This is a genomic window from Leuconostoc aquikimchii (genome assembly GCF_040838325.1).
Classification (GTDB): domain Bacteria; phylum Bacillota; class Bacilli; order Lactobacillales; family Lactobacillaceae; genus Leuconostoc; species Leuconostoc aquikimchii.
The window spans coordinates 173,015-230,685 of sequence record NZ_JBFPER010000001.1; the positions used below are offsets into that span (position 1 = coordinate 173,015).

General features: G+C 37.8%; 54 protein-coding genes and 2 riboswitches (2 of these 56 running past the window's edge). Of the genes, 46 read left to right on the forward strand and 8 right to left on the reverse strand.

What is annotated here, in order from left to right; all coding sequences use genetic code 11:
* The 7 genes from AB3K24_RS00935 to AB3K24_RS00965 all read left to right on the forward strand — a co-directional run.
* Positions 1 to 257 carry the end of an ABC transporter substrate-binding protein gene (locus AB3K24_RS00935; RefSeq protein ID WP_367973320.1) on the forward strand. Its footprint begins 1,027 nt before the window's first position, so only the last 257 of its 1,284 coding nucleotides appear in the window; its start codon lies off the left edge, out of view; it ends in the stop codon at positions 255 to 257.
* Positions 244 to 1,134: a carbohydrate ABC transporter permease gene (locus AB3K24_RS00940; RefSeq protein ID WP_367973322.1), complete on the forward strand. Its 891-nt coding sequence runs from the start codon at positions 244 to 246 to the stop codon at positions 1,132 to 1,134. The genes AB3K24_RS00935 and AB3K24_RS00940 overlap by 14 nt, the downstream gene beginning before the upstream one ends.
* Positions 1,127 to 1,945 carry a carbohydrate ABC transporter permease gene (locus tag AB3K24_RS00945; RefSeq protein ID WP_367973324.1) on the forward strand — a complete coding sequence of 273 codons (819 nt, stop codon included), beginning with the start codon at positions 1,127 to 1,129 and terminating at the stop codon, positions 1,943 to 1,945. Before AB3K24_RS00940 ends, AB3K24_RS00945 begins: the two co-directional genes overlap by 8 nt.
* A 10-nt stretch (positions 1,946 to 1,955) precedes the next feature.
* Positions 1,956 to 3,065, forward strand: coding sequence for an ABC transporter ATP-binding protein (locus AB3K24_RS00950; protein ID WP_367973326.1), 1,110 nt, complete (start codon positions 1,956 to 1,958; stop codon positions 3,063 to 3,065).
* On the forward strand, positions 3,062 to 3,910 hold the full coding sequence (locus tag AB3K24_RS00955; RefSeq protein WP_367973328.1) for a metallophosphoesterase family protein: 849 nt from the start codon (positions 3,062 to 3,064) through the stop codon (positions 3,908 to 3,910). Before AB3K24_RS00950 ends, AB3K24_RS00955 begins: the two co-directional genes overlap by 4 nt.
* 339 nt (positions 3,911 to 4,249) lie before the next feature.
* Complete coding sequence (locus AB3K24_RS00960) at positions 4,250 to 4,663, forward strand: iron chaperone (RefSeq protein ID WP_367973330.1); 414 nt, start codon at positions 4,250 to 4,252, stop codon at positions 4,661 to 4,663.
* A 147-nt stretch (positions 4,664 to 4,810) separates the two neighbouring features.
* Entirely contained in the window at positions 4,811 to 5,776 is a 966-nt protein-coding gene (locus AB3K24_RS00965) for a cation:proton antiporter (protein WP_367973332.1), read from the forward strand.
* 138 nt (positions 5,777 to 5,914) lie between these two features.
* On the opposite strand, the gene AB3K24_RS00970 is transcribed toward AB3K24_RS00965, so the two are convergent.
* Entirely contained in the window at positions 5,915 to 6,745 is an 831-nt protein-coding gene (locus AB3K24_RS00970; RefSeq protein ID WP_367973334.1) for a VOC family protein, read from the reverse strand.
* Between the two features lie 121 nt (positions 6,746 to 6,866).
* Positions 6,867 to 6,964: riboswitch (TPP riboswitch) on the forward strand.
* 90 nt (positions 6,965 to 7,054) lie between these two features.
* Here AB3K24_RS00970 and thiE point away from each other — a divergent pair.
* From thiE to fabI, 8 genes are all read left to right on the forward strand, one after another.
* On the forward strand, positions 7,055 to 7,690 hold the full coding sequence (gene thiE / locus AB3K24_RS00975; RefSeq protein ID WP_367973336.1) for a thiamine phosphate synthase: 636 nt from the start codon (positions 7,055 to 7,057) through the stop codon (positions 7,688 to 7,690).
* 39 nt (positions 7,691 to 7,729) lie between these two features.
* Positions 7,730 to 7,930, forward strand: a complete 201-nt coding sequence (gene thiS / locus AB3K24_RS00980; RefSeq protein ID WP_367973338.1) for a sulfur carrier protein ThiS — start codon at positions 7,730 to 7,732, stop codon at positions 7,928 to 7,930.
* Between the two features lie 23 nt (positions 7,931 to 7,953).
* A complete protein-coding gene (gene thiF / locus AB3K24_RS00985) occupies positions 7,954 to 8,601 on the forward strand; it encodes a sulfur carrier protein ThiS adenylyltransferase ThiF (protein ID WP_367973340.1) in 648 nt (215 codons plus the stop codon).
* Positions 8,602 to 8,619: 18 nt separating this feature from the next.
* Positions 8,620 to 9,396 (forward strand): thiazole synthase, encoded by a 777-nt coding sequence (locus tag AB3K24_RS00990; protein WP_367973342.1) that lies wholly within the window; start codon positions 8,620 to 8,622, stop codon positions 9,394 to 9,396.
* Positions 9,393 to 10,622, forward strand: a complete 1,230-nt coding sequence (locus AB3K24_RS00995) for an MFS transporter (protein WP_367973344.1) — start codon at positions 9,393 to 9,395, stop codon at positions 10,620 to 10,622. Before AB3K24_RS00990 ends, AB3K24_RS00995 begins: the two co-directional genes overlap by 4 nt.
* Positions 10,623 to 10,625: 3 nt before the next feature.
* Positions 10,626 to 11,837 (forward strand): Zn-dependent hydrolase, encoded by a 1,212-nt coding sequence (locus tag AB3K24_RS01000; RefSeq protein ID WP_367973346.1) that lies wholly within the window; start codon positions 10,626 to 10,628, stop codon positions 11,835 to 11,837.
* A 214-nt stretch (positions 11,838 to 12,051) separates the two neighbouring features.
* Positions 12,052 to 13,680: a leucine-rich repeat protein gene (locus AB3K24_RS01005; protein WP_367973348.1), complete on the forward strand. Its 1,629-nt coding sequence runs from the start codon at positions 12,052 to 12,054 to the stop codon at positions 13,678 to 13,680.
* A 113-nt stretch (positions 13,681 to 13,793) separates the two neighbouring features.
* The gene (fabI, locus tag AB3K24_RS01010; RefSeq protein ID WP_367973350.1) at positions 13,794 to 14,549 is read left to right on the forward strand and encodes an enoyl-ACP reductase FabI; all 756 of its coding nucleotides are present in this window, start codon (positions 13,794 to 13,796) and stop codon (positions 14,547 to 14,549) included.
* Positions 14,550 to 14,698: 149 nt separating this feature from the next.
* Here the strand turns inward: fabI and AB3K24_RS01015 are convergent, their stop codons facing one another.
* Positions 14,699 to 15,703, reverse strand: a complete 1,005-nt coding sequence (locus tag AB3K24_RS01015) for a YeiH family protein (protein ID WP_367973352.1) — start codon at positions 15,701 to 15,703, stop codon at positions 14,699 to 14,701.
* A gap of 119 nt (positions 15,704 to 15,822) precedes the next feature.
* On the opposite strand from AB3K24_RS01015, the gene AB3K24_RS01020 reads away from it, so the two are divergent.
* Positions 15,823 to 16,650, forward strand: coding sequence for a LysR family transcriptional regulator (locus AB3K24_RS01020; RefSeq protein ID WP_367973354.1), 828 nt, complete (start codon positions 15,823 to 15,825; stop codon positions 16,648 to 16,650).
* A gap of 64 nt (positions 16,651 to 16,714) precedes the next feature.
* On the opposite strand, the gene AB3K24_RS01025 is transcribed toward AB3K24_RS01020, so the two are convergent.
* Together AB3K24_RS01025 and AB3K24_RS01030 are read right to left on the reverse strand one after the other, a co-directional pair.
* The gene (locus tag AB3K24_RS01025) at positions 16,715 to 17,881 is read right to left on the reverse strand and encodes an MFS transporter (RefSeq protein WP_367973356.1); all 1,167 of its coding nucleotides are present in this window, start codon (positions 17,879 to 17,881) and stop codon (positions 16,715 to 16,717) included.
* Between the two features lie 69 nt (positions 17,882 to 17,950).
* Positions 17,951 to 18,691 carry an NUDIX domain-containing protein gene (locus AB3K24_RS01030; RefSeq protein ID WP_367973358.1) on the reverse strand — a complete coding sequence of 247 codons (741 nt, stop codon included), beginning with the start codon at positions 18,689 to 18,691 and terminating at the stop codon, positions 17,951 to 17,953.
* A 122-nt stretch (positions 18,692 to 18,813) separates the two neighbouring features.
* Positions 18,814 to 18,940: riboswitch (THF riboswitch) on the forward strand.
* Between the two features lie 41 nt (positions 18,941 to 18,981).
* On the opposite strand from AB3K24_RS01030, the gene AB3K24_RS01035 reads away from it, so the two are divergent.
* Together AB3K24_RS01035 and AB3K24_RS01040 are read left to right on the forward strand one after the other, a co-directional pair.
* Positions 18,982 to 19,560 carry a folate family ECF transporter S component gene (locus tag AB3K24_RS01035; protein ID WP_367973360.1) on the forward strand — a complete coding sequence of 193 codons (579 nt, stop codon included), beginning with the start codon at positions 18,982 to 18,984 and terminating at the stop codon, positions 19,558 to 19,560.
* 84 nt (positions 19,561 to 19,644) lie between these two features.
* Positions 19,645 to 20,121, forward strand: a complete 477-nt coding sequence (locus AB3K24_RS01040) for a DUF805 domain-containing protein (protein ID WP_367973362.1) — start codon at positions 19,645 to 19,647, stop codon at positions 20,119 to 20,121.
* 53 nt (positions 20,122 to 20,174) lie between these two features.
* Here AB3K24_RS01040 and AB3K24_RS01045 read toward each other — a convergent pair whose 3' ends face one another.
* Positions 20,175 to 20,855: a hypothetical protein gene (locus tag AB3K24_RS01045; RefSeq protein WP_367973364.1), complete on the reverse strand. Its 681-nt coding sequence runs from the start codon at positions 20,853 to 20,855 to the stop codon at positions 20,175 to 20,177.
* 157 nt (positions 20,856 to 21,012) lie between these two features.
* Between AB3K24_RS01045 and AB3K24_RS01050 the strand changes: the two genes are divergently transcribed.
* From AB3K24_RS01050 to adhE, 3 genes are all read left to right on the forward strand, one after another.
* The gene (locus AB3K24_RS01050) at positions 21,013 to 21,783 is read left to right on the forward strand and encodes a (S)-acetoin forming diacetyl reductase (RefSeq protein ID WP_367973366.1); all 771 of its coding nucleotides are present in this window, start codon (positions 21,013 to 21,015) and stop codon (positions 21,781 to 21,783) included.
* A 123-nt stretch (positions 21,784 to 21,906) separates the two neighbouring features.
* Entirely contained in the window at positions 21,907 to 22,398 is a 492-nt protein-coding gene (locus AB3K24_RS01055) for a GtrA family protein (protein ID WP_367973368.1), read from the forward strand.
* A gap of 423 nt (positions 22,399 to 22,821) precedes the next feature.
* Positions 22,822 to 25,524 carry a bifunctional acetaldehyde-CoA/alcohol dehydrogenase gene (gene adhE / locus AB3K24_RS01060; RefSeq protein ID WP_367973370.1) on the forward strand — a complete coding sequence of 901 codons (2,703 nt, stop codon included), beginning with the start codon at positions 22,822 to 22,824 and terminating at the stop codon, positions 25,522 to 25,524.
* 174 nt (positions 25,525 to 25,698) lie between these two features.
* Here the strand turns inward: adhE and AB3K24_RS01065 are convergent, their stop codons facing one another.
* On the reverse strand, positions 25,699 to 26,445 hold the full coding sequence (locus AB3K24_RS01065; RefSeq protein WP_367973372.1) for a helix-turn-helix domain-containing protein: 747 nt from the start codon (positions 26,443 to 26,445) through the stop codon (positions 25,699 to 25,701).
* A 154-nt stretch (positions 26,446 to 26,599) separates the two neighbouring features.
* Between AB3K24_RS01065 and AB3K24_RS01070 the strand changes: the two genes are divergently transcribed.
* The 17 genes from AB3K24_RS01070 to AB3K24_RS01150 all read left to right on the forward strand — a co-directional run bounded on the left by AB3K24_RS01070 (position 26,600) and on the right by AB3K24_RS01150 (position 45,999).
* The gene (locus tag AB3K24_RS01070; protein ID WP_367973374.1) at positions 26,600 to 26,923 is read left to right on the forward strand and encodes a hypothetical protein; all 324 of its coding nucleotides are present in this window, start codon (positions 26,600 to 26,602) and stop codon (positions 26,921 to 26,923) included.
* Between the two features lie 65 nt (positions 26,924 to 26,988).
* Complete coding sequence (locus AB3K24_RS01075) at positions 26,989 to 28,968, forward strand: hypothetical protein (protein ID WP_367973376.1); 1,980 nt, start codon at positions 26,989 to 26,991, stop codon at positions 28,966 to 28,968.
* Complete coding sequence (locus AB3K24_RS01080) at positions 28,965 to 29,603, forward strand: ATP-binding cassette domain-containing protein (RefSeq protein WP_367973378.1); 639 nt, start codon at positions 28,965 to 28,967, stop codon at positions 29,601 to 29,603. The genes AB3K24_RS01075 and AB3K24_RS01080 overlap by 4 nt, the downstream gene beginning before the upstream one ends.
* Positions 29,584 to 30,138: a hypothetical protein gene (locus tag AB3K24_RS01085; RefSeq protein WP_367973380.1), complete on the forward strand. Its 555-nt coding sequence runs from the start codon at positions 29,584 to 29,586 to the stop codon at positions 30,136 to 30,138. The genes AB3K24_RS01080 and AB3K24_RS01085 overlap by 20 nt, the downstream gene beginning before the upstream one ends.
* A gap of 224 nt (positions 30,139 to 30,362) precedes the next feature.
* A complete protein-coding gene (locus tag AB3K24_RS01090; RefSeq protein ID WP_367973382.1) occupies positions 30,363 to 32,714 on the forward strand; it encodes a YhgE/Pip family protein in 2,352 nt (783 codons plus the stop codon).
* Positions 32,715 to 32,768: 54 nt separating this feature from the next.
* The gene (locus tag AB3K24_RS01095; protein ID WP_367973384.1) at positions 32,769 to 33,275 is read left to right on the forward strand and encodes an RrF2 family transcriptional regulator; all 507 of its coding nucleotides are present in this window, start codon (positions 32,769 to 32,771) and stop codon (positions 33,273 to 33,275) included.
* Between the two features lie 138 nt (positions 33,276 to 33,413).
* On the forward strand, positions 33,414 to 33,869 hold the full coding sequence (locus AB3K24_RS01100) for a MarR family transcriptional regulator (RefSeq protein WP_367973386.1): 456 nt from the start codon (positions 33,414 to 33,416) through the stop codon (positions 33,867 to 33,869).
* Positions 33,870 to 35,210 carry a dihydrolipoyl dehydrogenase family protein gene (locus AB3K24_RS01105; protein WP_367973388.1) on the forward strand — a complete coding sequence of 447 codons (1,341 nt, stop codon included), beginning with the start codon at positions 33,870 to 33,872 and terminating at the stop codon, positions 35,208 to 35,210.
* Positions 35,211 to 35,228: 18 nt separating this feature from the next.
* Complete coding sequence (locus tag AB3K24_RS01110) at positions 35,229 to 36,185, forward strand: NADP-dependent oxidoreductase (RefSeq protein ID WP_367973389.1); 957 nt, start codon at positions 35,229 to 35,231, stop codon at positions 36,183 to 36,185.
* Positions 36,186 to 36,545, forward strand: coding sequence for a DUF1304 domain-containing protein (locus AB3K24_RS01115; protein ID WP_367973391.1), 360 nt, complete (start codon positions 36,186 to 36,188; stop codon positions 36,543 to 36,545).
* Positions 36,546 to 36,814: 269 nt separating this feature from the next.
* Positions 36,815 to 38,710, forward strand: coding sequence for a beta-glucoside-specific PTS transporter subunit IIABC (locus AB3K24_RS01120; RefSeq protein WP_367973393.1), 1,896 nt, complete (start codon positions 36,815 to 36,817; stop codon positions 38,708 to 38,710).
* 19 nt (positions 38,711 to 38,729) lie between these two features.
* Entirely contained in the window at positions 38,730 to 40,196 is a 1,467-nt protein-coding gene (locus AB3K24_RS01125; RefSeq protein WP_367973395.1) for a glycoside hydrolase family 1 protein, read from the forward strand.
* A gap of 91 nt (positions 40,197 to 40,287) precedes the next feature.
* Positions 40,288 to 41,160 carry an AraC family transcriptional regulator gene (locus AB3K24_RS01130; RefSeq protein ID WP_367973397.1) on the forward strand — a complete coding sequence of 291 codons (873 nt, stop codon included), beginning with the start codon at positions 40,288 to 40,290 and terminating at the stop codon, positions 41,158 to 41,160.
* 98 nt (positions 41,161 to 41,258) lie between these two features.
* On the forward strand, positions 41,259 to 42,440 hold the full coding sequence (locus tag AB3K24_RS01135; protein ID WP_367973399.1) for an MFS transporter: 1,182 nt from the start codon (positions 41,259 to 41,261) through the stop codon (positions 42,438 to 42,440).
* Between the two features lie 20 nt (positions 42,441 to 42,460).
* Positions 42,461 to 43,504: an alpha/beta hydrolase fold domain-containing protein gene (locus AB3K24_RS01140; RefSeq protein WP_367973401.1), complete on the forward strand. Its 1,044-nt coding sequence runs from the start codon at positions 42,461 to 42,463 to the stop codon at positions 43,502 to 43,504.
* Positions 43,505 to 43,514: 10 nt separating this feature from the next.
* A complete protein-coding gene (locus AB3K24_RS01145) occupies positions 43,515 to 44,420 on the forward strand; it encodes an ROK family protein (protein ID WP_367973403.1) in 906 nt (301 codons plus the stop codon).
* Between the two features lie 97 nt (positions 44,421 to 44,517).
* Positions 44,518 to 45,999, forward strand: a complete 1,482-nt coding sequence (locus AB3K24_RS01150) for a 6-phospho-beta-glucosidase (RefSeq protein ID WP_367973405.1) — start codon at positions 44,518 to 44,520, stop codon at positions 45,997 to 45,999.
* A 118-nt stretch (positions 46,000 to 46,117) separates the two neighbouring features.
* Here AB3K24_RS01150 and AB3K24_RS01155 read toward each other — a convergent pair whose 3' ends face one another.
* Positions 46,118 to 47,056 carry an AraC family transcriptional regulator gene (locus tag AB3K24_RS01155; RefSeq protein ID WP_367973407.1) on the reverse strand — a complete coding sequence of 313 codons (939 nt, stop codon included), beginning with the start codon at positions 47,054 to 47,056 and terminating at the stop codon, positions 46,118 to 46,120.
* Positions 47,057 to 47,186: 130 nt separating this feature from the next.
* Between AB3K24_RS01155 and AB3K24_RS01160 the strand changes: the two genes are divergently transcribed.
* The 6 genes from AB3K24_RS01160 to AB3K24_RS01185 all read left to right on the forward strand — a co-directional run bounded on the left by AB3K24_RS01160 (position 47,187) and on the right by AB3K24_RS01185 (position 54,804).
* Positions 47,187 to 48,365 (forward strand): MFS transporter, encoded by a 1,179-nt coding sequence (locus tag AB3K24_RS01160; RefSeq protein ID WP_367973409.1) that lies wholly within the window; start codon positions 47,187 to 47,189, stop codon positions 48,363 to 48,365.
* On the forward strand, positions 48,365 to 49,960 hold the full coding sequence (locus AB3K24_RS01165; RefSeq protein WP_367975518.1) for an alpha-L-rhamnosidase-related protein: 1,596 nt from the start codon (positions 48,365 to 48,367) through the stop codon (positions 49,958 to 49,960). Before AB3K24_RS01160 ends, AB3K24_RS01165 begins: the two co-directional genes overlap by 1 nt.
* A gap of 1 nt (position 49,961) precedes the next feature.
* Positions 49,962 to 50,870, forward strand: coding sequence for an ROK family protein (locus AB3K24_RS01170; RefSeq protein ID WP_367973410.1), 909 nt, complete (start codon positions 49,962 to 49,964; stop codon positions 50,868 to 50,870).
* 550 nt (positions 50,871 to 51,420) lie between these two features.
* Positions 51,421 to 52,767, forward strand: a complete 1,347-nt coding sequence (gene brnQ, locus AB3K24_RS01175) for a branched-chain amino acid transport system II carrier protein (protein ID WP_367973411.1) — start codon at positions 51,421 to 51,423, stop codon at positions 52,765 to 52,767.
* 172 nt (positions 52,768 to 52,939) lie between these two features.
* A complete protein-coding gene (locus AB3K24_RS01180; RefSeq protein WP_367973412.1) occupies positions 52,940 to 54,187 on the forward strand; it encodes a chloride channel protein in 1,248 nt (415 codons plus the stop codon).
* 218 nt (positions 54,188 to 54,405) lie between these two features.
* Complete coding sequence (locus tag AB3K24_RS01185; protein WP_367973413.1) at positions 54,406 to 54,804, forward strand: helix-turn-helix transcriptional regulator; 399 nt, start codon at positions 54,406 to 54,408, stop codon at positions 54,802 to 54,804.
* A 30-nt stretch (positions 54,805 to 54,834) separates the two neighbouring features.
* On the opposite strand, the gene AB3K24_RS01190 is transcribed toward AB3K24_RS01185, so the two are convergent.
* Positions 54,835 to 55,167 carry a VOC family protein gene (locus AB3K24_RS01190; protein ID WP_367973414.1) on the reverse strand — a complete coding sequence of 111 codons (333 nt, stop codon included), beginning with the start codon at positions 55,165 to 55,167 and terminating at the stop codon, positions 54,835 to 54,837.
* Between the two features lie 101 nt (positions 55,168 to 55,268).
* Between AB3K24_RS01190 and AB3K24_RS01195 the strand changes: the two genes are divergently transcribed.
* Positions 55,269 to 56,825, forward strand: coding sequence for an ABC-F family ATP-binding cassette domain-containing protein (locus AB3K24_RS01195; RefSeq protein ID WP_367973415.1), 1,557 nt, complete (start codon positions 55,269 to 55,271; stop codon positions 56,823 to 56,825).
* A 114-nt stretch (positions 56,826 to 56,939) separates the two neighbouring features.
* Positions 56,940 to 57,671, forward strand: the 5' portion of a protein-coding gene (locus AB3K24_RS01200) for a biotin--[acetyl-CoA-carboxylase] ligase (protein ID WP_367973416.1). 249 nt of this gene lie beyond the right edge of the window; the window shows 732 of its 981 coding nt (coding positions 1-732); its start codon is at positions 56,940 to 56,942; its stop codon lies beyond the right edge, outside the window.

Consider the following 57,671-nt stretch of genomic DNA (forward strand, 5'->3'; position numbering starts at 1 on the left):
GGAGCAAAGGGACTGGGTATTTACCACCTACTACGAGCGCCATGAAATCAAAAACATTCGAATCATATCTAAACGAAAATCCAATGCTTAAGCCAGCAAGTGCACAACTTAAAACGGCTGTAGCATGGACATCTTTCCCTAAAAATGGACTTGATGCTGAGCAAACAATGATTGATGCCAGAGATAAAATATTATCCGGTAGTAATGTAAAAACAACTTTGAAATCAGCACAGGAAAAGATAAATGAACAGCAATAATAAAAGGAGACATTTTTTAACAACTGTTTATCTTTTACCAACAGTAGTTGTACTGTTGGTTTTTATGATAATTCCAATAATATATACATTTTATTTGAGCTTTTTTGACTGGAATCTCATTGCGCCAACTAAAAATTTCGTGGGATTACAGAACTACATTACAATATTTTCTGATCCAGTTAATCGAAAAGTATTATTGAATACTTTGTTTTATATATTACTGTTATTACTGCTTAACTTTTTTTTCCCATATTTTATCGCGATCATCGTGCAATTCTTTATTGGAAAAATGAAAGGACCATATAAAATTATATTTTTCATACCGAGTATCTTTTCACTCGTTGTTGGTGCAATGCTTTTTTCTTGGATTATGAATCCTGTTTCAGGTCCATTAGCATCAATTATGAAAATGTTTGGTATGACATTACCAAACTGGACAAACTCAACTGGACTAGTAATAGTTATTATATGTATGATTACAAATTGGAAGGTGTTTGGTTATAATTTTGTATTACTGCTAACAGGATTAGGATCTATTCCTAGCAACTTAATTGATGCTGCTAAAATTGATAATATTCCGAAGTGGCGCGTGATTTGGAATATTGTATTGCCATTAAACAAAAGCATTTCTATATATGTGTTGATTTTGACTATAGTACAAGGACTGCAATATGTCTTCACACCAATCAGTGTTATTACACAAGGAGGGCCTTATTATGGTTCCTCAAACATTTTGTATCATACCTATTTGAATGCCTTTGTCTTATATAAAACGGGAAATGCTTCTGCACTTGCGATATTAACATTTTTATTATTTTTAGTACTATGTTATATAGAAATGAGATTTGTGGAAGGAAAATCAAATAGTTATGTTTAATTTTAAAGTAAATGGCTGGCATTTTGTACTTATCATTTTATCATTGATTTTAATTTTACCTGTTGTTTTTATGATATCTAACTCATTTAAGACACTCCAAGATTCGTATCATTCAATGCTACAAATATTTCCACAGCATGGGACATTTATTAATTATCAAACTTTAAGTAAACAGGTACATTTGATACAGCTAATTTGGAATACTTTTTTCATGGCTAGTATTGTAACAATTGGAAAGATCGTAACAGGATTACTTTCAGCTTACGCTTTCAAGTATTTTTCATTTACTGGAAAAAAATGGTTATATTTATTTTTTGTTTCTACGATATTTGTACCATTTACTGTTGTTATGATTCCAAACTATCTCGTTATTTCAAAGATGAATTTATTAAATACTGCATTTGGTGTTGCGTTACCTCAATTGGCTGACGCTACAGGAATTATGCTTTTCTTAAATGCAATGAACAAAATTCCATCAAGTTTAACGGAGGCTCTTCGAATTGATCGTGTGCCTTCTCACAAAATATTGACAAATATTATTATTCCAGTTATACGTCCTAGTATTATCAGTATTGGTGCAATTTTCTTTATTAATTCATGGAACGAATACGTATGGCCAACATTAATTTTGAAAGATAAAAGTAGTTTCACATTGCCTTTGGCCTTACAAAACTATATTTCAAGCGAAGGAGGGACTAATTTCCCCTTAGCTATGGCGTTATCAACTATTATTATTATTGTTCCGTTACTCATCTATTTAGTGTTCCAACGATATATTTTAAATAGCATTAGTAATTCTGGATTAAAGTGAGGAAATCAGCATGGATACAAACAAGATTATACAACTAAAAGGTGTCACAAAAATATTTAAAAAAACTACTATTATTAATTCAATGAATTTAGAAGTTAATGAGGGGGAATTTTTAGTCTTGTTAGGACCATCTGGTTGTGGAAAATCAACAACTTTACGTATGATGGCTGGTTTAGAAAAAGCAAGTGGTGGTGAAATACTGATTAATGGCAAAAGCGCGGACAAAAATAATGATTTTGAGAATAGTTTTGCGATGGTTTTTCAAGATTATGCATTGTATCCAAATATGACTGTTTATCAAAATTTAGAGTATGCACTAAAAGTTCACAAAGTGCCAAAAAATGAACGAGAAAATCGTTTAAATAAAATATTAGATACACTGAACTTGTTAGATTATAAAGACCGCTTACCCGGAGAATTATCAGGTGGTCAAAAGCAACGTGTTGCATTAGGAAGAGGTATGGCCAAAAAAAGTAATATATTTCTGTTGGATGAGCCATTGTCAAATATTGACGTGCAGCTTAGAGAAAAAGCACGAGATGAAATTCAAAGTATGCACGATGAAAGGCATCAAACAATTGTATATGTCACGCATGATCAATTAGAAGCTATGTCATTGGGAGATCGAATAGCCATAATGAATGATGGCATAATTCAAATGATTGATGCGCCTGACAATATTTATAATAATCCTGTCAATCTTTTTGTAGCTGAATTTGTTGGTGTTCCTCAAATTAATATCTTAACAGGTAGTATTCATCATAATGGTAGTGTATATTTTGATAACTACTCTTTAATTTCAAATGAAATGCGGTTGAAAAAGATTCAACAAACTGAAACAAAACTTTATTTAGGGATTCGTCCAGAAAATGTTAATGTGACTAAATCAGCAACGGGTAACAATTCATTGCCAGCAACGATCGATAAGATAGTAGACTACGGGCGTTATCAAGAATTAGTTCTTAAAGTTGGTGAAAATCAACTAATTAAGGCTATTACCACCAACAACGACTTTAAAGAAAGGGCAAGCGTATATGCAACATTTGTAGAAAGTCGAATTATTTTATTTAATTATGTTACTAAGCAAAATATTGAATATTCAAAGGATAATGGGCAATGAAAACTCAAACAATTATTCATATTTCAGATACACATCTTACACCTGACGGCAATGTACCCTCTTTTAATCAAGAATTAGATCCATATAAAAAATTACAACTTGTTTTTGACGATATAAAAAAAATGGAAAACATGCCAAATTATGTAGTAATCACAGGTGATTTAATTCATGAAGGGATAGCTACGGACTATGCGCACTTGAAAAAAATAATAGCAAAGGAACAAAAAAATTTACAAATTCCAATTTTCGTTATTTTAGGAAATCATGATCGAACCAAAGAATTTTATTTGGGTTATATGGAGGAGACACCACAAGAAAAGTTTTATTATAAAAAAAGCATTTCAGGAATTGATAACTACTTTTTAGATACGACATTTGATAACTTAGAACAAGGCTATTTGGATAAAAAGCAGTTGGAGTGGTTGCGCAATAGCCTCCAAAAAAGCCCAGAGACGCCAGCTTTAATATTTATGCACCACCCGCTAGTTGGGCCTCCATTAGAACACATGAAATTCAGCATATTGCAAAATAGCCTTGATCTGCTACAGACATGTAAAAATGGTAATGTGAAAGGTATTTTTTCAGGGCACATTCATTTTGCAACAACCTATTTAACTGATAATATATTAAATAGTGTATCTGATTCAACAGCGTATCATATTGATTGTAGGAAACATCATCAACATTATGTGAGCGACGTAGTTGGGTATAACATAGTTACTTTCTCTGAAAATATGGAACTAGGCGTTGAAAATCGATACTTGTATTGTGGACAGAAAACTGTGAAAACCATTCCAATTACAGATACTGATTTTATCAAATCGGATATTTTTCAGAGATCTTAATATAAACAATTTTTTTACCAACTTAATTTGATGATACACTCTCTTTATAAGGAGACAGTTTAAATAATAAAAACTGTTTTAAAAAGGGAGTTTTTTGTAATCTCACTTGAAACTATTCTGTCATATAATAATGTCAAAGTGCCCCTATACACTACTATCTCGGATTGTGCCCTAGAAAGAAAGTAGTCCGGAATTTCAGTATAGGAGCAATCAGCTTTTTTATTACTTTGGCAACGACATTGGCTGTATAATATGTTATGTTAGCCATACATCAAAAAAATCAATGATCGTGCCAACCTGATTTATTAGTGTCTAGAAATTCAGTATAGGAGAAAAATGATGACGGATAAAAATACCTTTTCTGATTTTGAACGTGAGGCAATGAAAGAACGAGCTGGGGAACTGAGAAAAACCAAAAATACAGAAGCGGATGTGTTAGATAAAATTTCTGAGATGCCAGCTGATGAAGCAAAAATTGCGATTGAAATTCATCAGCTTGTTAAAAAAATCGCGCCAGAATTAAAACCAAAGACTTGGTACTCTATGCCTGCTTATGCAAATGATAACGGAAAAGTTGTACTATTTTTTCAACCGGCGACTAAATTTAAAGCAAGATATTCAACTTTAGGGTTCAATGATACTGCGTCATTAGATGAAGGCGCTTTTTGGCCAACAGCCTTTGCAATCAAAGAAATAACGCCGGCTGTTCGTCAACAGCTTAGTGTTTTAATTGGGAAAAGTATTCAGAAATGATGATATGTATGCTGTTTGATATTGAAGAACAAGTCATGGTATGATTAAGTCAATTAAATAAATCACGGTTGGGCGAGAGCTTCAAGAAATGAATTGGTCGGGGAACCAGTTGTTTTTTGAAGTTTTTTCTATTTAAGGAGATAAAATATGTCATATGTAGTTATTGCGTTACTAATTGTTGTTACTATTATTTTTGGAAAGATAGCAATAAAACTCGGATTTTCAGAGGTTGTGGGACAACTTTTATCAGGGATCATACTCGGATCGAGTGTATTGAACGTCGTACAACCGACGAGTTTGATTCATTTATTGTCAGAAATCGGTATTTTCATACTGATGTTAAATTCTGGTATGGCATCTGATGTTAAAGAGATGAGAAAATATATTAAGGCATCAACTTTAATTGCGATTATGGGTGTTGTGGTGCCTGCCATATTATTTCCTATCGTCTTTATATTAATGGGTTATACACTAAAAGTAGCCATATTTTCGGGCATTGTCTTTTCAGCCACATCTATAGCGATTACTTTAGCTGTATTAGCAGAACAAAAGAAGCTTGCAACGCCTATGGGCGCCATAATTTTATCTGCGGCGGTGCTTGATGACGTGATTGCATTAATTGCAGTGACACTATTTTCTGTATTTATTGGTGGTGGTACACTTGGATTGGGCAGTTTGTTGCCCTTAATTGCTTTTGCGGCAGGCATTATGTTAAGAAAGTTATCATTTTCTGATCAGCTGGCACGCGGGCTCAATGGTTTGGGAAACTGGCTATTTTATCCAATATTTTTTGGTGCGATTGGTTTAGGGTTGGCTATTCAAAATTTGAATGATAAATTAATACCAATTATTTTATTCAGTGTTTTAGCTGTCATGACAAAATTTATTGGCTCGTTATTTGGGGCTAGATTAGCTGGTTTAAATAAAACGGTTGCTCAAGCTATTGGCGCGGGCATGATTTCCAGAGGCGAAATGGCCTTGGTGATTACACAAATAGGGATAACTTCTCATCTTATTGGGGATGCAGTGTCTGCGGAATTCGTTGTCGTTATCATGGTTTCAACTATCATTGCGCCAATATTGATGAAGCCGTTGTTTAGTCGCGTGAATTAAAATAAATAGTTGGTCATACTAAAACTCGGTTTCTTAGACAGTTTATTGATGGCGCTCAGTAATTGAGACAGAATGTCCTCTGATTCCAGCAAATTATTCGGTTCACATCATGAATTTCGTCTAAGACGCCGGATTAATTTAATTTTTTTCAATCATGATTAATTGGCTACCAAAAGGATCAGTTAACCAGATTTGCCCTGCTATTGTAGATACATTTCTGTCACTCAAGTTTGATTGTAATAAGTTAAAGTAGGAACTATCTACCGATACAGTCCAATCTAGTAAGCCATTATCTTGATCACCACGTTGCGTAATATTGCGGCCTAACCAGGTGTTATAAGCGTGATGGTGATGATAGCGATTGTGTGAATAAAAGTGGGCACTATCGCTAATTTTTGCTGTTAATGCCATTTTTAAGCTGTTGATGAAAAAATCATCACCCTTTGTGAGATCATTGCCAACAAAGTGGAGATGACCAATTTTCATATCAGCAGGAAAGCCAGACCAATCACTTTTCTTTGTTTGTAGTAATGTCTGAACATCGACATCCTTGGTGCCCATTTTAATAAAATTATTATCCCATTCCCAAAGTGCTTCAGGACGGTCATGGTAAAGTTCAATACCGTTGCCATTGGGATCATTTAAGTAAAACGCTTCACTAACATCATGATCTCCTGCCCCTAAAGGGTAGTCAATGAGAATCAGACGTTCGATAAGACTTGCTAGGGAAGCAGTATCCGGGAAAAGCAATGCGAAATGATAAAGACCTGCCTGTGGTTTGCTAGTTTTGTGCCCATCAAAAATCAGCGTTAAAAATGGTGTATCTGAGTTTGTAAAAGCATACGAATAGCTATGATTGCTGGCTTGCATTTCAATTAGACCCAAAATATCACGATAAAAACGGCGCATCATTGTCTCATTGTCTGCCATCAGTGTCAAGTGTTCGATGTTGTAATTAATATTTAACATGTTGTTCCTCTCTACTTACTATTTATAAGTAATATTAATGGTTTTTGACTGGTTTGTCTAGTAATATTTGTTTAATATTGACACAGACAATGACGTGGTGTACCATGAACGTATAATTAAATAAAGATATCTGGGGTGCCTAACTGTTTTACTGGCTGAGAAATACCCATATAACCTGATCAGATTAGAATCTGCGTAGGAAGATATGATTGATAATATTATTTGTCGAACTGTTTTTTGCGTATTTTAACGTGAGAAGCAGTTTTTTTATGTTTGGGAATTGAAATGGCGAAAAGAGGCTAGATAGGTTTGGTTAATAAAAATATTGATTACTCACTGTACTTAGTTACAAATCGGTATGATTATTCAGATGAGCAATTTTTGAACGTTGTGTTTGAAGCTTGTGACAGTGGCGTAACACTAGTTCAATTGAGAGAAAAGAACGTCACGACAAAACGATATTTTGATTTAGCAGTTGCAGTAAAGAAAATTACGGATAAATTCAACGTACCGTTAATTATCGACGACCGTGTTGATATCTGTTTGGCTGTGAATGCAGCTGGCGTACATATTGGAGATAATGAATTGCCGATTAAGATCGTACGTCAGTTGATTGGTAAAGATAAAATTTTGGGTGTATCAGTCAAAGATGTTCAACATGCTAAAGCAGCTGAGGCGCAGGGGGCCGATTATTTCGGTGTTGGTGCCATTTACCCAACAAAAACAAAGGTGATCACAAAACATACCACAATAGCAACATTAAAAGACATTGTTGATCATGTGGATATACCAGTCAATGCCATTGGTGGGATTAAAGAAAATAATATTCTCAGTTTGAAAAATACAGGCATTTCAGGTGTTTGCATGGTTAGTGAACTTATGCAGGCAGAAAACGTACGTACGAAGGTGTTAAATTGTTTAAAAAGTGTTGAACAGCTGGTGTAACAATAGTTGTTCAATAAATAAAGATAAGGCGGGGTTAGTATGATTACAGTGAACGGCAAGACCAACACGGTAGCACATGCTGGGCAAAGTATCTTGGAATTGTTAAGTCTCCTCGAGGTGCAAACAGCGCGCGTTGTCGTTGAGCGCAATGGTGCGATTGTGACGCGAGAAACGTATGATAGTTTGTTGCTTGAAGATCAAGATGATATTGAAGTGATTTCATTTGTTGGTGGTGGTTAAGAAAAATGATGAGGGTAGAGGACATGGAAAAGATAAGTATTGATGGCACAGAGGTTTCTGAAATATATATGCAAATGAAAACCCGGAATGTGGCAGGCACACAGGAAAAGTTGGCGCAAGCTCATGTTACGATTGCCGGCGCTGGTGGTTTGGGTTCTAATATTGCGATTGCATTAGCCCGTTCAGGCGTCGGACATTTAACATTGATTGACTTTGATGTTGTTGATTATAGTAATTTGAACCGACAACAATTTAAACTGAGCCAAATTGGCGTGCCCAAAGTGATTGCTTTAAAGCAAAACATTTTAGAGTTTAACCCATTTGTAGATATTACGACGGTGCAGACGCGAGTCACTTATGAGAATGTTGAAGCGTTATTTAAAACAAGTGATGTTATCTGTGAAGCCTTTGACGATCCAACAAGTAAAGCGGTGATTCTGCAATCGGCACGTGAGATTTTCTCTGAAAAGCCGATTGTGATGGGGAATGGCTTGGCAGGTATACACAGTGCTAATAACATTGTGACACGCAAGATGCGGAAAAATGTCTATATTTGTGGCGATCAGACAACGGCTGGGGTCGAAGGTTTGATGGCACCACGTGTGATTATTTGTGCGGGACATCAAGCGAATATGATTTTACAACTGCTCGTTAATCAAATAGAAATCTAATGATAAAAGGAAAAAATAATGCGACAAAATGATGATTTAATTATAGCAGGGCACAAATTCACTTCTCGATTTATACTTGGATCGGGAAAGTACTCATATGACTTGATTGATTCTGCTATCAAGTATGCTGGTGCTCAGATTATTACGATGGCGTTGCGCCGCTCGAATGCTTCATCAGAAAATATTTTGGATTACATTCCAGATGACGTGACGATTTTACCAAATACGTCGGGATGTCGTAATGCTGAAGAGACGATTCGAATGGCGCGTATTGCGCGCGAACTTAGCGGTAGTGATTTTATTAAGCTCGAAGTTATTCCGGATACAAAGTATTTGCTACCTGATAATTATCAAACTTTAAAAGCGACTGAAGTGTTGGCAAATGAGGGATTTATTGTGATGCCCTACATGTTACCAGACTTAAATATTGCAAAGCAGTTAGTAGATGCTGGCGCAGCGACAGTGATGCCATTGGGCGCACCAATTGGCACTAATAAAGGTTTAGCCAATAAAGATTTAATACAAATATTGATTGATGAGATTGATGTACCAGTGATTATTGATGCAGGCATTGGTAAGCCAAGTCAAGCAGCAGAAGCAATGGAAATGGGCGCTGATGCAATTATGGCAAACACAGCTATGGCCACGGCGGGCAATATACCGTTGATGTCTGAAGCATTCAAATTAGCGATTGAAGCAGGACGTAAAGCCTATTTGGCAAAGCCAGGACGTGTGATTAACGACAAAGCTGAGGCGTCATCTCCAACATCAGGTATTAGTCGTACAAAAGAATGACAACGACCAAAAAAGGCGCTGTTGATACTTATTGGCTTAAAATTGTTGCATTAAACTTTTTTGGATGGCTATTTATTTATGCTGATCGTACAGTATTGAATCCGATTATGCCAGAAATCCAAAAGATATTTGGCTTGAATAATGTCGCATTAGGCATGATTTCTTCTGTATTTTTTTTAACGTATACAGTCTCGCAAATACCTTTTGCTAAATTAGCCGACCGCGGTAATCAAAAGTGGCTTATTGGTCTAGGCTGTGTGTTTTTTGGAGTAATGACTGTTGTTTCAGGATTAGTCACAAGTTTTGGCTTATTTTTAGTCTTACGTGCGTTAGTTGGCCTTGGTGAAGGCACTTTTTATGGTGCTTCTTTTGGTTTATCATCACAAAATATACCTAACAAATATTTGACAATCGGTTTGGCAATTATTAATTCAGGTCAAGCAATTGGACAAATTACTGGGACAATCATATCAAGTTATATTGTGTTACAGTATCATATGCACTGGTCTGTACCATTTATTATTGTTGGCATACCAACGATAATTGTGGGTATCTTGTATTTAACTGTGGTTAAACATACTCATCATTCGTCAGAAAATCGCATGGGAATATCACAATCAAAGACTAGTCATCAAAAAATACATACTACTCGTGCCTTATTTACCCAGCAGTTAGTAGGTACTTATGTCATGTTATTTGCCTCAATTTATGGTCAAATTACAATGCTGACTTGGTTACCTTTATTTTTAACGACTTATCGACATGTTAGTGGATCTAACGTTGGTTGGATCGCCTCAATTGTGCCAGTTATTGCTGTGCCAAGTGCGTTGATTTTTGCAAGATTAAACGATAAAATCACCAATGCCAGACGTTTACTTTTAATTCTTGTGCCTATTTCGAGTTTATCACTTGTGACAGGGATGGCAAGTAATAGTCATGTTGTGCTAGTCGTATCGCTTATTGTTTATGGTATGACTGGGAAAATGACAATTGATCCTATTTTATTGTATACGGTGAAAAAAAACGCACCTGATAAGCAATTAGCGACAACATTTGGTGTCTATAATTTTTTTGGTATGATTGCCTCAATTTTAGCACCGACGATCATGGGATTTTTGATGGATTTGACGGGTAGTATGGTCACAGGATTTTATCTTTCAGCAATATTGCTTCTTGTTGGCGTAGTCATGTTTAGTTTAATAATGCCTGAAAAAAGAAGTGTATAGCGTATGAATGACGAAAAATTAATGACATTATTACATGAATTTAAACAGTTAGGGGCTACGTCGATGGGAGGCGTCACCCGATGTGTTTATGATGATAATTGGTCATTGGCGCAAAAAAAATATGTTGCAATTGCTAACGATTACGGTCTGTATTGTTTTTGTGACAAAATGGGAACTATTTATGCCGCAACAAGTGATCATATTAGCCATAAACCAGTTATTTTGACAGGCTCACACATGGATACGGTGGTAAATGGGGGTTGGTTAGATGGTATTTATGGTGTTGTGTCTAGTGTTTTAGCTGTTGGACAATTGTTTCAGAAATTTGGGACACCCAAAATACCGTTGTGTGCGGTTTCGTTTTCCGAAGAAGAGGGTTCGCGGTTTGATGCCACCTTTACAGGATCGCGCTACCTCACACATCAATTAGATGATGCTGTTTTTAACTTAAAAGATCGCACAGGTGCAACGTTTAACCAAGAACGGCAAAATCGCGTGACTGAATTAAGACAAGTGACGCCGATAGGGATACCTGATTTTAAAATTCGGTCATATATTGAATTGCATATTGAGCAAGGTAATACACTAGATCAATCGCCGGCTAACATTGCTGTCGTAACAGATATTGTTGGGCAGAAACGGCTACTGATAACAACAAAAGGCATCAGTAATCACGCAGGAACAACTCAAATGTCCGGACGCGTTGATGCCATGCGGAAAGCCGTTGACCTTATGACTAAAATTTATTCATCTTTGGAACTGATGAAAGGGTTACGATTTACAATCGGGAAAATCATTGCTTTCCCCAATGTAGCGAATGTTATACCGGAAAAAGTCGATATAGCATTAGACATCAGGCACATAGATCAGAATGTGTTGGACCAAGCTTTTGAGCAGGTAACTCAAATCATTAATGCTGTTGGGGCGACCTATCGTTTAACAACTAATGTTGTGGCAACGCCTATGGATTATCAGCTGCAACAACAAGTAATCCGTAGTACGAAACAAGAAAAATTAGTGGGGGAAAGGCTGTTTTCTGGGGCGGGCCATGATGCACAGGTCATAGCAAACAGTAAAGCACCTAGTGTGATGATTTTTGTACCAAGTCAAAATGGCGTCAGCCATGTGCCACAAGAGAATACGGCTGAGTTTGATCTTTTAGCAGGTCAACGTGTGCTGAAGAGAGTATTATATGATTTAGCCTATTGCAGTTGATGTACAGGTTAGACAGTTCACTTCACAAGTGGACTTTTTTTTATTGTAGGTATAATAACAATTGGGTGAGATAACAAAAATATGATAAACTAAAAGAGATTATTGCTACCTTGTTCACATGTTAGATCAGGTATTGCTTATCTAACATGTAAACAAGAGGACATCATGAGGAGACGTGGTTACAGCACGTCAGAATAACTGGGGGAAATTGAATATGAAATTTAGTAATAAGACGATAACTATGGGGGACTTTTTTGGAGGAATGCAAGCAAACAAGGATGTCTTCAAAACACTATTGGTCCTATTTTTAGCGACGATGATGATTAATTTTAATCACACAATAGTTCATGCTGATACCGCTTCACAACCATCTTTAAAAGTTAAAGATGGCGTACTATATGGTTTTTCAGATGGGAAACCACAACACATAGGGGCGACAGTCGTTATTCCAAACACTGTGACAAGCATTGCCAATACAGCTTTTTATAATCAGGGTATTGGTCGCGTTGACTTTAATTCTGCTACCAAACTAAAGTCTATTGGTGATTTTGCCTTTGCTAAAAACCATTTAAGCACCGTTAATTATCCTAATCTTAACGATAATAATTTAGGGTGGTATGTATTTTACGATAATGCCATTAATTTGGTGACATTTGCTAACGGTGTGACGCATATTAATGATGGTGCTTTTGCCAAAAATCCTAACCTAACAGCAGTTCATCTACCATCAACTATCACAGCAATAGGAGATTGGTCCTTTGCTGGCGATCGGTTAAGTAACGTTGATTTAACAACGATCAAGGATACGAATGATTTAAATGTTGGATCAGGGGCATTCTATGGTAATCAAGCATCACGTATTGCCGTGCTACCGAATAATCGCCTAAATAGTAGCGGCAAGCAACCAATTCGTTGGTATGGCTATGAAACATTTGGTCAAAATATTGGTCAAGCTGTTCAGGTAGCTAATCAGTATGCTTTAAAGCATCAAGCTTACAGCACTGGAACGCCAGGAAACATCAATGCGGCTAACAGCTTTACCTATGATGCTCAGAATTCATCTGTGATTACAGGCGTCAAGTCAGGGGTGACAACGCTTGGTAAAACGATTGTTATACCAGCTAACGTGACGAAAATCGCTGACAATGCGTTTAAATCATTAGGAATCGTGGCAGTTGATTTTTCTAAAGCAGCAAAACTGAAACAAATCGGCAATTTTGCGTTCTATGATAATCAAATTTCAAATACATTAACACTGCCTAATCGTTTGAATCCTGACATATCAGGTATTGGCTGGTATGCTTTTGCCTCGAATAATATTTCAAAAATTAATTTTCCAAATAACAATATGACGGCGTTAAATGATTTTATTTTTGCTAGTAATAAGCTAGCAGGCATTAATTTACCCAATACCTTGCAATCAATGGGGGATGGCACCTTTTTAGACAATCAGATTAAAGACGTCACGTTACCATCAAGTTTACAACGCGTAGGTTCTGGTAGCTTTGCCGGTAACTTATTTAATCAACAACGATCAATTGCATTGACTATTGCTGTTAATCAAATGCCCTCGGAAAAGAATTTTTCTGCCGTTTTGTACCCTTTTGGTGTTGCAGCAATAACGCAGTCAAATAATCAAATCAAAAATCGATTTGTGAAGATGCCCAACGGTGAATGGCAATACTTAGACAATAAAGGTCTGCCTTTAACAGGGCAACATATTATTGCTGGACATACGTATTACTTTAATCCAGATGGCACACAAGTTAAAGGGTATTCGGTTACCTTTAAGGACGGCAGTGTGCATCAGTTTGACGCCAACAGCGGTGATAAATTAGATTAAGGCAGTAGCCATTATACTGCTCACTCAATCATTTTAGTGTACGCCGTTGACAATTTTATTAAAATAGGTCATAATTTATATAATAAAATTTAAAATTAAGAGGTGTTCTGAATATGGGATTTTTAGATAATAAAAAAATTATCATTATGGGGGTAGCAAATAAAAGTAGTCTAGCTTTTGGTTGTATGCAAGCAATTATCAATCAAGGCGGTCAAGTTATTTTAACTTATCAAAATGATCGCATGAAGCGCAGCCTAGACCGATTTGTTGATGATTCAGTTTTAAAAGTTGAATGTGATGTCTCTAAGCCGGAAAATATAGAAGCTGCTTTTACAACTATTGTTCAAAAAGTTGGAAAAGTTGATGGGATTGTCCATGCGATTGCCTATGCTGAAAAGAGTGATTTAGATAATAAAGTTACTGATGGCACACTTGCCAGCTTTGCATTGGCTCAAAACATTAGTGTCTATTCATTAATCGCAGCTGCTAAGTATGGTCGTGAAATTATGAATGACCATAGTGCAATCGTAACCCTCACTTATATGGGCTCTGAAAGAGCTATACCTAACTACAACGTTATGGGAATTGCTAAAGCAGGTCTTGAATCAGCAGTTCGCTACTTGGCACGTGATCTAGCTGATAAAAATATTCGCGTTAACGCGATTTCAGCTGGTGCTGTTAAAACATTAGCCGTTACTGGTGTTAAAAGTCATAATGATTTAATTAGAATCTCAGATGAACGTACCGTTGATGGTGTTGGCGTGACGATTGAAGAAGTTGGCAATACAGCAGCATTCTTGTTAAGCTCGATTGCTAGCGGCATCGTTGGTGACACAATTTACGTTGATAAAGGGACTCACCTTATTTAGTTTATTTGCCCGTAAGTCAGTAGTAAAGCGGACCAATTTGTCTCTAAGGTTTGGGGTTAGCTTTTCATTTTACAATCTAAACTAAAAAAGCATAGCATGGGCAAAAATTACTTTTTTACCCGTGATGTGCTTTTTTGATGTCAAAATATTTAATTAAATAAAAGATGAATTAAGATTATTGCTAGAATGACCTGTACGGCACCAGTCACTAATCCGTACGTTAAGAACTTACCACCAGACTTTTTAATTGTGGCAAGTTTAAGATTTAAACCAATTCCCGCTAAGTTAACGACACCAGTAAAACCAGAAATTGTTTTTGCGCCACTATTAATGAGGTGTGGTAACGAAACGAAGCTGTTCACGCAGAGTAAAATCACAAAGGCAATAATGAACCAAGGGACTTTAACGCCCTTACCCTTATTAGGTGTCGCAATCTGAGTGTTAGCATCGTCTTTTTGCGCCATCTTTGCGAATATTAAGACAACGACAGTGAGTAAAATGATACGCAACATTTTAAATAAAGTAGCATAAGTGACAACGGTTGGGTTGATCAAAGCAGCAGTACCAACAACTTGACCAACTGACTGTACGACGCCACCAACTAATGCGCCGAGCAATAAGTTATTGTTACCTACTAAGTAAGGACCAATGACCGGTAGCACAAGCAATAGTACCACACCAGTTAAACTAACTGTTGCCACGGTCGTTCGGCGTTGATCATCGGTTGCGCCAATTGCAGGTGACACCGATGCAATAGCGCTTGACCCACAAACAGCGTTACCAGCACCCATTAACATGGCGGACTGCTTTGACACCTTAAATATACGACCACCTAACCAGAGGACAATAACAATTGTTAAGGTCATTTGAATTAAGATGAACAAGAGCCCGTTAATACCCAATTTTTCAATTGTTCGTAATGTGACTGTTAAGCCCATGAGTGCAATACCGATTTCGATTGGGAATTTCTCAGCCCATTTCATACCTGGTGCCCATGTTGCACCGGTTAGAACGGTGTTTCCAAGTAATATACCGAGTAACATGGCAATGGCTTCGGCGCCTAAAAACGGTAACCATATCGCTAAAACTTTGGCGATGATTGATAAAATAACGGTAGCAATAATACCGTTTAACATGTTAGCTTTTATTCTCACAACTATTCTCCTAAACTACCCAATATTTTTTCGTCAATTCTTATGCTACGCGTTTATTTGCTATTTGTAAAATAAATGTTTATAATACATTTAATTAATAAACGTAATGGATAGGGCCGATGCTTAAACTAATAAAAACATTTATTGCTGTGTATGAAACAAGATCTTTTTCAAAAGCGGCAGACCAACTTTTTATCTCGCAACCAACAGTTAGCGTGCATATCAAACAGCTAGAAGACCAGTTAAATGTCAAATTATTTGACCGTAATGGGCGTATGTTTTTGACGCCAACACTAAATGCGCGTCGTTTTTATCAACATGCGACGCAGTTACTCGATGACTGGCAAGAGGCAACGGCGAGTTTAGATTTAACAACAGAAAGCACGCGAGCCAATATTAGTATTGGCGCTTCACAGACGACGGCAACGGTTTTGTTGCCAAAAATCATAGCACAATTATCACAAGTGACGCTTAATAGTATGAATTTAAAATTAGAAATGCATAATTCTGAAGAGATTTTGGCTGGTGTATTGAATAAGCAATTTGATTTGGGTTTCATTGAAAAGCCCATCACAAATGATTTTATTGTACGCCATACGTTGGCTAAAGATCAGCTGGTACTAGCAGGAAATCTTGATTCCGACACGTGGCTAGTGAGAGAAAAAGGATCAGGCGTTTATCATTATATGCAACAATATTTCAAGCAGCAAAATATTGTACCAGAACATTTTTTAACCATTACGAATAATGACATTATTGTCAAAATGCTGTCAGAAAATGTTGGAAAATCTATTGTTAGTAGTCAAACGTTGCCAAAAAATGTGCCTTATAAAAAGCTGCCAGATAGTTTTAATCGTAATTTTTACTTGATTAATCACCAACATAATAATCATCCTGAGATTCAGGATTTTATTGCTATTCTAGAAAATATTGCTAAACAGCTCTAACGATGGTGTTAAATGTTGGCAATGAAAAAAGTAGGTCATTCATATCGTGAATGACCTACTTTTTTCACTGCTCTGATGTGGGGTCTTTAATACCAAAATGAATGATGACAATGGCAATCAGTAGTAGGACAACAAATAAACTGAAAATGAACCCAATGCTTAATTGCATATTCAGCAACCAGCCAACAAGAAATGGGCCGATTGTGGCACCAAAGCGACCAACAGATTGCGCAGCTCCCATAGCTGTGCCACGAATTGTTGTTTGAAACATGCCTGGGGTGTGTGCAATTAAAATGCCCCAAGCCCCAAGATCAAAGAATGACAGAAAAGCACCAGATATTAAGATAATAGGCAAACTATTTGAAAGACCGAAAACTAAGCTTGAAACAATTGTACCGAGCAGATAAGTGACTAATAATTTTTTAGGACTGATTTTAGATAAAAGGTGAGCTGCTAAATAGTAACCAGGTAGTTGGGCGATACTCATGATTAAGGTATAACCTATGGAATTGACAATTGAAAAGCCACGCAAAACTAGTACACTAGGCAGCCATAAGAAAATGCCATAGTAGGTTAACATGACAATAAACCAGACAATACTGATCAAAATTAAAGGCCATTTGTTTTCTGGAGATAGTAATTGTCGAAACGACTGTGTTTCGCGTTTAACGCTTACGGTAGGGTCTGGTGGCAGATGTTTTCTTAAAACGAGGGCATAGCCGCCAAAAAGTGCGGTTAACATGACGGCGACACGCCAACCAAAATTTGGGATGACAAAAAAAGCAATTAATGACGCAAAAATCCAACCGTAAGCCCAAAAACTATCACTCAGCACCAACATTTGCGATCGTTTCTTGCCTGTGTAGCGGTCAGCGATAATAGTTGCCGCGACGGGGAGTTCACCGCCAAGGCCAATACCTGTGACAAAACGAATCACTATAAACCAAGTGACGTTTGGGGCAAAAGCCAGTGCTAAATTACTGAGTGAAAATAAGATTAGTGTGCCCATTAAAATCTTTTTTCGCCCAAACATATCTGAAAGTTTACCACATAGTAGTGCACCAATCATCATACCGACAGAAGTGATGGCCGCGACAACACCTAATTGTGTTGCATTGAGATGCCACTCTGATTTTAACACCGGCATAATAAATGATAGTAACGCCACATCTAAAGCATCAATCATCCAGGCAGTACCAATAATTAATAAAAAACGGTTAGATTTAGCCATCATAAATTCTCCCATGTTTAATAAAAGTTTTTTTTACTTTTATTTATTAAGGAGAATTGTACACGAAAATTAATCAATAAGCAACTGATATTGTTTTGCGGGCCGCCCAGGTTTATTCTGCCTACTTGAGCCAAGCGGTTGTAAGAGATTTTGATGATTTCTAAGGAAATTTGAATTATCAGGTTCAATTTTTCCAAAAATGCCAAAGACATGACGTGCCAGTTTTAAAGTGAAAGATGGTCCGAGAATCAAAAGAATAGTCGGTTGATAATCTAATTTGTTCATAATTCTTTTTGTGGCAACGGTTAAAATCCAATTGTGATCAAAAGCCAAATGTTTGTGTGCGGTTTGATTTTCAGGGCTGATATAGTCATTATCGTTTAGTGTCGCAAAAACAAAATCAGAATTTTTAAAATGGAAAAGACCAGATTTTTGTTTTTGAAGTGTAAACCATTGTGCATCGGTTGTACCAGGACCAGGGGTTAGTACGGGTTGTTGTGGAAGAAAAGTCATGTAACTTAAAGATAATGCACGTTCGCCAGGTGAACGTTTTGGGTCTGTAAAAGTTGCTAACTGTTCAGCATGAACATCTGGCAGGTCTAAACCAAGCTTTTCTTTGACCAGCCGTAATGTTGCATCGTGGGCACTTTCGTTGATACGTAGCCAAGTTTCTGGCAACGCCCAAAAATTTTCAAAGGGACTTTCAGCGCGTTTAATTAATAAAAGTTTGATGTCATGTGTTTGGTCGTCAAAACACCAAATCACATTGGTAATGGTGATGAATGGTTTTTCTAATAAATCCTGTGTCATGTTTATCCGCCTTAAAACGTTTTGAGTGATAGTCTGATATGTCATTATTTTAACATGTTTACTATTTTGGTATTGTTCGGATAGAAAAGTGCTACAATGAGTGAGTCAATATGACAAATAAAAAAGGGGTAGATATTTGCGCGTTAAGTGTGAGGGAGACGGAATGTGATCCTTCAACGAAATAAAAAATATGACGTGATAGAACCATGTTGTAATTTTTTGTGCGATACAGATATCACATTCACCAATATATGTTTTGCGGTGAGCGCTCCACTCGGAGGTTCAGAACTATGGCAGTTCAAAACACAACGCCTGTTAAAGGCACTTGGTCACTACCTAAATTGGATGTACGTCAATTTGTGGTACTGGCTTTACTTATAGGACTTGATATCGCCCTAGGTAAATTAACTGTTGGCACAAACGTTCTCAAAATTAGTTTTGTGTTTGTGGCCATGTCACTGATTGCTAAATGGTATGGTCCATTATGGACTATGTTAATTGCAACTATTTTAGATGTGGTTGGTGCAACAATTATCAATCCAAGTGGTGCATTCTTCCTAGGATTTACGTTATCAGCAATTACTGCTGGGCTGATTTATGCCTTGTTTTATTACAATCAAGCACATGTCAGTTGGGTAAGAGTCCTGATTGCAGTTGGCTTGGTAACGTTCGTTGTTAACGCTAGCATGAATACATTGTGGCTATTCATCATGTATTCTCAGGTGCATACGTGGGACACATTTGTAACGTTACTCATACCACGCTTGATTAAGTCAATCATGATGTATCCAATACAAGTGATTGTAACCTATGCCTTTTTGAATAACGCAGCGGTCAAACAAGCAACAAAACAAATTTTTAATAAATAATTGATCAAACAGCTTCGGCTGTTTTTTGTTGCCATTAAAATGGGATAATGTTAAACTTGAAAAAATGATATAGGGGATCTTTTTATGACAGCATGGGGCGCACTCACAGATTTTTTTAAACAATATACTAGATTTATTGGAACAAGCTCACGAAGTGCGTTTAATTGGATGGCTTGGTTCTGGAGTATTATCTATTGGATTGTTGCATTGTTGATCGTTTGTGTTGCTGGTCTAGGCGTCTTTTTTGGCAAACGAGGGGCGACTGCAACTGATACAACGCCATTGTTAGGGACAATAATTTTAGTTGTCGTGGCTTCTTTGGTACTATCAATTATTATTATTATCCCTAACTTAGCGTTATATGCTCGGCGGTTACATGATATGGGCTATTCAGGATGGTGGCAGGTGACGCCGACTATTGTAACTGTTGTAGCAATCCTATCAGTGAGGCTATTAGGGGTAAACGAAGTGGTACTCACCGTTATACAAGTGATTATCAGTTTAGGATTTAATCTTTGGCTGTCATTTAGTCAATCAAAACCAAATAATAAGTACAGTTAAAAGTGATTAAAAAGTGCTGGCAAACCAAAATACATTGGTTTGCCAGCACTTTTTTAGTTACCTCTCACGTCACCATGAACAAGATGTTTGAAAATGTGTTTATCTGACCAGGCAATGTTTCGTCCTTGGAAGAAAAAGGATAAGATCGTACCAATGCCTAATGCGACAAGTTGATGACTAAAAATAAACGCGATGACAGATAAGGCAATTGCGGCAGCAAAATTGCTCATTTGTGCTTTAGAGGCATTGCCATGAAAATAGTCAAAACGGAGAATATTTGTGAGATCATCTAGGGGATGTAAAATCCAGTTAACACGTTGATAAATGGAAATCGCGACACCAATATTCCAGATAGCAAAGAAGTCGATGGGTATACGTAGCCACCAAGCCAGTGAGTGGATACCAATACTAATAAAATAATTAGCAAAAAAGCTGACTAAAAAGCTAAATGATAAACCAAAAATAATGTTGCCAATTAAGCGTAGCCAGTTGAATTTCATGGCGAGAAACATATTAAGAAAAGCAACTGAAATCGCGATTAGCGCTAAAAAAATACTAATGGGGAAGCTGATTGCGTTGGATAAATTGGCAGCACTAGCGGTCCAAGGAGCCGAGCCCATCATAGATGCCACACTCAACCCATTACCAAATGAATTAACAATGAGCGAAATAACGAAAAAACTTATTTTTTGTTTTAAACCAAGCTGATAAAATTGACCGTCGATGTAGTACATGCAATTCTCCCAAGAACCATAATATTTTCATTATAACAATACCAGCGTGTGATAACCATTTTTTTGTAAAAGTGATTCAATTAATTAGTTTACTTATTCACAAACTAGGCGTATATTATTAATTGTAAAGTCATATGACTCAGAAAGGAATTTAATCATGAGTAAAGTAGCATTAGTAACAGGCGCCGGTCAGGGCATTGGTGAGGCAATTGCCCATCGTCTAGTGAAAGATGGTTTTCGGGTAGCCTTAGTGGGCCGACATTTAGAAAAAGTGCAACGCGTAGCAAATGATATTAACGCCAACGGTGGCGAGGCCATTGCGGTTCGTGCGGATGTTGCTAAACGTGATGAGGTTTTTGAAGCAGTCAAAGCTACAAAAAAAGCCTTTGGCGATTTGAATGTGATTGTTAACAATGCGGGTGTGGCGCCCACGACACCAATCATGGATGTTACGGAAGACGATATGAATTGGACCTGGGGCATTAATGTTAATGGTGTTGTTTGGGGCACGCAGGCTGCTACAGAAGCATTTAAAGAATTGGGGCATGGCGGTAAAATCATTAACGCGACATCACAAGCTGGTGTTGAAGGAAACCCTAATTTAACTGTTTACGGTTCAACAAAGTTTGCTATTCGCGGTATCACACAAACAACAGCAAAAGAATTAGCCCAATTTGGTATCACAGTTAATGCCTTTGCACCAGGAATTGTAAAAACACCTATGATGTGGGATATTGCCCATAAAGTAGGTCAAAATGCCGGTAAAGATGATGAATGGGGCATGGCACAATTCTCAGACGGGATTGCACTAGGCCGCTTGAGTGAACCTGAAGAGATTGCCAGTGTCGTTAGTTTCTTGTCTAGTGATGATTCAAATTATGTGACAGGACAAACAATCATTGTGGATGGCGGTATGGTCTTCCGTTGATCACTTGACTAACATGCAATATTTGTGTTGTAATATAAGGAAGTTATTTGAGATAACATAATAATCGGAATGAACAGTCATGTTTATTCCGATTTTGTAATTGACAAAGCATGTGAGGGGAATATGGTAGAACGTTATTTAAAATCTGAAAAGATAAAATATTTATTTTGGGGCGTTATCACAACGTTGGTGTATTTTGTGGTGCGGTTTGTGACAATGGCACTATTACATCAGGCTATGTTGCCTGTATTAATTGCACAAATTGTGACGGTTTTGTTTGCATTTGTGGTCAATAAATTTTTTGTGTTTGCAGCTAATCAAAGTCGGCATGTTTTAGCGCAGTTATTGAGATTTATAGCTGGTAGATTGTTTGTGGCGGGGATTGATTTTTTGTTAACCTATATCATGATTGAACGCTATAGTGATGTGTTTATTCGTTTACTACGGTTGAATAAAATTAACTTCCAAACATTTCCCTTTGGATTATCTTGGTCGTGGTTACATGGCTGGATTCATGATAGTGTCTCACTCAATGCTGTGATTGCAGTTATTTTAATACAGATAATTGCGGTTGTTGTTAATTATTTCATCTCTAAATTTATGATTTTTGATTAATCTCTGACTGTCAATTAAAAAAATAGCAAAGTAATTTCAGCACTATCAGTTATTATAACGTCAAAAAATCACCCAATAAGTGAGACTTTATCTCACTTATTGGGTGATTTTTTGACGTTATTTTAATGTGTGGTCATTCAAAATTCTGTAAGCCATTGCTTCACTGAGAATAATGTCAGTGATTAATTGACCACGAAATAAACTTCTTTTTTTGTAAAGGTGTATTATAAAGATAGCGAGTGATATCTGTTTTTATAGATTTATTGTAAAATAATACACAAACAATAAATTTTATAGAAAACGCTTACAAAACCTTTTAAGACAACGTTTTAAAAACTTTTATAAAAACACTTGCTTTTTATAAAAGGGTGTTATATACTTATATTGTTAATAAATGAGCAAACAAAAAGGAGCACATTAATTATGGCAGATACAATTATAAAGAAGCCGAAAAAAAAGGTTTTGACACCTGAAGAAAAAGCAGAACTACAAATACAAGCTGAAGCAATGACAGCAGCGTTAGTTGAAAAATCAAAAAAAGCGTTAGCAGAGTTTTCAACCTATACACAAGTACAAGTTGATAAAATCGTGGCAGCGATGGCATTAGCAGGGTCAGAAAATTCATTAGTATTAGCCCATGCAGCGTACAATGAAACTGGTCGTGGTGTGATCGAAGATAAAGATACAAAAAATCGTTTTGCCTCTGAATCAGTTTATAACGCCATTAAGTTTGATAAGACGGTTGGTGTGATTAGTGAAGATAAGATTCAAGGGAAAGTTGAGTTGGCTGCGCCGTTAGGTGTTTTGGCTGGTATCGTACCAACAACTAACCCAACATCGACAACGATTTTCAAGTCAATGTTAACAGCTAAGACGCGTAACACAATCATCTTTGCATTCCATCCACAAGCCCAAAAGTCATCAGCGCTTGCTGCACAAATTGTTTATGATGCCGCTGTTAAAGCCGGTGCACCAAAGGACTTTATCCAATGGATTGAAAAGCCATCACTTTATGGGACGAGTGCGTTGATTCAAAATCACGGTATTGCCTCTATCTTAGCTACCGGTGGCCCTGCAATGGTGAATGCAGCCTTAAAGTCAGGTAACCCATCAATGGGTGTTGGTGCTGGAAACGGTGCAATCTATCTAGATGCCACAGTTGATACTGACCGTGCCGTATCGGACTTGCTTTTGTCAAAACGATTTGACAATGGTATGATTTGTGCCACTGAAAATTCGGCAGTTATCCAAGCACCAATTTATGATGAAGTGCTACAAAAGTTGCAAGATCAAGGCGCTTATTTGGTACCTAAAAAGGACTATAAAAAGATTGCTGATTATGTCTTCAAACCAAATGCTGAAGGATTTGGGATTGCTGGACCAGTTGCTGGTAGGTCAGGCCGTTGGATTGCGGAACAAGCAGGTGTTAAAATTCCTGAAGACAAAGATGTTTTGTTGTTTGAATTAGATCAAAAAAATATTGGTGAGGCATTATCATCAGAAAAGTTATCACCCTTACTTTCAATTTATAAAGTTGAAAAACGTGAAGAAGCCATCAAGACAGTACAATCATTGTTGGACTATCAAGGTGCCGGACATAATGCTGCTATCCAAATTGGTTCACAAGATGATCCATTCATTAAAGAATATGCGGATGCCATTGGTGCATCACGTATCTTAGTTAACCAACCTGACTCAATTGGTGGTGTTGGCGACATTTATACAGATGCTATGCGGCCTTCATTGACGCTTGGTACCGGATCATGGGGGAAGAATTCATTGTCTCACAACTTATCAACATATGACTTGCTTAACATTAAAACAGTGGCGCGCCGTCGTAACCGACCACAATGGGTCCGTTTGCCTAAAGAAGTTTATTATGAAGCAAACGCAATCACTTACTTGCAAGAATTACCAGCAATTAAGCGTGCATTCATTGTCGCTGATCCTGGTATGGTCCAATTCGGCTTTGTCGGCAAAGTGTTGAGTCAACTTGAGTTACGTCAAGAACAGGTTGAAACAAATATCTATGGTTCAGTTAAACCTGATCCAACTTTGTCACAAGCGGTTGATATTGCCCGCCAAATGGCTGCGTTCAAGCCTGATACTGTCATCTTACTGGGTGGTGGTTCAGCACTTGATGCTGGAAAGATCGGTCGTTTCTTGTATGAATATTCAACGCGTAATGAGGGTATTTTAGAAGACGAAGATGGTATCAAAGATTTGTTCATGGAATTACAACAAAAGTTCATGGATATTCGTAAGCGTATCGTGAAGTTCTATCATGCCCGTTTGACACAAATGGTTGCTATTCCCACAACGTCTGGTACTGGTTCAGAAGTAACACCATTCGCGGTAATTACTGATGACCAAACGCATGTTAAGTACCCATTGGCTGATTATGAATTAACACCCGAAGTAGCAATTGTTGATCCAGAGTTTGTTATGACCGTGCCAAAGCGTACAGTAGCATTCTCAGGTTTGGATGCTTTGTCACATGCGTTTGAGTCATATGTGTCAGTGATGGCATCAGAATTCACACGCCCTTGGGCTTTGCAAGCAATCAAGTTAATTTTTGATAACTTGACAACGTCATATCAATACGATCCAAAGAATCCGACAAAAGAAGGTCAGAACGCCCGCACAAAGATGCATTATGCCTCAACCTTAGCTGGTATGTCATTTGCCAATGCGTTCTTGGGAATTAACCATTCATTAGCCCACAAAACTGGTGGTGAGTTCGGTTTGCCTCACGGCTTGGCTATTGCCATTGCAATGCCTCATGTTATCAAATTTAATGCGGTGACAGGCAACGTTAAGCGTACGCCTTATCCACGTTATGAGACATATACAGCGCAAAAAGATTATGCTGATATTGCGCGTTACCTTGGCTTAAAGGGTAATACTGATGCTGAAATGGTTGATGCTTTGATTGCGGCTGTGAAAACGTTGGCTAAGTCAGTTGAAGTTGACCAAACTTTGACCGGTAATGGCGTTAAGAAAGCGGATCTAGAAATGAACATTGATCAGTTGACAGACCTTGTCTACAACGATCAGTGCACACCTGGAAACCCTCGCCAACCTAGTCTAGAAGAAATCAAACAATTGTTGAGAGATCAACTGTAATAAACGATGAAAAACATCAAAATTTGATGTAAAACCAAAAAATTAGACAAAAAAACATTAATTAACATAATCAATGGTGAGTTACCGATATCGGTAACTCACCATTGATTTTTTGTTGTACATGAAAGCTTAAAAATGTAATTTTTAATTAGTATTCTGAGGTCACATCACAAGTTAGATAATTACAGACCAGCTATCAATATTAGTGTGAATTAAGGTAGTTATTCTTTTCTGGACAGTGTCTAAGGGCTCAGGATGTGTTTGCCCTAACCAAACAGAAATAATTGATGTTAAAACACTAATCAAATATTCTAACTCTAAATGAGATGTTTCATTGATACTAGGATGATTAATCAATAATTTTTTGTATTTATTGTTGATGAAATTTAGCCAAATACCTTTAATATAAGAACGTGTATAAAGTAAATGAAGTGTGACCCGTTTTTGATAGAGCAGTGGCATCATGTCTTCAATAAATATTGTTAACGGATCTTTTCCTTTAAAAACATGCGTTTCAAGTTCTTTTTTAATGTCAGAGTCAACATCAACAATGAAGGCGTAGGCAATTTCTTCAATGTTAGTAAAATATTTAGCGATTTTTGACAATGGTATATTGGATATTGCTGAAATCTGTTTAATGGTTGGATGAGTATCTGTGGCATCAATCATACATTTAGTAAATGCTTCGAAAATATATTTTATGTCAGTTTGCTGCTCATTTTCAGTAGAATTATCCATGAAAAAATCAATTTCTAAATGATACTTATTAATAATATGAAACAATGTCTCAACACTCGGAGTCGTGATATTGCGCTCCCATTTTGATATAAGTTGATAAGAAACAAATAATTCTTTTGCTAGATCCTGTTGTGTTAAATGTTCTAAGTGCCTTAATAATTTGAGTTTTTCTCCAATTTTCATCACGTATTTCCCCTATAAAAAATTAATAATATTTTATCATAGGGAAAATTAGTTGTCAATAACAAATACTGATAGACGACTAACCAATTCATCTGTTTAATGTGAATAGTATTATTGATATTATATGTATATAAACTTAAAGGAGAAATAAATTATGTCAGTAACAAAAAAACTACTAGTATTAGCTGCTGTAGGAACAACGCTAGCGGCTACAGGGGTAGCAAGCGCAAGTGTTAGTCATCCTGCACCTAGCCCTATTATTGATACATGGGACACAGGTCGTAATAGAGAGAATAATTATGCTTGGTCCAATTATTATGTTGAGACAGGTAACTATGGTTCCGAATCGGCTGTTAGAAATATTTATGGTTATACCAAAGATCATCAACGCCGTAATTTCGGTTGGGCGAACTCCTCAGCAACAAAAGCTTGGAATGATGTTCGCATTGATACAAGTTGGAATTTCTATCGATACTAATTTATGCTTAAATTAGGGTAGGGAAGCCTACCGTACATAATTATAGAAAAGAACAGGACAAAATTTTGAAAACAAAGCTTATATTTCTTAGTGCTATATTTTCATTGTTGATATCAATCGGCCTTATAGCAATTCAAGATACTGCAATGCCAGTGCCATTACCAGTGGATGGCGGCATAACTTTAGTTGCAGATAAAATATCCAATGATAAAACGTATCAAATATTAAAATCCATTACTAAAAAAGACAAGATAAGATTATATAAATCTTATGTGAATACTAAAGGACAAGTTGATTATTACAATTTGGCCCACTATATCAAAGGCGACGTACTATCAAAAGTAAGTGCTAGTGGCATGTTCTATAAGTCAGGAAATTTGAGTCAGCACTCACTAAATGAATTGCAATCCGTGGGTATTGCGGTCAAGGCAAACCAATCTTATCCAAGTTTTATTGGTGGTTTATTACAGTTTGATGGGCAGCTCAGACTAATTGTAACAATAATCATATTATTGTTAGCATTGACTGGCATATTTATTTTCGATGTTAAGTCCATGAAGACAAGGATGATAAGGTATTCAATTGGTAACAATGTTGTAGAAATTAAAGATATTGTTTATCCCACGTTACTAATTGTATTGATTGGTAGTGCCATAGCAATTGGTTATGCGGTAACTGCTGGGCAGGGATTTAGAACTTTTAGCACACAATTACTAATTGCCTTAGTCTTAACTGACATTGCCATTCTCTTTATGCTGATGATGTTGTCGTTATTTGTGGTTAACGTCATGATTCGTTTTGAAAAACCGCTGAACATTATTAAAAACAAAATTCAAGGAAAAAGTATTTTTATCATTTGGATTTTGTTGATTAGTGTATTGATAGTTACTGTCGGCATGCTTAGTGAACAATCGCAACGTCATAGTAGTCAATTAAAAAAACAAATTGATAATCTAGATCCTTGGAATCAGCTGAAGGGTTGGCAAAAGACACAACCTTTCGATATAGTGAGTACCTCTGAAGATGGGCGAATGGTCAGTGCAGATCCAAGTCAAAAAGATGTTGATTTAGTCAAATCACTAGGTGACAATAATTATCTTTATATCTTACAATCTGCAGCATATGTGCCAAAATATATTGCATCTAAGGGAGGAAGCGGATTTTCTGAACAATTAGTTAAGGGTGGCGTGACTAATCCGAATCTGAATAAAAAGTTATGGTACTTTAACAATGGTGCGATGTACCAACAATCTCGTTACTCATCGCAAAAATATTCATACGATACAACTAAAGCTGTAACCATCTATATACCAAAAATGTATCAAGAAGATCGACAGTCGCTTGTTAATACAGTTTATATGGAACAGTTACAATTTTATCATTTGTCAAAGAGCGATATTGAGGTTCAGGTCGTTAATAATAAGCAAGTGAATTTTTTATATAATGAAGATGCTACTCGATTCTCAGGGAAAGAGGCGGATCAACCCAATAGTTATGGCAGTTTGGAAAGCCAAGTCGTTGTACGTTTAAATGATTCGATATTATTAGCGCACAATGCAAATACACTAGCCAACGATATTTTGAATACAGGTGGATTGTTGAGTCCGGAGGCAATTAAGATTATTAATCGCCAAGCGAATAATTTAACTAGTAATACTGTTGAACCTTATCAAAGTGTGTTGTTGAATATCAAATCTCTCAACAATCAACTATTAATTGCAAATGTGCTACGGTTTTTTATGTTTTGTTCAGTAGTAATTAGCGTAATATCTTATATTAATGCTATTTATAAATTTGAATTAATGACAATAGTTAAGAAGAAGCTTCTTGGTCAAGCGGCTATTCAAATTTATTCGCCATACTTACTGCCATTATTGGCGGCTATTGTGATTGCAACTTTAATAGTTGCTACATTAGATAATCAATTAGTGTTAGCCGGCATGACAACTGGCGTACTAAGTATGATCATGTTGTTAACAACGATTATATTTGATAGTAGAATTAGGTCTCGTTATACGACAATTCTTAAAGGGAGTGACTCATGATTAATATTCAATCACTTAGTAAAAAATTTAAAGACAAAGTCATATATGAAAATATTAATTTACGTTTTGAGCCTAACAAATCGTATGCATTAATTGGACGGTCAGGTTCTGGTAAAACGACATTGTTAAATGCAATTGGTCGATTAGAACGTCCGAATAATGGGGAAATTACTATTAATGACGAAGATATATGGAAAATTAAAGAAAAGACTTTCTTTAAGAAATATCTAGGTTATGTTTTTCAAAATTATGCATTAATTGATAATCAAACCGTTTGGCAAAATCTTAAAATAGTTAATAAGGATAACCAGATTATCAAGCAAGCTTTAGAACAAGTTGGGCTAGATACGTCTTATTTAAAACTAAAGATCTATCAATTATCTGGTGGTCAAGCACAACGCGTGGCGATTGCTCGAATGATATTAAAAGAGAAAAAAATAATTCTAGCTGATGAACCCACAGGTGCCTTAGATGGGAAAACAGGCGAAGAAATTATTGATATTTTATTAAACTTAGTCAGTGAAGACACGTATGTCATTATTGCCACACACGACCCTAAGGTATATTCACGTGTGGACGTGGTGATTGATGTTTCAACATTGCAGGAGGAAAATCGTGAAAAGAATGTTGATTAGTACGATAAGCTTAATGATTGTTGTTGTTATAGTTGTTGCTGGATTTATAATTTATCGCGTAGTGAACACCAATTCATCAGTGCAGATGTCTGGAGATCGTACGGTTTACTTATCTGTTGGTACGTTGTCTGATGACACGACTAAAGTATGGGAGCATGTATTAGAATCTGATGATGCAACAAAGTTAGATGGTAATAGCTATAAGTATACAGTCATAAAGTTTGATAGTAATGATGGCTTAAAATCAGCTATCAAGTCACAAGATGTTTATTTCGGTATTGGGCTAACGCAACAAGACGTGACGAATAACTTAAGTTCATCTTCTAACTCGAAGCCCCAAGTTATTCGTCTTGCGTCCAATGAATCTGAATTTAAAGGCTTTAAAACCTTTGCCGGCTTGAAACAAGGTGGCATGATAACTAGTGAGAATGTTCAATCTGCAAAGCAAACAGAGTTTATTGGTAAGATCGTTAATATCTACAATAACCAAATGAACCAAAAATGGATTCAAGAGAACTACCCTAATTATAAATAATTAGGTGTTCATAAATGCAAAGTGCACGGTATGTTATTCTACATGAATGACATACCGTGCACTTTGCATTTTTGTTGACTGGATGGACAAGAGTAAGAGTTAAGGTACATTGTTGGTTTTTTATCGTCACGCGCCAATATATTTTTTTCATTTGCAAAAATCTTCAACCGTGTATATAATATATCCATAGACATTTAAAGTACACGAAAAAGAAGGTTGGTCACATGAAATTTTGGCAAAGCACAGAATGGCAACGTATTGGTAAATTACGTGGGTTAAAATTATTATTAATTGGGATTATTTTAATTCCTAGTATTTATGCAGTGATTTTTTTATCATCACTGTGGGATGCGTATGGCAATGTCAGCAATTTGCCTGTGGCCGTGGTCAATCAAGATAGGTCAGCGAAAGTTAATGGCAAAACCCAGCATCTAGGATCTGATTTATCAGATAAATTAGTGAAGGATCAACCTTTAAAAATCAGTGACGTATCATCTAAAAAAGCGCAAGATGGTTTAAAGCAAGGTAAATATTACATGACAATCACTATTCCAAGTGATTTTACAAGTAATGCTGGTACACTGCTAAGTGGCAAACCAAATGCGTCTAAAATTGCTATTGCACACAATACAGGACAAGGTTTTATCGCTGAAAAAATGACGAGTTCAGCAGCCGATAAAATTCAAGCGAGTGTCACGAAATCCTTACAAAAAGTTTATAATGAAACAATTTTATCAGCAACAAAATCATCACAAAAAGGTTTACAAGCAGGTGCCAACGGTGCAGGCCAACTCAATAATGGTTTAGGTCAACTATCTGATGGGACAAAAAAGCTCAACGAAGGGGCACAAACATTAACATCAGGCACATCTACTTTAGCCAATGGTGTGAATCAATATACAACTGGTGTTTCGCAAGCTAACACGGGATCAAAGCAACTCACTACTGGTGCTAATTCTGCTGTTTCAGGGGCCAATCAATTAGCTTCGGGATCATCTCAATTAGCAAAAAATGCCCCACAGTTAGAAGCCGGTAGCCAACAATTAGCTGCTGGTGCCCAAGAACTATCAAAAAAGTTGCAAGAAGTGAGTGATGGTATCACTAAGGGACAGCAAGATAAAGAAACAGTTGATAAGTTGAATCAATTAGAAGGGTTATTAACAGCGTTAACAACTTCAGTAAACAAAATTCAAATTCCTAATAGTACTATTGATAGCAATGTTATGACACAAGCGGGGACTGAGTTACAATCTGGTATCCAGGGTGCAGGAGCTGATGCACAAAAACTAGATGACTTATCTCAGAATAAAGACCTTAAGAGAGATAATCCAGATATTGCGAAGCAACTTGAGCAAACAGTTGCTGATTTAAAAGGTAATATTGAAAAAAGTGGTCAAGCGGCCACGACATTGCAGGGACAACTGGGACAAATAAAAGAGTTATTGCCACAGTTAGCAGGATTTCAAGCGGAATTACCAAAACTTAAAGCAGGTTTGGCAGCTGCACAAACAGGTAACAAGCAAGCGATTGATCAATTAAATGGTAGCCTAACTAGTGTCAGTAATTTATTGTCACAACAATTTGTACCAGCTGCTAATCAGCTTGCCTCTGGCGCAGCCACATTAAATGCAGGTCAAAAGCAAGTCACCACTGCATCGTCACAACTCAGCAATGGTGCAAGTCAATTAGCCAGCGGTAATTCACAACTGGCAACTGGGGCAAGCCAATTAAATAATGGCTTGGGTCAATTAACTGATAAAAGTGGTGCGTTAAACAGCGGTGCTGGTCAATTGACTAGTGGGGCTCAGCAGCTGACAACTGGGACAGCACAAGCGATGTCAGCTTTAGGTCAGGCACAGACTGGCACGCAGACGTTAGCAGCAAAATTGGCTGATGGCGCTGTGAAACTTGAAGCAGTACATGGTAATAAAAATAATGTCAATGCATTAACAAATCCTGTGAAAAGCTCACAAACAAATTTGTCAACGGTTCAAAATAACGGTACAGGCATGGCACCTTACATGATGTCAGTTGGTCTGTTCGTTGGGATGATTACATTGAGTACAATTTATGACTTTATGACTGTCGCCAAGAAACCACGTAATGGGTTCGCATGGTGGGCAGACAAACAAACTGTTAACTTCCCTGTATGGATAGGTCAAGCACTTGTGATGACGACTTTGTTAGTGTTAGTAGATGGTCTAAATGCCACACGACCTGTTATGGTCTTTGTCGTAGCTCTGGTAACAGCCTTTTCATTTAATCAATTAGTACTGTTTTTCAATGTATTGTTTGGCAAGCTTGGATCAGGTATCATGTTAGTATTGATGGTACTGCAACTGAGTGCGAGTGCCGGATCGTATCCAATAGAATTATCAAATGATTTCTTTAGAACGATTCATCCTTGGGTACCAATGACTTACTCAGTGCATGCGTTCCGCGAAGCGATTTCTATTGGCGGTAGTGTGGCCAATGACTTGACTATATTATTAGTTATTGGTATTGTATCAATGGTATTAACTTGGGGTGTTTATCATTGGAAGTTGCGACATAATCAAATGATTTGGGCAGTATAGGGCGATTTGAAATTTTATAGTTAAACGATTGGGTTTAAATGTTTGGAGAAAATTATGAAAATGTCATATGCAGTTGAACAAAGCTTGGTTGTTTTGGTTATGCTTGCTTTGCAAAAAGATGCTTTACCGGTTAAAAGTCATTTATTGAGCGATCGATTAGAAGTTTCTGAATCATATTTGAAGAAAACGATGCGTAAGCTAGTAGTTGCAGGTATTGTTCAGGCAATTGCGAGCAAAGAAGGCGGCTTTAAGTTGGCGCGACCAGTTGCGGATATCACATTGTTAGATGTCTATGAAGCCATTGAAGGCATGGGAAGCTTCATTCATTCAACACAACTCGCGGACCGAATTTTTTTAAGTCAAAAATCGAACAAACGTATAGAAGATGTCCAGCAAGCTTTAGAAGTTGCCACAAACGATGTGTTGACGGTATTCAATGAAGCGGAGCAGGATTTTAAAAATAGATTACAAAATTATACAATTGCTAAACTTTTAGGACATATTAATGTTGATGCTTTTGATAAAATTGATTGGCGACAAGTGCACATCATTGTTGGTTAACGGAACGGCCTTATGGTCGTTTTTTTATTTGGTAGCAAACTTGTATAGTATTAGATTAGATATCACAAATAGGTTAATAGTTTACAAATTATATCGTATGCGATATAATTTTGATATAGAAAAACACAAGGAGCCAACATGGTACAAGACGAACATCTGTATGATGAGCTATGCTTATCGGCTTATAACACAAATCGTTACTTCCACCGATTATATAGTCAGGTTTTGGATCAATATGATTTGTCGTATTTACAATATATGAGTTTATTGATTATTCACCAGCGTGGTGCGCTGAAAATGACGGATATTGGTGTGGATTTGGAGTTATCAAGTAACACGCTCACGCCAGTTATTGATAAACTTGTCCAGAAAGGCTGGATTTTAAAAGTTCAAAGTGCAACGGATAAGCGGATCAAAGTTTTGGCAATGGTCGATGAGAAACAACATTTATTCCAAAAGATTCTTGCAGAAGTTGATGACATACGTGACGCGTTGTTGCAACGTAGTGGCCGACCGTTAGCCGATGTACTTAGAGAAAATCAAGCCCTCAACCGTGTATTACAAAGCATGATAGCAGAAAAGGAAGAAAAATAGATGATGTATGATGTGATTTTTATTGGTAGTGGACACGCTGCATGGCATGGTGCACAAGCATTGGTACGTGCTGGTAAAAAAGTGGCACTTATTGAAGAAAATAAAGTTGCTGGTACCTGTACAAATTTTGGCTGTAATGCCAAAATTTTGCTTGATGGGCCAGCTGAAATGATTCATCACTTACATCATTATCATGGTATCGGGATTAACGAGACACCAGATATTGTTTGGCCAGAATTGATGGCATACAAGCACGAAGTCATTGATCCATTATCAGATGGTTTGGCACATATGTTGTCAGTAGATGGCATCGATATTATTGCAGGGCATGCCAAATTTATAGATGAAAATACGCTAAAAGTTGGTAGTGAAACATATACAGCTGAGCAATTTGTCATTGCAACTGGACAACGTCCGGCTAAGTTACCAATTACTGGTGCTGAGTTAACACATGACAGTACTGATTTCTTAGACTTACCAGATATGCCAAAATCAATGGCGTTCATTGGGGCGGGTTACATTGCCATGGAATTCGCATCGATCGCGCAAGCTGCTGGTAGCGATGTGACGTTGATTGAATATGGTGACCGCGCATTAAATGGTTTTGATGCTGATTATGCGCAAGCCGTCGTGGGCGATATGACTAAAAAAGGCATTACTTTTGCCTTCAATCATGCGGTTTCAGAGGTATCAAAACTTGAAAACGGACAATATCTTGTGGCAACAGCACAAGGTGACGCCTATCAAGTTGATTATGTGATGGATACAACTGGCCGTGTGGCTAATATTGAAGATTTGGGGTTAGATGAAATTCATGTCGCTTACGATCGTCAAGGCGTGTTAGTAGACGACCATTTACAAACGACGGTACCAAATATTTATGCGAGTGGGGATGTGATTTCAAAACCAATTGCCCGTTTAACACCGACAGCAACCTTTGAATCACATTATATTGCCCGTGTCTTACTGGGAGATCAGACACCAATTGCTTATCCGGTTGTCCCAACGGTAGCCTTCACGCTGCCACGTGTGGCACAAGTAGGCGTGACAACCGCTGAAGCTGATAAACAATCAGATTTGACTACTATTGCTATTCCTTATGGTCAAATCATGCGTTTTCAGACGCTAAATGACGTGCACGCAGCCATCAAAATTGTCATTAACCAACACAAACAATTGGTTGGGGCAGCGTTAATGGGTGATTTTGCACCTGAAGTGATTAACGCGTTGGTGCCAGTCATTAACAAGCAATATACGAGTGAGGACATTAAATCTCAAATTTTTGCTTTCCCGACGCATACAGGGATTGTGTTACCATTGATTGCAAATTATTTAGTTTAAAAAGTGAGGCGTTAGCATATGAAAGCAGCAGTTATTAATCAATATGGCGATAGTAGTCAATTAGAAGTTGTTGATATAGCAGTACCAGCAATTAAGGTAGATGAAGTTCTGGTTGAAAATATGGCGACGAGTATTAACCCAATCGACTACAAAGCGCGTCAAGGCTTGTTACAGCATATGTTTCAATGGCAATTTCCTGTTGTTTTAGGCTGGGATATTGCAGGCAAAATTATAGCAGTCGGTGATGATGTCGATGATTTTCATGTCGGTGATGCAGTTTTTGCACGACCAGATACTGATTCAGTTGGTAAAAATGGGTCGTATGCAGAATACACAGCAGTTAAAGCAGATAAATTAGCACGCAAACCGGACAATGTTAGTTTTGAAGCCGCCGCAGCCGTTCCATTGGCTGGTTTGACGGCATTACAAATGTTACGTCAGCTTCAAGTCACTGCTGGTCAAAAAGTGCTTATTCAAGCTGGTGCAGGTGGTGTGGGAATTTATGCCATTCAGCTCGCTAAAAAATTAGGCGCGTATGTTGCCACGACAGCTAGCCTAAGCAACCACGACTTTGTCACTAGCTTAGGTGCTGATCGCGTTATTGATTACCATCAAGAAAATATAACAGAGGTATTATCAGATTATGACGCCGTATTTGATATGGTTGGTGATATCGATAATGGCATTGCTATTTTGAAACTCGGCGGCCATTTTGTGACGATTTCAGCAATGTTAACTGAAGCACAAAAACAAACAGCTAATAAGACTGTTGAAACAGGGTGGTTAGATACCAATGGGCAAGATTTAGCCATATTAGCCAATGCTATCGCTGATGGTACATTAAATATTGTGATAGATTCAGTATACCCATTAACGACAAGTGGCATTCGTTCCGCACATGAACGTAGTGAAACACATCATGCACATGGTAAAATAGTGATTCAGATGAAAAAATCTGAAAAAGAGGAGACATAAATGATTGCATATATCATGACAGGATTGGTGGCAATAGAGGCCGTTGGTATCATGTTTATTGAAATGTTTGGTTCACCAAAACAACAAGCGAAAGCATTTGAATTAAAAGAATCTTTTGTTAAAATACCAGAAGTGAAGTCATTGCTAGGTAATCAGGGTATTTATAATGGCTTACTTGGGGCATTGATTTTTGGCACACTGTTCTTTCTAGAAGGGCCGCAACAGATTTTAATGTTACAAATGGAAATGATATTTATCATTATTGCTGCCATATACGGTAGTTTCACCGCTGCACGTAAAATTATTCTGGTACAAGGGTTACCAGCAATGATCGCGCTAGTTACTTTGTACTTGAAATAAAACAAGTACAAAACTGATACAACTATCAACTGATAATTGTATCAGTTTTTTTGTACAATGGAATCACCACTAGTGCTTTTGGGTACAAATAAAAGCACTGATTTTGAAGTCGAATTTGGATAATATGAAAATTTATAGACGCATGCATGCTGTGATTTTGTCATTGTTGTGTTCACAAAGTGACGAACTTAACCGCAAAAAGTGTATTATTTCATTCATGAAAGCGCTTACAATAAAAGTGTAAAAGTTTTAGGAATGGAGGAATAAAGATGGCTAAATATACAGAACTCGCAGAAGACATCTTAGCACACATTGGTGGCGCAGAAAACGTGAGTGGGTTACGCCACTGTGTGACGCGTTTGCGTTTCAATTTGAAGGATGAGAGTATTGCAGATACGGACTACCTGCAACAACGTGATGGCGTTGTCACAGTTGTGAAAGCTGGTGGACAATATCAAGTAGTGATTGGTAACCATGTCCCAGATGTGTACGAGGAAGTGGTAAAAGTTGGTCACTTGCCTGCAGGTGGTAGTTTGGATATTGATGAGGGCGATGATGTCAAGCCACAAGGTAACTTGTTTGATCGTTTTATTGATGTTGTTTCTAGCTTATTCCAACCTATCTTAGGTGCATTAGCCGCAGTTGGTATCTTAAAAGGTGTGACAGCAATTCTAGCCGCAGCTGGCATGCCGGCAGACAATAGTATCTATGTGGTCATGACAGCTATTGGTGATGGTTTGTTTCAATATTTGCCCGTTCTCTTGGCGGTAACAGCAGCCAATAAGTTTAAAATGAATATCTATACGGCACTGGCTATTGCGGGTGCTTTGGTTTATCCTAATCTATCCCAACTATTAGGTGCCGCAAAGCCATTCATGGGCTTGTCAGTTCAACTACCAGCTGGTGGCTATTACAACTCTGTATTGCCAATTATTTTAGCCATTTTCATTGCTTCTAAAATTGAACGATTCATGAAGAAGCATACAAACGACAATGTGAAAATGTTCTTCGTCCCAATGGCGACAATTTTTGTGACACTCTGGTTGACTTTCTTAATTGTCGGCCCAGTAGCCAATATCGCCTCAAACGGTGTCGGAGCCTTCTTCACAACAATTTATAATATCAGTCCAATACTTTATGGCTTTGCTATGGGTGCTGGTTGGCAAATCTTAGTCATGTTTGGCTTGCATTGGGGAATTGTTCCGTTGATTATCACGCAAATTGCCACGATGGGATTCTCCCCTTTGATGGCCGCAGCTGCTTTGCCTAACTTTACACAAACAGGTGTCTTGACTGGTGTGTTTTTTAAAACAAAGGAAAAGAAAGTCAAGACAGGTATTATCCCAACTATTATTTCATCAATCTTTGGTGTGACAGAACCGGCGATTTACGGTTATTCATTGCCAATGAAAACACCATTCATTGTGTCAATTATTTCATCAGGTATTGTTGGCGCTTATCTGGGTTACTTCAAGGTCTTAGCATATATCAATGGTGGGCTCGGTGTCTTCATGTATCCATCATATATCGGTCCAAATGGTAACTTGATGGGCGTGATGCACATGCTCATCGGAACTGTGATGGCGATTGTGTTAGGTTTTGTTGGTATGATGTTTGTCAAAGTACCTAAACTTTATGACAAGACACCAGCAGTCGCAACAACAGGTGCTACGCAAACTCAAACGCATGTATCAGCAGAAGTTGTTTTGCAAAGTGAAGTCGTTAAAAGTCCGGTTACAGGTGACATTGTTGCTTTAGCTGACGTAGAAGATGTCGTCTTTTCATCTGGCGCCATGGGCCAAGGTGTTGCCGTTGCACCAAGTATTGGTGAGATTGTGGCACCAGCAGATGGCGAAGTTAAAATTTTGTTTCCAACCAAGCATGCGATTGGCTTTGTGACTGATAAAGGTGCTGAATTGTTAATTCATATCGGTATGAATACTGTTGAACTTGAGGGAAAGTATTTTACAGCCCATGTCGCACAAGGTGATCGTGTTAGAGCAGGTCAAAAATTAGTGTCATTTGATATTGCGGCCATTCAAGCAGCCGGTTATTCAGTAGTAACACCAGTTATCGTCACTAATTCACCACAATATGTCGAAGTGACACCAACGACAAGTCAAAATGTCAGGTTTACCAGCGACTTGATCGTACTTAAAAAATAAAAGAAAGTGAGTCAAACACATGACAGATAAAACATTTCCAAAGAACTTTTTATGGGGTGGTGCTACGGCAGCCAATCAATTTGAAGGGGGTTGGAATGAAGGTGGCCGTGGTCCGGCAACCTCAGATACAGCAGTCGCAATTGACCCGAAAAATCGCAAAACGTTTTCGAGTTTTGCAGCACCTATGAGTAAAGCCAAGGTAGAGGAAGCTTTAGCCGATGAGACCGGTTTGTATCCAAAGCGTTGGGGAGCTGATTTCTACCATCGTTACAAAGAAGATATTGCCTTGTATGCGGAAATGGGTTTGAAAACTTTTCGTCTGTCAATTGCTTGGTCGCGCATTTTTCCAAATGGGGATGACGCGCAACCAAATGAATCAGGATTACAATTCTACGACGATGTGTTTGATGAACTACGTAAGTATGACATTGAGCCGTTGGTTACCTTGTCACATTATGAGGCACCAATTGGCATTGCGCTAAATTATGGTGGTTGGCAGAATCGTACGGTGATTGATTTATTTGTTAAATACGCTCAAACCGTGTTGACGCGCTATCAAGACAAAGTCAAATATTGGTTAACGTTCAATGAAATTAACGTTATTGGTGTGGCAGGCTATGTCGGTGGGGCACTGTTGTCAGATGACACAGCCTACTCACTACAAGATCGTTATCAGGCTGCACATCATCAATTTGTAGCATCTAGTTTGGTAACAAAGTTCGCGCATGAGTTGAATCCAGACTTAAAAGTTGGGATGATGTTAGCGCGTATGCAATCATATTCAGCAACCCCTGATCCATTAGATGTCTTGCAAACATTGAAAATGGATCATGAAAATCTCTTTTACTCTGATGTGCAAGTTCGTGGCAAGTATCCCGCCTATGCCAAGCGATTCTTTAAAGAAAATGACATTGTACTAGACATTGTTGCAGGGGATCTAGACATATTGGCTGCTCACCCAGTTGACTTTATGTCATTTTCATACTATATGAGTACTGTGGTGCGTCATGAACCAGGTATCAACATTGAAAAAGCGTCGGGGAATTTTGTTAACGGTGAAGCCAACCCTTATTTGGAAAGTTCAGATTGGGGTTGGCAAATTGACCCAGTCGGTTTGCGTATCACCTTAAACAACTTGTATGATCGTTATGAAGTGCCAATGTTTGTGGTTGAAAATGGCTTGGGTGCATTAGATACCGTTGCAGCAGACGGGGCCATTCATGATGATTATCGCATTAACTATGTGAAACAACATGTGCAACAACTGTATGAAGCCATTCAAGACGGTGTTGAATTATGGGGTTACACAACGTGGGGTATTACAGACCTTGTGTCAGCTGGGACGTCTGAATTCTCAAAGCGTTACGGATTTATTTATGTCGATGTCGATGATCAGGGGCATGGCACGTTTGACCGCTCTAGAAAAGATAGTTTCTATTGGTATCAAGAAGTGATTGCCACTGATGGTGCCGCAGCATTTAAATAATATGCAGACTGGGGTACGACGTGCCCTAGTCTTTTTGTAACCGTTTACAAAATGTGATATGATAACGATATGAAATAATGGGGGTCGTCAGATGGCATACGTAGCTGGAAATGGTGTCGGAGAAGTTTTTAAACATGAAATTGTCAAACCGGAATCGTTGAATTTACCGGTACACTGGATTATGCATGAGGCACGTGAGCAGCAACACGCTGTCCCAAGACACTGGCATGAAGAAGTAGAGTTAAGTTTGACTGTTGATGGTCATATTGATCAATTTATGATCGATGGGCGACAGTATGACACGCACACCGGGGATGTGCTCGTGATTAATTCAGGCAGCGTTCATGCTGTGCCAATGCAAAAACTTGGCACGGAGGCCTTTACATTGTTTTTTAACAATGATTTTTTACACATGGCTTTGCCAAATGTCTCTGAAATGGTATTTGCAATACATCCTAATACTATAAGTGCGGTTGAAAGCACGGAGTTGGTGGATTATTTATATGCAATGCACCACACGTTACGTCATGATCCGACAAATTATTTACGTATCACGCGATTGTCTTATGATATTTTAGATGAACTTGTTATGCATTTTTCAAATCGTGATTTTGGTGTTAATCCACATTTAATTAAAGCAGTAGATGAAAAATTATACAAAATTTTATGGTATATCAAGGCGCATGTGCATAGTGGCTTGACGGTGTCAGCTATTGCTGAGCATTTCGATGTGTCCACAAGTTATTTATCGCGTTATTTTAAAATGAAGTTACAGATGACACCATTGGCATATTTACAAGCCATACGCCTTAATAAAGCGTATCAATATTTGATGAATACGAATAAATCGATCAGTTGGATTTCCGATATGACTGGTTTTGGTGATGTGAAATCATTTGAAAGGTTATTCAAGACGACTTACAATATGACACCAAAGAGTTACCGGCAAAAGTTCAGAAAGTGACTTAAAAAGAGTCGGTAATTGTTCTATCTTCATAAAAGAAAGCGCTTACAATATAAGTATTGAAGCGCTTTTTTATTTTAGACATGGAGGAGTAGGGCATGAATGCACCAGTTCAAAATTCGTTTTTATTTAAATTATCAATTCTATCAATTTCATTGGTATTAACGGTGACAACAGCTGTCTCAACGGCTTTACCAGCGATGATTGCAGCCTTTAATCAATATCAACCGACACAGGTTGAAATGCTCGCCACGTTACCGACAATCTCGCTGTTGATCACAGTATTGGCAAGCTCATGGATTATTCAGCGTATCGGCGCACGTCGTGCCACGTTGATTGGTTTGACGATTGCGCTGTTAGCAGGTCTGGTGCCAGTATTCATTAGCGATTATGCTGTTATTTTTGTCTCACGGTTGCTGCTTGGTGTCGGTGTTGGGTTGTTCAATAATTTGGCTTACAGTCTGATTATGGCCGTTTATGATGGTGAAGAACGACAAACGATGCTTGGTTTTCAATCAGCAGTCGGCACAGTTGGTAATGCAGCCGCATCACTTGTTGTTGGCTTATTAGTCACAAGTGGCTGGCAAGTTGCTTTTAATGTTAACTGGTTGTTTGTGATACCACTTGTTTTGTTTGGGGTCTTTGCTACCAAAATTGATCAATTCACGAACCCTGTTGCTAGCGACAATGGTGAAACGACACCATTGAAAACCAAAGAAACAACAAATATGGCTGTGGTTGGGTACGCGTTACTCATGGCAACTTTCTTTGCATTCTATTTTGCTTTGATGTTGAAATTAGCCGGTTTCTTGGTTGAACAAAACTTAGGCACAGCAACGGTGGCAGCAACACAATTGAGCGTGATGTCACTGATTGGTCTTTTACCAAGCTTATTGTATGGCCAAATTTATAAGCGGTTACGTCGTTTGACTATTCCGGTTGGGTTGATTGCCGCAGGTATTGGAATTGGCGTGATTATGTCAGCAACAAGTATTGTGACCGTCTGGATCGGTATCTTGATAGTTGGGTTTGGTTTACCTGTTGTGATACCAGCTATCTTTGGGAAAGTGGCTGAAGTTCAACCTGAAGGGTCATCTAATTTATCTTCTGCGCTCATGTTGGTTGGTATTAACGTTGCGGTCTTTTTATCACCACAAGTTCTGGCTATTGCCACCCAACTGACAGGGCAAACGAGTAATCAAGCCACACTGATGGTGGCGACAATCATGATGTTTATTTTGGCCATCGTTCAACTGACAATCAGTATATTGAAAAAATAAAGGATGAGGTGTAGAAAAATATGACAAAATTTAAAACAATTGATGATATCACAAATGGTACAGTGATAAAGTTGGTACCAGAGCAAACAAAAGGCGGCGTATTGGATCCACGTGCACGCGAAGAACTACTTGCTGGGCAACGCAATATTAATGAACCTGCGCCCATAATACCACCTGATATAACAAGTTTACGTGCCATGATGGGTTGGCCAAACGCGATAGATATTGCAACACATCCGCTAACAGTCGTTGACACGGCAACAGCGTATGGGGTTAAAGTACGCACATATGTTAAAACAACATTGGTAGATGAGATCTTGCCGGTTATATTCTTTTATCATGGCGGCGGTTTTTTCGGTGGGTCACTTAACAATGTGGATAAGCCAGCGCGTGCATTGGCTGATTTAGCAGATGTGTTGGTGGTTTCCGTTGACTGGTCACTTGCACCAGAACATCCTTACCCAGAAGGGTTTTTAGAAGCTTATCAAACCATTATTTGGGTATTGAATCAAAGTGGTTGGCCAATTGATAAGCGCAAAGTGTCGGTTTTGGGTGACTCTGCTGGCGGCGGCTTTGCTTATGGTCTCGGTCTCTTGGATAGAGAATTCGGGTTAAATGTCATCACTAAGTTAATTGCCTTTTATCCAGTAACTTATCAGGCGCATGATGTGACATTCGAAAAATTGTTTAATGATGTCCGTCGCTACCCAGTTAGCATAGCTGATCGCGACTTATTGTTGCCGTACTTTAATGGTTTCTTTGGTAGCAGTGGCTTGATAGATCAGCTTTATATTCAAAATAGTGATCCCGACAGCGTTTATATCTCGCCATTTTTGGCCGATGACAAGTTGTTAGCGCAATTGCCAGAATCGTTAACCATTATTGATGAATATGATCCATTGCGTTTCCAAGGAGAGGCTTTTATACAAAAAGTGCGATTAAATGGAGGGCAGGCTAATTATGTGCGCTACAATGGTATGACACATGCCTTTATGGACAAAGTTGGGGACTTTGCGCAAGCTGAAGATGCCTTGAGAGAAGCGGCAACGTTTGCCGTGAAATAGGAGAATCATCATGAATTTAAATTATCTCGCCATTGATATTGGTGGCACAAACTTAAAATATGGCGTTATTGATCACTCAGGCATTCTGATTGAAAAACATAGCGAACCTACTGAAACAACTAGTTTGAGTGCTTTTTTGGAACAACTGACTCGCATTGTAACGCATTATACTGATCAAATTAAGGGCGTTGGTATTAGTGTACCAGGTAAGGTTGATCATAAAGATGATACAATCTATGGTGGTGGTGCACTACGCTTCTTAGACCAAGTCAATTTGCCAAAATTATTAAACAGCCAAGTACCAATAAGCGTTGAAAATGATGGCAAGTCAGCGGCCTTAGCCGAATTATGGTTAGGTAATTTGAAAGCAGTGCAAAACGGCGCGGCCGTTGTCTTGGGCACTGGTGTTGGTGGCGGTTTGATTTTTAATGGGCAACTATATGCGGGGTCACATTTTCAAGCGGGTGAGTTGAGTTTCATGTCTGTTGGGCAGAATTTAAACAACGAAGATAATTGGATTGGTCGCCGTGGGAGTGCTGTTTTGATGATTGAGCGTATTGCCACAGAGATTGGTCTATCAAATAAATATGACGGGTACGCAGTTTTCGAAGCAATCAATCAACGTCATGAAGTGGCTTGGCCAATATTTGAAGCTTATGCCAACGAAATTGCGCACTTAATTTACAATGTGCAAGCGATTGTGGATGTTGATCGCGTGGTGATTGGTGGTGGTATAAGTGCTCAAAAAATTGTGACAACAACGATACAACAAGCTTACGATAAGCTATTTCATAGTAACGAAATTGTCACTTCTGTGTTAACATCAGTTGAGATTTTGCCAAGTAAATTTGCTAATGATGCCAATTTGTATGGGGCCATTTATCATTTGCTTATGACAATTAACAAAGAAGTCTAGGTTCAAATAATATCTTATAACTAGCATGTAAAAAGCTGTTTTTTTATAAAGAAAACGCTTACAATTAAAAGTATCAAATGAAAGGCAGGACGATTATATGACGAAGAAGGGCTTACAATTACCAGAAGATTTTTTGTGGGGTGGCGCAATTGCAGCGCACCAAGCAGAGGGGTATTGGGACGCTGATGGTAAAGGCGTGTCTATTGCGGATGTTTTGACGGCTGGTTCACATGAAGTACCACGTGAAATTACTGACGGTGTTATTGCCGGCAAAAATTACCCTAATCATCATGGCATCTATTTTTATAAGACATATAAAGAAGACTTGGCGATGATGGCTGAAATGGGATTCAAGGCATTCCGTACATCTATTGCGTGGACACGTATTTTTCCAAATGGCGATGAGGACCAACCCAACGAAGATGGGCTAGCATTTTATGATGAGATGTTTGATACCATGCTTGAATTGGGAATCGAGCCAGTCATTACATTACAACACTTTGAAATGCCTTATCATTTGGTGACTGAATATGGTGGTTGGACTAATCGCAAAGTGATTGATTTTTTTGAAAATTATACACGAGTTGTCTTTGAACGCTACAAGGATAAGGTCAAATATTGGATTACGCATAATGAAATTTCCAACCAAGCTAATCAAACTGAAGTTAGTGGTTTATCTGATTTTCTGATTTGGACAAATTCTGGCTTAAAGTTTGCAGCGGGTACAACTATTGAAGCGCGTCAGGCAGCGATGTATCAAGCTGCCCATAACGAATTGGTAGCAAGTGCCCGTGCTGTACGTATTGGACATGAAATTAATCCAGACTTTAAAATTGGCGCTATGCTCAATGTGGCGACAATGTATCCAGCAACAACGAAGCCAGCCGATCAGTTGGCTGTTCAAAAAGCACGCCAACAACGTGATTGGTTTAGCGATGTGCATATTCGTGGTGCCTATCCAAACGAATTAGAAAAACTTTTTGAACGCACAGGTTGGCGTTCAGACGTGACAGACCAAGACTTTATTGATTTGGCAGCAGGCAAGGTGGATTATTTGAGTATTTCTTACTATGCCTCTTCTGTTATTCGTGCCAAAGACGATGACGATTCTGAATTAGATGCTGCAACACGTTGGGAAGCGCTACCAAATGATCAAATTAAAGCCAGTGACTGGGGTTGGGCAATTGATCCGCAAGGTTTACGTTATGCCTTAAACGAATTAAATGACTTGTATCCAGGATTGCCAATTATGATTGTAGAAAACGGCTTTGGTGCTTATGATGAATTGATTGAAAAAAATGGTGTTAAAACAGTCAACGATGATTACCGTATGGCTTACTTAGGTGAACATATTGCCGAAGTTGAAAAGGCAGTCGTGAATGATGGCATTCCAGTGATTGGGTACCTATCATGGGCGCCAATAGATATCGTTTCTGCCGGCACAGGCGAAATGAAAAAGCGTTATGGCTACATTTATGTTGACTTAGACGATTTTGGTGAAGGCACTGCAAAACGCTATAAGAAGGCCAGCTTTAACTGGTATCAACAAGTGATTGCGAGTCGTGGGGTGGACTTGTAAATTCAAGTAAAGTTGGCATGCCAGAACCTTTATGAGATGATAAAATAGACAAAAGCCGCAGATCTTTAATGGTTAATTACCATTAAATCGTCTGCAGCTTTTTTGTGCAAGTTTTCAGTTAATTCTTGTAATCTGCCATTTTTCGGTATGCTTTTGGTGTTGTGTCATAGTAGGATTTAAATTTTTTATAGAAATAGGTTTTGTTATTCAGTCCGACTTGCATGATAATGCTGTCAATAGGCAAATTTGTGTTGCGTAATAAATCAGCAGCATGCAAAAGTTTTTGATTTAAAACGATTTCGGAAAAAGTTGAATGTAGTTCTTTTTTAATTAAATTACTAGTATAACTATAACTGTAACCTGTTTTTTGAGATAAATCCTGTAATGTGATAGACGCAAAGTTTTCTTCAATTGTATGCAAAACCGTCGTGAGAATTTGTTCTTTAATTTCAGGTAGAAGATTGTCATGTAATAAACGAAAAAGTTGAAAGAATAATAAAGATACATAATGGTGAATCATTTCATTAGAAAATTTTTCAGGTAGAAAGTATTCGGTTGCAATACTTTCAATATATTGACTGATCTTCGTATCATTCAAATGCACTGGTTTGGTAGCATTTCTTTTGATAAATAAATCTAGTGTTATTGAGGAATCGTTTATCATATAGCTGACATCTTGTGCTGAAAAACTGTGCAAAGGAAACATCAAATTAATCATAATATCTTTTTCTGATAGTGGTAAAATTTCATGAGCAATTTTGGGAGGAATCAATATAAAATCTTTTTTCTTTAGTATAACGCGCTCACCATTTATAATTTCTGTCACAGTGCCAGAAAAAATATAATTAATCTCAACAAATTCATGACTATGTGTGGGATACTTTGCAAAGCGATGGTGTTTGCTTAGTGATACTGACTTGTGTTTAAAAAACAAATGACTAGGTAGTCGGAAGTTTGTTGTATTTTCATTGTCAGGAAACTCCGTCAAGAACTGTTTTGTCTTTTTTTGGTGTATTTCTATTGGGTCGAGGGTTGATAATAATTGTAAAATATCCATGGCTTTCTCCTGTAAATATGATACTTTTTGCAATAAAAAAGGTATTTGTTTTTAATTATAATCGTTTATAATTAAAAATGTAAGCGCTGACATTTTTTAAACTATCGGAACTGTAAAGGAGAAAATAATAATGAGAAGAAAAAGTATTTTTAAATTAGCGTTGCTGTCCATATCGCTTGTGCTAACGTCGGGAGGGACAATTGCCGGATCAATTCCGCTTATGGCAAAGGAATTTGTGGGTGTACCACAAGCATCAGTAGAATTACTGACTACTATTCCAGCTTTTATGGTAATGATATTTGTATTATTAAGTAGTATCATTGCTAAATTTTTAACACCAAAATATACCGTATTGTTAGGATTAACGATTGCTTTCTTTTCTGGACTTGTCCCAGTGTTTAGTAATGACTTCACAGTTATTTTAATATCTCGTGCTGGATTAGGTATTGGTTTTGGGTTATTCAATGCCTTTGCGGTTAGTTTGATCAGTGATTTTTTTGAAGGTACTGAGCGTGCACAGTTAATTGGGTTTCAAGCTGCTTTTCAAAGTTTAGGTGCAGCCGCTATGACATTTGTTGCCGGACAATTATTAAAAATTAATTGGCATCAAGCGTATTGGGTATACGCTATTATCTTGCCAATTGCTGTTGTATTCTTTTTGGTCATTCCAAAAACTCAGACGAAAGATAATGGCAATGAAGTCAGACCTAAAGTTGTTTTGAAGACAAATGTTGCTGTTGTGTCACTGGTAGTCTTCCTATTTATTACAATCATGTTAGATATGGCAACGCAAATTAAACTCGCACAATTATTTTTAGAAAATCATTATGGCAATGAAACCGACGCTTCAAGTGCGTTGAGTTTGGCGCAATTAGTTGGTTTGATAACAGCATTGATGTTTGGCACAATATATAAAATATTAAAAAAGTGGATGTTGCCAGTAGCTGTTTTGGCCATGGCTGTTGGGTTCTTTGGCCTGAATATAGCCGATAATTTATTCTTGGCTATGGCTTCTGTTTTGTTTGTGACAGCAGCATTTGCCATGTATGTTCCCTACTTGTTTACACAAGTTGCGCATTTATCACCTGAAGGCAGTAATGCATTTTCTACTTCTTTATTGTTAGTAGGGGCCAATTTAGGTGCGTCAATGTCACCGTATGGATTAGCAATTATAGGGGATGTTGTAGGAGCTAGTACAACAAATGCATTATTTGGTGCAGGGAGCATTATTTTATTGGTACTAGCTATCGTTGTGATAGTCGTTACGATTCACAGCGCAAAGAATTCAAATCGTATGGAGGTTAAATGATGACAGATTTTACATTTCAGATTAATAATGATGTTAAATGGCAGTATAATAATTATTTTTTGGACAAAGCTAAAAATAATAAACCGGTGTTGCAGCGTGCCATTGTGAAACCTAGTCGACTGGTAGATATCGTCGCAGATAAAACGAAATTTAATGGCTGGTCTGCTCAAAATGACTCACGAGATTTATTAAAACTTGATACGTACGCATTAGGACGTAATGATTCAGTGATATTAGACTTTGGCAATCATCATGTTGGTTATTTTAAAGTTGACCTTCAGCATGTCGGTTCGCCGATGGATGCGCCAACCTATCTTCATATTAAATTTGCGGAATTACCGGCTGAATTAATGGGGAATTCTGATGAATACGATGGCTGGTTAAGTAAGTCTTGGATTGCAGAAGAATATATTCATTTGGATGTTGTACCAACTACTTTAGTATTACCAAGACGATATGCTTTCCGATATGTTCAAATTTCAGTGATTGATACTTCTGCGAAGTATAAAATCACACTCGCTAATCCGGAGTTAACAGCAGTTAGTGCGGTGTTAAATAAAAAAGTATTGAAACCCTTAGGATTAGATGATCCTGTACTTCAAAAAATTGATGACGTAAGCCAAAAAACGTTACAAGATTCTATGCAAGATGTTTATGAGGATGGCCCTAAAAGAGATCATCGTTTATGGTTAGGCGATTTGCGTCTGCAAGCATTAGCAAATTATGCAACATTTGATGATCGTCAGCTTGTGAAACGCTCACTTTATTTGTTTGCCGGTATGCCAACGACAGATGGTAGGCTTGCAGCAAATGTGTTTACTGAACCAGAAATTGTAGCAGATGATACGTTTTTGTTTGATTATAGTTTGTTCTTTGTGTCAACTTTACATGATTATTATCAGCATACTAGGGATGTTGAGGTACGCAACGATTTATACGATACAGCTAAAAAAGCGATTGATGTAGGTTTGAGCTTTGTCAATTCAGCTGGTGTGTTGTCCTTGGACGACAGATACCCAGTGTTTGTTGAGTGGTCGAATACGATTGATAAGACAGCCGCTGCACAGGCAATCCTAATTTATGCTTTAAAGCAATTCATTACCTTATCTGAGGCTCAAAAATTACCTGTAGAAACGTATAAAAATCAGCTAAAACAGCTCATTGATGCAGCCAAAACATATTACTTTGATGCTAAAGAAGGTTTGTTTGTTAGTGGCCCTGAACGTCAAATAAACATTGCGAGCCAAGTATGGATGGTATTAGCAGGGGTGCTTAATAGTGAACAAAATTATGAATTAATGGCAAAGTCAAAAATAAAGTTGTTTCCTATCACGGGTATTGCAACACCATATATGTATCATCATGTGGTTGAGGCGTTGTTTATTGCAGGCCATCAAACTGATGCTATTCAATTAATCAAAGATTATTGGGGTGGCATGATCGCGTTAGGCGCTGATACTTTTTGGGAGGCGTTTGATCCTAATCAACCAGATTTTTCGCCGTATGGCAGTGTCATGGTAAATAGTTATAGTCATGCGTGGAGTTGTACACCATCTTATTTATTAAGGAAATATGTTATGAAGTTGGCGGTGTGAAATGACAGACAATTTAAATTACCTTGCCATTGATATTGGTGGCACAAATATCAAGTATGGCATTGTTGATCGCGCGGGACGACTAATTGAAAAGCATAGCGAATCTACGCAAACAGCAGGTTTGTCAGAATTTTTAAATCAATTAGAGACCATTATTTCGCGTTATATTGATGGCGTGAAAGGTGTAGGCATTAGCGTACCTGGCAAGGTTGATCATCACGATGAAACTATTTATGGTGGCGGCGCGCTTGATTTTTTGAACAAGATTAATTTACCGCAGAAGTTAAATATTTCAGTCCCTATGACTGTGGAAAATGATGGTAAAGCTGCGGCGTTATCTGAGTTGTGGTTGGGTAATTTGAAGGGTATTAAAAATGGCGCAGCCGTTGTATTAGGAACAGGCGTGGGTGGCGGGTTAATTCTTAATGGTGCACTGTTTTCTGGTACGCATTTTCAAGCAGGTGAGTTGAGTTTTTTGGCGTATCATTCTGATTTGTTAATGGCTCATCTTGAGGGCTCGCTTGGTAGTGCAGTGGGTATGATTTCGCGTGTGGCAACAGCCTTAAAATTACCAGATAAGCATGATGGATTTAAAGTATTTGAAGCTATCAATCAACACGATGCCATTGCTTGGCCAATTTTTGAAAGTTATGCTATGACAATTGCCTTGCTAATTTATAATGTACAGACTGTTGTTGATTTACAACGTTATGTCATTGGCGGTGGTATTTCAGAGCAAAGCATTGTGGCAATAGAAATTAAAAAAGCTTATCAAACGTTGTTTGCACGTAATGAAATGGTTATTAACACGCTAACACCAGTTGAAATCATGCCAAGCAAATTTGGCAATGACGCTAATTTGTACGGGGCAATTTACCATTTGTTACAAACAATTAATGACGAAGTATAATAATTAACAGGATTAGTCAATGACTAGTCCTGTTTTTTTCTATGACTTATTATATAACGATGCTTTCTACGATAAACTTATAGGACATATTTTTAAGAAAAAAAGATGGTATAAAGTAGCGCGCTCGTTACATCGTATTTGAAACAAAACATTGACTTTGTAAGAGAAGTATGTGAAAATAATAAAATAGTTTAATATTTCGATGAAAGAAAGAGTAAAATACATTAGCCCGCTTAGTGAGTACCGTGTAGTGAAAAGGTACCTGGTGTGTATTTGAAAGTAGTTCTGGAGAATATTGGTACGACGTTTTATAAAAAAACAAAGTGCTGATCGGTAACGACCGTTAGAGCGTATGGCTATCGAAACTAATGTGTTTTCACAAAAGTTTCCGTAGTTAAGAGATGATCAGCGTGCTATAGCACGCTGAGAACTAAACGGTGGTACCGCGAGAATTCGCCCGTTATTTGTATTGATTTAATACAAATAACGGGTTTTTTTAATTGAATCAATATGAGCTAATTTATACGTTATTGGAGAAGAGGGAATAAGAATGAAAAAACTAGATTTTAAACAAACGATGTTGTTGTCTTCCTTGATATTTGGCATGTTTTTTGGGGCAGGTAATTTAATTTTCCCGGTACATTTGGGACAATTAGCTGGTGGTCAATGGTTAACCGCCACAATCGCCTTTTTGTTAAGTGCGACAGTTATTCCACTGTTGGCTTTAATTGCATTATCACAAACTAGATCAGCGGGCGTCTATGATTTAGCGAAACCACTAGGCAGTGGCTTTGCAATTTTTTTCTTGATAGCTGCCCACGTGTCACTTGGACCAATGATTGCAACCCCGCGTACTGCGACAGTAGCTTACTCGCTGAGTTTTGGTAATTGGTTACCTCAAGGTGGGCAACAAATAGGCTTGTTTATCTTTTCAGCTATATTTTTTATGACAGTATTTTGGTTGGGCTCTCGTGAAAAAAATGTGACCAAATATATTGGTAAGTATCTGAATCCAATTTTTGTCATTTTAATTGGCATGATATTTTTAATTGCATTGATTCACCCCATGGGCGGGTTAACACATACGCCGACATTAGCATATCAAACAAGTGCCTTTTCATCAGCGTTTTTAGAAGGCTATAACACACTCGATGCTATAGCTGCCCTAACATTTGGCATTAGTATTGTTAGAGCAATTCAGGGACTGGGTTTTTCAGACAGTGGGGTCATTGCCAAAATCACGGCCAAGACAGGTATTATTGCTATAAGTGGTATTGCAGTGATGTATATTGGGTTGATTTTACTTGGTGCGACATCATTATCACGTTTTAATTTATCTGAAAATGGTACGATAGCACTTATGCAAATCACAACCTATTACTTAGGTGATTTAGGTGGCGCATTCTTAGCTGTCATGGGTATTATAGCTGTTTTAACCACAGCTATCGGGCTAACAGCATCTTTCGCACAGGATTTTCATCGCATTTTTCCAAAGTTATCCTATAAAAAATGGCTATTTATCACAATATTTTTGTCGTTTATTGCTTCGAATTTTGGTTTAGATACAATTATTAGTTGGGCGCTACCGGTTTTAATGTTTTTATATCCAATTGCAATTACGTTAATACTACTGGGTGTACTATCACCGCTGTTTAATAATGCGCGTATTGTTTATTTACCCACGATGATATTAACATTTATTCCAGCTATTTTAGATGGTATAAAAAACCTGCCAGCTCATATTTCTGGTAGTGCGACAATTGAACCTTTAGTTTCCTGGTATACAAATCATATACCATTTGCTGATGTTGGCCTAGAATGGGTCATCACAACAATCGTTGGTTTTGTTGTCGGACTTGTATTGTATAAAATTCAACGACAAAGTACTCTAAATTAGTTTGGTGTAAAGCGTGTAATCGAATAGTGGATAACAATGACTTTAGTTACTTGTTATCCACTATTTTTAATCCACTGGTACCGATAAAATTACCATTTAAAAAAGATCGAATTATAACCGTCCTTGCGGTAGAATATAAGGGTTAGCAAATTGAAAAAATAGGTGTTTAAATATGGCGTTTGATCGGTACAAAAAAAATATTGTTTTAGCTATTTCAACTATTGCACTTGGCTTGATAGTTGGCTTGAGTTCGATGTTACTGGGGTTGTTTTTGGATTTAATAGAGCGACTATTTTTACGTTATGAAGAAACGGCAAGTATACCTGCACCAGTGGGAACAATGCCCACTGATCGGTTATTTTCAGTAGTCATTGGTGCCATGATTGTTGCAGTGATTTGGTGGTTTTTACGAACTAAAACAAAGGCGCCAGTTAGTATAAAAAAGGCACTTAATGGCGAACAAATGCCGTTTTGGCAAACAGTCTTACATGTTATTACACAAATATTTTTTGTGGGTACGGGTGGTTCTATTGGTCGTGAACTGGCACCTCGAGAAGCAGGTGCATTATTTGCTCAAAAATGGGATAACTTACTGCGGAAGTTGCATGTGCCAGCGCTATCACAGTCAGATCGACGATTATTAATGACGGCAGCGGCAGGTGCAGGATTTGCTGGTATATATATTGCGCCGTTTACTGGCATGCTCTTTTCTGTTGAAGTATTACTTAAAAAATTAACCTTACGTACAGTGGCTGTGAGTTTGACCATGTCAACGATTGCCATGTTTGTGGGTTCTTTGGCTAAGGGGTTTCAACCTTATTACCTCATAGGGGATGCTAAATTTTCGCTCATTAGTTTTGTGCTTATTTTTATTTTAGCGCCAATTACTGGCATAGCCGGTGCGCTATTTAGAAAATTATGTCAGTGGGCTGAAGGGCATCAAACAAAAAATAATCAAATATTGTGGCAATTGCCGACTATGGGGTTGATAACTGGATTAATTGCTTTAACATTTCCTGAAATCATGGGAAATGGGCGGTCATTAGCGCAATTAGCAATTAGTAGCAGCAATCAAAAAATGATGATGATCTTATTAATTGGTGGCATGTTAAAAGTAGTTGTAACGGCATTGACGATTCGCGCTGGCGCTTCAGGCGGAACATTAACACCAGCAATAGCCATTGGTGCAGCTATTGGCGCAATTCTGGGGTTCATGCTTATGCCATGGTTACCTGCGGTGTCAATTTGGCAATGTGCGATAATAGGCGCAGGGACACTATTAGCAGCGTCTCAACAAGCGCCTTTTATGGCAATGTTTATGTTGATTGAAATCTGTCATTTAGGGTCGTCTGCTTTATTACCAATGGGATTCGGCATCCTAATAGCGACTGTTGTTTCAAAAAAAATATTATCCGATTAAGATAATGTTTGCTATCAAACATAAGTGATTGCCTAATGTGCAATCTGATGAAAGTTGATACGACAGCCTTTTAGTAAATGACAAACTGTTATTAGCAATCTATTCGTGCGCAATTAAAGGGTGCTAATTGCGCTTTTTAGTGATCTAATTGCTATACTTTTCTTGCCGCATACAGCATAATTAAGAGAGTTAAATAACTAGAAATGAGGATTGATGTGATGGCTAATTTATTACCGAAGCAGCTCAAAAAGTATCGCTCTGACTTAAATATGTCACAAGAGGATGTGGCTGATAAGTTATTTGTTTCGCGACAAGCTGTATCACGCTGGGAATCTGGAGATGCGACACCAGACTTAACAAACCTGATTAAATTAACTGAGATATTTAAGTGTTCCCTTGACAGTTTGGTGCTAGGAATCGAAGAAAAAAAGGCCAATTCTAGTGAGCCTGAAATCGACAGTAATGAATTTACTTTTGACCCACGTCGCGGGGAATATGTTCGCCGTCATAGAGATATGAACTTTTGGGAATTTTTAGCCGGTTATTGGTGGCTGATTTTTCCTGTAGGTGGGTTTTTAGTCGCGATTGTGCCAGCGTTAATTGAGGCATTTAAGTAAATAAAACTCAAAAAATGTGTTTTTTGAGTTTTATCGGTTAGCTTCCAGTGTAATCACATTGTCTTCGGAATCTTTAATTTTAAACGCAATTTTGTTACCAAAGCGTTCCTCAGGATCGCCAATAATAGTAATAAAGTTATTACGCAGATGCTTTAGTAAATCTTCTTGATGATCTCGAACTAATATTTCAAGTGTGTCAGTTGCTTTGCCATTAACAAAAGTAATATCGTCACCATCTAACATCAAATGTCGACCACTTTCATGACCTGATTGGGGCAAATCAAAAACATCACGCCAAAAACGGTAGGCACGATTGATGTCAGTTGCTGGAATTGTTTTAATGTTAAGTTTACGTGGTTTCATAATACCTATAAGTATAGCTGAATTGCGTCAATTTTCAACATGTTTATTGATAATAGCAATTTCGGCTACATATCAATCTAAAATATGTTACACTTATAGCTATGGCATTATTAGAAATCAGTGGGCTTTCAATGGCCTACGCAGAAAAAACTTTATATGAAGACGCAGCATTCGAATTGCAACAAGGCGAGCACATGGGAATTGTCGGCCAAAACGGTGCAGGTAAGTCAACGCTTATCAAAATCGTTACGGGTCAGGAATTACCTTTGTCTGGTAAAATCGAGTGGCAAAAAGGCCTCAAAATCGGCTATTTGGATCAATATGCAGAGATTCCAGATGGTATGGATTTGATTGCTTTTTTGCATACTGCCTATCAAGACCTTTATGATAAACAAGATCGCATAACAGATCTTTATAATGAATACGCGGAATCAATGAACGATAAATTGTTGGAACGCGCTGGACGTATGCAAGAGGAACTTGATGCGGCCGGATTTTATGATGTCGACACAAAGATTGAACGTGTGATCTCTGGACTTGGTTTAGAAGCTATTGGACGTGATCGCGAGTTGGATCAAATGTCAGGTGGTCAACGTGCTAAAGTTATCTTGGCGAAATTGCTGCTTGAAAACGATGATGTGATTATTTTAGATGAACCAACGAACTATTTAGATGTGGCTCACATTGAATGGCTAGAAGATTTTTTGCAAAGTTATGAAGGTTCAGCCATGATCATTTCTCATGATTTTGACTTTTTGGACAAAGTGACTAATGCCATTATTGATCTATCGTTTGGGAAAATCACCAAGTTCCGTGGATCGTTTAAAAAAGCGATGCGTCAAAAAGAGGAACGTTCAGAGCAACAATTACGCCAATATGAAAAGCAACAAGGTGAAATTGAAAAAGCACAAAAGTTTATTGCTAAAAACAAAGCACGTGCCTCAACATCTAAGCAAGCCAAGTCACGTGAGAAGATGTTGGCGCGTATGGATAAAGTTGATCCACCATCTGAAGCACTGCAAGCTAAGTTTAACTTCCCTTATGTCAATTCACAATCCGCTAACGCTTTGGCAGTGAACAATTTATCAGTGGGTTATGTGACACCAGTTTTGGAACCAGTCACATTTTCAATTACGACAGGACAGAAACTTGTCTTCAAAGGATTTAATGGTGCTGGTAAATCAACATTAATTAAGTCAATTCTGGGTGTTATTCCAGCTCTTCATGGTGAAGCTGAATTTTCACCATCAGCTATTGTCAATTATTTTGACCAGGATTTAGAATGGGATGACGATACAAAAACACCACTAAGAGAGATGCAGGATCGGTTCCCCAAGCTAGAGCCAAAGGCATTACGGACACGCTTAGCAGCCGCTGGTATCAATGCTGAAAATGCACAAAAGCAAATGCAACTGCTTTCCGGTGGTGAGCAAACTAAGGTTAAATTGGCAATCATGGAAATGAAGCCAAGTAATTTCTTGATTTTAGACGAACCAACTAACCATTTGGATGAAGGCACAAAAAATGCACTCCGTGCAGCAATCGATAAATTCCCTGGAAATGTTATTATTGTTTCCCACGAAGTAAGCTTTACTAAGGGATTAGGCGATCGCGAGTTGAACGTGGCTGCCTTGTCATTTAAAAAAGAATCAGAATAGCAGTTATCAAAAACGCTTTTGGGCGTTTTTTTTATGTTTAGGTTGACATTTAAAGTATAGTAAACCATAATTGTAATATAGGTTTACTATGAAAATAATTAAAGGCGGTCAATTATGAAAACAGATGAACGTATACTACAATTTTTTGCTGAACATGAAGGTACCTATTTAAGTGGTGAGACTTTGGCTAAAAATTTAGATATGAGCCGTGCAGCTGTATGGAAAGCAATTCAAAAATTGACGGAACAAGGCCATGTTATCGATAGTCAACATCATGTTGGCTATCGTTATCAAAGTGGCAAAGTTTTGAGCGCACCTATGATTAAGCAATTGACACACAATGATTGGCACATACAGTTGCTTGGGTCAGTTGATTCAACAAATACCTATGCAAAAAAAATGTTGGCCCGTGGCGATGTGACGGTACCTACTATGATTGTTGCTAACCAACAAACTGGTGGTCGTGGGCGTTTAGGTCGTACTTTTGTCTCACCAGCAGACACTGGTTTGTATATATCGTTTGCTTTACCGTTGCCAATAGGAACACTAGTATTGCCTGGTTTACTGACAACAGGGACTGCTGTTGCAGTGTCGCGAGCTATCAAGAAGACGATTGGTATTGAATTGGACTTTAAATGGGTTAATGATTTGTTATTTAAAAACCGTAAAGTTGGTGGCATTTTAACTGAAGCGGTGATGGATTTCGAAAGTCAACAAGTGTCAGCAATTGTTGTAGGTATTGGGTTGAATTTACAACGGCCTAAAAATTTAGATGCCACGCTAGAAAATAAAGTTGGTGGTATGGTGACAGAATTGACAGTATCGCGTAATACAATTGTCGCTGCG

Coding starts and splice junctions, on each gene's coding strand:
- AB3K24_RS00940 (WP_367973322.1), top strand. CDS start 244: ATGAACAGCAATAATAAAAGGAGACATTTTTTAACAACTGTTTATCTT.
- AB3K24_RS00945 (WP_367973324.1), top strand. CDS start 1,127: ATGTTTAATTTTAAAGTAAATGGCTGGCATTTTGTACTTATCATTTTA.
- AB3K24_RS00950 (WP_367973326.1), top strand. CDS start 1,956: ATGGATACAAACAAGATTATACAACTAAAAGGTGTCACAAAAATATTT.
- AB3K24_RS00955 (WP_367973328.1), top strand. CDS start 3,062: ATGAAAACTCAAACAATTATTCATATTTCAGATACACATCTTACACCT.
- AB3K24_RS00960 (WP_367973330.1), top strand. CDS start 4,250: ATGACGGATAAAAATACCTTTTCTGATTTTGAACGTGAGGCAATGAAA.
- AB3K24_RS00965 (WP_367973332.1), top strand. CDS start 4,811: ATGTCATATGTAGTTATTGCGTTACTAATTGTTGTTACTATTATTTTT.
- AB3K24_RS00970 (WP_367973334.1), bottom strand. CDS start 6,745: ATGTTAAATATTAATTACAACATCGAACACTTGACACTGATGGCAGAC.
- thiS (WP_367973338.1), top strand. CDS start 7,730: ATGATTACAGTGAACGGCAAGACCAACACGGTAGCACATGCTGGGCAA.
- thiF (WP_367973340.1), top strand. CDS start 7,954: ATGGAAAAGATAAGTATTGATGGCACAGAGGTTTCTGAAATATATATG.
- AB3K24_RS00990 (WP_367973342.1), top strand. CDS start 8,620: ATGCGACAAAATGATGATTTAATTATAGCAGGGCACAAATTCACTTCT.
- AB3K24_RS00995 (WP_367973344.1), top strand. CDS start 9,393: ATGACAACGACCAAAAAAGGCGCTGTTGATACTTATTGGCTTAAAATT.
- AB3K24_RS01000 (WP_367973346.1), top strand. CDS start 10,626: ATGAATGACGAAAAATTAATGACATTATTACATGAATTTAAACAGTTA.
- AB3K24_RS01005 (WP_367973348.1), top strand. CDS start 12,052: ATGAAATTTAGTAATAAGACGATAACTATGGGGGACTTTTTTGGAGGA.
- fabI (WP_367973350.1), top strand. CDS start 13,794: ATGGGATTTTTAGATAATAAAAAAATTATCATTATGGGGGTAGCAAAT.
- AB3K24_RS01020 (WP_367973354.1), top strand. CDS start 15,823: ATGCTTAAACTAATAAAAACATTTATTGCTGTGTATGAAACAAGATCT.
- AB3K24_RS01025 (WP_367973356.1), bottom strand. CDS start 17,881: ATGGCTAAATCTAACCGTTTTTTATTAATTATTGGTACTGCCTGGATG.
- AB3K24_RS01030 (WP_367973358.1), bottom strand. CDS start 18,691: ATGACACAGGATTTATTAGAAAAACCATTCATCACCATTACCAATGTG.
- AB3K24_RS01035 (WP_367973360.1), top strand. CDS start 18,982: ATGGCAGTTCAAAACACAACGCCTGTTAAAGGCACTTGGTCACTACCT.
- AB3K24_RS01040 (WP_367973362.1), top strand. CDS start 19,645: ATGACAGCATGGGGCGCACTCACAGATTTTTTTAAACAATATACTAGA.
- AB3K24_RS01045 (WP_367973364.1), bottom strand. CDS start 20,855: ATGTACTACATCGACGGTCAATTTTATCAGCTTGGTTTAAAACAAAAA.
- AB3K24_RS01050 (WP_367973366.1), top strand. CDS start 21,013: ATGAGTAAAGTAGCATTAGTAACAGGCGCCGGTCAGGGCATTGGTGAG.
- AB3K24_RS01055 (WP_367973368.1), top strand. CDS start 21,907: ATGGTAGAACGTTATTTAAAATCTGAAAAGATAAAATATTTATTTTGG.
- adhE (WP_367973370.1), top strand. CDS start 22,822: ATGGCAGATACAATTATAAAGAAGCCGAAAAAAAAGGTTTTGACACCT.
- AB3K24_RS01065 (WP_367973372.1), bottom strand. CDS start 26,445: ATGAAAATTGGAGAAAAACTCAAATTATTAAGGCACTTAGAACATTTA.
- AB3K24_RS01070 (WP_367973374.1), top strand. CDS start 26,600: ATGTCAGTAACAAAAAAACTACTAGTATTAGCTGCTGTAGGAACAACG.
- AB3K24_RS01080 (WP_367973378.1), top strand. CDS start 28,965: ATGATTAATATTCAATCACTTAGTAAAAAATTTAAAGACAAAGTCATA.
- AB3K24_RS01090 (WP_367973382.1), top strand. CDS start 30,363: ATGAAATTTTGGCAAAGCACAGAATGGCAACGTATTGGTAAATTACGT.
- AB3K24_RS01095 (WP_367973384.1), top strand. CDS start 32,769: ATGAAAATGTCATATGCAGTTGAACAAAGCTTGGTTGTTTTGGTTATG.
- AB3K24_RS01100 (WP_367973386.1), top strand. CDS start 33,414: ATGGTACAAGACGAACATCTGTATGATGAGCTATGCTTATCGGCTTAT.
- AB3K24_RS01105 (WP_367973388.1), top strand. CDS start 33,870: ATGATGTATGATGTGATTTTTATTGGTAGTGGACACGCTGCATGGCAT.
- AB3K24_RS01110 (WP_367973389.1), top strand. CDS start 35,229: ATGAAAGCAGCAGTTATTAATCAATATGGCGATAGTAGTCAATTAGAA.
- AB3K24_RS01115 (WP_367973391.1), top strand. CDS start 36,186: ATGATTGCATATATCATGACAGGATTGGTGGCAATAGAGGCCGTTGGT.
- AB3K24_RS01120 (WP_367973393.1), top strand. CDS start 36,815: ATGGCTAAATATACAGAACTCGCAGAAGACATCTTAGCACACATTGGT.
- AB3K24_RS01125 (WP_367973395.1), top strand. CDS start 38,730: ATGACAGATAAAACATTTCCAAAGAACTTTTTATGGGGTGGTGCTACG.
- AB3K24_RS01130 (WP_367973397.1), top strand. CDS start 40,288: ATGGCATACGTAGCTGGAAATGGTGTCGGAGAAGTTTTTAAACATGAA.
- AB3K24_RS01135 (WP_367973399.1), top strand. CDS start 41,259: ATGAATGCACCAGTTCAAAATTCGTTTTTATTTAAATTATCAATTCTA.
- AB3K24_RS01140 (WP_367973401.1), top strand. CDS start 42,461: ATGACAAAATTTAAAACAATTGATGATATCACAAATGGTACAGTGATA.
- AB3K24_RS01145 (WP_367973403.1), top strand. CDS start 43,515: ATGAATTTAAATTATCTCGCCATTGATATTGGTGGCACAAACTTAAAA.
- AB3K24_RS01150 (WP_367973405.1), top strand. CDS start 44,518: ATGACGAAGAAGGGCTTACAATTACCAGAAGATTTTTTGTGGGGTGGC.
- AB3K24_RS01155 (WP_367973407.1), bottom strand. CDS start 47,056: ATGGATATTTTACAATTATTATCAACCCTCGACCCAATAGAAATACAC.
- AB3K24_RS01160 (WP_367973409.1), top strand. CDS start 47,187: ATGAGAAGAAAAAGTATTTTTAAATTAGCGTTGCTGTCCATATCGCTT.
- AB3K24_RS01165 (WP_367975518.1), top strand. CDS start 48,365: ATGACAGATTTTACATTTCAGATTAATAATGATGTTAAATGGCAGTAT.
- AB3K24_RS01170 (WP_367973410.1), top strand. CDS start 49,962: ATGACAGACAATTTAAATTACCTTGCCATTGATATTGGTGGCACAAAT.
- brnQ (WP_367973411.1), top strand. CDS start 51,421: ATGAAAAAACTAGATTTTAAACAAACGATGTTGTTGTCTTCCTTGATA.
- AB3K24_RS01180 (WP_367973412.1), top strand. CDS start 52,940: ATGGCGTTTGATCGGTACAAAAAAAATATTGTTTTAGCTATTTCAACT.
- AB3K24_RS01185 (WP_367973413.1), top strand. CDS start 54,406: ATGGCTAATTTATTACCGAAGCAGCTCAAAAAGTATCGCTCTGACTTA.
- AB3K24_RS01190 (WP_367973414.1), bottom strand. CDS start 55,167: ATGAAACCACGTAAACTTAACATTAAAACAATTCCAGCAACTGACATC.
- AB3K24_RS01195 (WP_367973415.1), top strand. CDS start 55,269: ATGGCATTATTAGAAATCAGTGGGCTTTCAATGGCCTACGCAGAAAAA.